Origin of the sequence: Gordonia sp. NPDC003585 (assembly GCF_040610755.1) — a bacterium.
Classification (GTDB): Bacteria; Actinomycetota; Actinomycetes; order Mycobacteriales; family Mycobacteriaceae; genus Gordonia.
This window is the reverse complement of sequence record NZ_JBEXMX010000050.1, coordinates 1-40,605: the sequence shown is the minus strand read 5'-3', so window position 1 is coordinate 40,605 and position 40,605 is coordinate 1. Positions and strand designations below refer to the sequence as shown.

Here is a 40,605-nt window from a genome sequence, read left to right as displayed (position 1 = left end):
CCACCTCGGGCCGGACGTCGTAGCCGCTGGTCCGCGCGCCGAGTCGCTTGGCGGTGGCCAGCGCCTGCAGGCCGGCCACGCCGACGCCCAGAATCAGCGCGGTTGCCGGCTTCACCGTCCCGGCGGCCGTGGTCAGCATCGGGAAGAAGCGGGTCGACAGATCAGCTGCGACGATGACCGACTTGTAGCCGGACACGTTGCCCTGCGAACTGAGCGCGTCCATCACCTGCGCGCGAGAGATGCGCGGAATGGCCTCGACGGCGTAGGCCTCGATGCCCGCGGCCTTCAGCGCACCGATCTGGTTGTCGGCGTTGCGCGGCGCCAGGAAGCCGATCAGCTTCTGACCGCTGCGCAGCTTGCCGATCTCCTCGTCCGACGGCGGCGCGACGCGCAGCACGACGTCGGCCGAATACGGATCGCCGATCGTTGCGCCCGCATCGGTGTACGCCTCGTCGGGGATCAGTGCGCCGAGACCGGCACCCGATTCCACGACGACGGGCACACCCTTGCCCACCAGCGACGCGGCCACCTTGGGAACGAGCGCCACGCGACGCTCACCCTGGGCCGTTTCGCGCACGACACCCACACTCATGTTTCTCACCTTGTCTGGTCCGCAGCGCCGACCCATGCGCTGCGCGGGCGATGCAATGTCGCCCGGCTCACAAAACGTGCGAAGAACATAGCATGCCCTCAGCAAGCGTGACTGACGCAGTCAGATAGGTCACTTACCCCTTGACGAGACGTCCTCCTGGACTTATGGACACATGTCCAGTCTGGTGTCCATGCATTCTGGCGCTGGTCAGCCCAAAACCTGGCTGCGGCCGATCACTCCGTGTCGCCACCGGACGCGTCGTCGTTCGAGTCGTGATCGCCGTCGTTCTCGTGCGAATCGGTGGTCGATTCCGTCTTGTCGCCGTCGGTCTTGTCGCCGTCGGTCTTGTCGCTGTCGGTCTTGTCTCCGCTGTCGGCTTTATCGCCGTCCGTCTTGTCTCCGCTGTCGGCTTTATCGCTGTCGGCCTTGTCGCCGTCAGTCTTGTCGCCGTCAGACTTGTCGCCATCGGTCTTGTCGCCGTCAGCTTTATCGCCGTCGGTCTTGTCGGCGGCATCCGTCACGTCGTCGGTCGTGTTTGCCGTGGTGTCCGGGCTCTCGACACTTTGCGTTGTTTCGGCGGCGGGCTCGGGTGTGGTTTCCGCGGCGGCGGAGTCGTCACTTTGCCCATCCGTGACGGTGGCGGCGGTTCGAGCGGTGCTGCTGGTCGACACGGCCTGCCAGGCGTCGGGGTTCTGATCGGGGTCGGTGGTCGGGACCGTGAGCCCCAGTGCGTTGTAGATGAGCACCTGGAGTTCGCGTGGCGTGGGCACCGGCTGACCGGCAACGGTGGCCGCTTCACCCGGCACCGGCACCGGCACGAGCGCCGACAGCACCGCATCGAACTCGGGTGGCACCGGTATTCCCATGCCACGCAACATCATTCCCCACGGGTTGCCACCGTCGAGGACGACGTAGGTGGTGTTGTCGACCTTCCACGTCTTGATGACGGTGTACTGGTTGACGTAGTTGCCGTTTGCGCCATGGATGTAAAAGCCGGGCAAGAGATAGAAGGCCGTCTCGAAGGGGTGCGCGAGCGGATTGCCGAGCCCGCAGCCCGAATCGCCGCGCACGCAGTAGGAGATCACCTCGATGTCGCCGGTGGCCGACTCGTCGCGCGGGCCGTTGGTGTAGAGGCCGGGGATGAAGCTGGGGACCACCACTTCGGCGCCGGTGTTGGGGAATCGGGTGTCGGTGCCGAGGAGGACCACGATGTCGCTGTCCGGGATCTGGCCGGACTGATGCAGCAGGTAGGCGGCGTTCCAGGCGACCGGACCGCTCTGCGAATAGCCGTTGAGAATGATCTTCTGCCCGGAGTCTGACGGCCCGTGGGCGGCCAGCGCCGCGTCGATGGTCTTGATCGTGCCGTCGTTCACCGAGTCGTTGTAGGTGGAGTCGCCGACGAGATAAACCGGGTACCCGAGCACAGTGAAACCGAAGGCTGCTGGGTAGTTGACGATCACAAGGTGGCGGGTCTCGTCGAAGTGACCACCTTCGGGTGTGTCGTACATGCCGATGGCGACGGTGCGTCCGTACTGGTCGGCACCGTCGAAGTCGTCGGTTCCGGGGACGAGGATGACGGTCGCGTTGTCGGCGAAGTTGGCCGGCAGCCACGCGGGCCGTTGGCGAATCTGCTCGGGCTGTTGCCACGATGCAGGTACCTCGATCTCCGGCAGGGTCAGCGGGCCGGGCGCCGGGAGCGAAGCGAGCGGGCCGAGTGGCCGACCCAGCGTCGCCGACGACGCGGAACCTGGCGCAAAGAACAGTCCGATGGTGAGGAAGACACTGAAGGACAGCAGAATTCGGCGCACGTAGACCTCGATCTCACGGTGGGGGTGAGCCGAAGTCTACGGTTGTCGAAGCTGATATGTAGAACTGTTAACGATTTCGTTTCTCTGGTTAACGACCCGGTTCAAGTGGGTCGGCCGACTCAGTCTTCCGACTCGGAATGCGCGCTGTCGGAATTGTTTTCGTGCCCGGCACCGCTGGGGGCGCCGTTGTGCGAGGCGGCGTCGTCGCCCGTGGTCGTGGCGTCGTGATCGGTGGTGTCGTCATCGGCGACACTGTCGTCGTCGTTGGCGTCGTCGTCACCGTTGTCCGCTTCGGCGTTGCCGTACTTCTTGTCGTCCTTCTTCTCGCCGGCGGCGCCGTCGTCGTCGTCGGCGCTGTTGTTGTCAGCGCCCTCGTCGTTCGCCGTGGTGTCGACTCGCTCGGCAAGACCCCGCGCCGTGGCGGTGTTGGCCGTGGTCGCCGGAGTTGCAGTCTTGGAGTCGTCTTGCGTGTCATCGACGAGCATGTCGTCGCGGACCGTCTTGTTCACATCAGGATCGGTCACCGTGACGGTCAGTCCGAGCGCCTCGTAGATGGAGTCCTGCAGTTCACGCGGCGTCGGCACCGGCACGCCGGCGATCGTCGACTGCTCCCCCGGCATCGGGACCGGGATGATCGCGGACAGGATGTCGTCGACCTCCGTAGGGATCGGGATACCCAAGTCGCGCAGCATCATCCCCCAGGGGTTTCCACCGTCGTAGACGACGTAGGTCGTGTTGCCACATCCGCAACCACGATCAGGGTCCTGGCTGGACCACGTATCGATGACCTCGTACTCGTTGATGCGGTACGTGAGGAAAGCGTGCACGTAGAAGCCGGGGATCAGGTAGAAGAACGTCCCGATCGGATTGGTGAACGGGTTGCCGACACCACACGTCGCGTCACCGCGGACGCAATAGGAGATGACCTTGATGCCCTCCATGTCGTCCGTGTCGCGATCACCGTTGGTGTACATGCCCGGAATGAAGCTGGGCACTACGTTCTCCACACCGGAATGCGGGAAGCGGGAGTCGGCGCCGACGATGACAACGATCTGGTCCGTGGGGATCGTGCCACGCTCCTTGAGCATGTAGGCGACATTCATCGCGACTGGCGAACTCTGCGAGTAGCCGTTGATGACGATGATCTGGTCGGGATTGTCCGGGTCGTAGGCCGCTTCGGCAGCCGCCACGCCCTTGCGGGTACCGATATCGACCGACTCGTTGAAGGTGCCCTCGCCGGCGAGATAGATCGGGAGCGGCCCGATCGTCAGGCCGAATGCTGCCGGGTAGTCGACGACCTGCACCGGCGGTTGCGTATCCGGATCGGTGCCGAACATGCCTATGTCGCGCGTGCGTCCGAGCTGATCGGTGCCGTCGTAGTCGGTGGTGCCGGGGATCAAGATGACGACGTCACCTTTGCCACTGTCGAAGTTGCGCCCGATTTGCAGGGCGACCCACTCCGGTTCAGCGACGGTCGTCGGCTTCGACTGATCGATGGTGACCGGCGGGTTGAAGTCCGGGAAGACGATCGACCCGATCTGCAATGCATGAGCACTCGGGTTGGGGCTGAGGAACACCGCTCCGACCGTGGTCAGGACAGCAAACAGCCAAAGAATCCGACGCACCTGAATCCCTTCGAACCAAACAACTGTCGGCCCGTCCGGGCGGGGGTGTTCCGGACGTCACCGACAATTGAGCGAGAGTGTATCGGTTATCGAATCAGCAATTAGCCTTCGTTAATGTGAGACATCCTAACGATACCGTCTCACCTGCGGCGATCGTCTGAGATTCATCCGATTGGGTGAACCCCGCAAGGCGTTGGTCGCCGTGCTCCGCGTCAGCGCGCCGCGCGATGCCTCCGCACAAAAAGTAGGGGAAGAAAACTCGTCCCCTACCCTTGGTGTCGTCCCCGCGAAATCTCTGGCGGACGACTTCGAACCCCGGGGAAGAAACTCCTCCCCTAGATTTTGCGGGCGAAGCCGGCCCGACGACCCACCACAGGTTTTCTGTACGCGTCACCCCGACGAAGTGCACATTCCACTCGGCTTCGCTGCCACGTACAGATTTCGGCAGCTCCAGCCCCAACCCCTCACGTGATCGTGTACGTCCGACCGTCGAGCCCGGTCGAGCCATCCGGCGCCGGCGACGCATTGTCCTCGATCTGGGCGTTCCCCTTCTTGTCGATGGCGCGACATTGCACGTCGTGCTCACCGCTGGTGGCCTGCCAGGCGAACTTCCACTGCCGCCAGGTGTCGACGCTGTATTCGGTCGCCAGTTCTGCCGGTTGCCACGGGCCGTCGTCGATGCGCACCTCGACGCGCTCGATGCCGGTGTGCTGCGCCCACGCCGTCCCCGCGATCACCACTTCGCCCGGCGCGTGCTCAGTGCTGTTGGCCGGGCGGTCGATCCGCGACGACAACTTGATCGGACCCAGTTCCGACCATCCCCGCGTCGACCAGTACGCCTTCGCTTCGCTGAACTTGGTGATCTCCCAGTCCACCACCCACTTGGTGGCCGACACATAGCCATACAGCCCGGGGATCACCTGACGGATGGGGTACCCGTGTTCGATGGGCAGCGGCTCACCGTTCATCCCGATGGCGAGTAGCGCGTCCCTACCGTCCGTCACCGCCGACACCGGGGTTCCGCAGGTCCAGCCGTCGGAGCTGGTCGACAACAGCATGTCGGCGCCCGGTCGGACGCCGGCCAGTTCCAGGACCTCCTTCATCGGCACGCCCAGCCACTTGGCGTTGCCGATGAGGTCGCCACCCACCTCGTTGGACACGCAGGTCAGCGTCACCAGGCGCTCCGTCATCGGCATCGCCAGCAGGTCCGCCCAGGACAGTCGGACCTCCTTGTCCACCATCCCGTGGATGCGCAACGACCAGTCGGCTGTCGTCAGGCGCGGCACCTGCAGTGCGGTGTCGATGCGGTAGAAATCGGCGTTGCCGGTGACGAACCGGGTGACACCGTCGACGTCGAGATCGGTTCCGGGCGGGATCGGCGGGGCGGGCTTGGCCGGCACCGGCAGGACGAGTCGCGCGCGGTCTGCCAGGGTGTTCGCGGTGTCGGCCAGCATCCGGCGACCGATGGTGCCGACCACGGCCGCAGCGGCAATCACCCCACCGGCGGTCAGCACAAACCGTCGCGACACCCCATCCGCCTTCTCGGGTGGTTCGAGGTCCGGCCGGTCGGCCAGCAATGAGATCAGCACACGGAGGACGAGTATCCCGACCGCCCCGGCAACGATGGACGGAAACATATAAGTCACCGACGAACCCGGCCGACCCATCGCGGCGAAGACTCCGACCAGCGCAAACACGCCGATGATCACCGAGCCCACCGGCGGGCGCAACCGCTCGGCCAGCCCGCAACCGGCGGCGATCAGCACGATGATGACACCCATCCCGATAAACAAGGCGGTCTTGTCCGACGTGCCGAACGTCGAGATCGCCCACTCGCGCACCGACGTCGGCGAATGGTCGACGACGGTCGAACCCACCGCGAAATACGGCGATGCATCGGGCGAGATCGGGACGGCCACCAACTCGCCGACCGCGAGCCCGGCAGCAACCGCGACGACACCCGATAACGCGGCGCAGGCTGAGCGCACCGGGGTGGAGCCGAAGTTCGTCACACCCTCGTTGATACCTGCATTTCGCGGCGGGTGACACGGCCCCGGCAACCAGCGTCGACCATTCGCTCGACGACCGCCTACTCGGCCGCTGCCGCAATTCGACCAGGACTAGAACATGTTCTAGTTTCTCCGCTATCGTATGCGGCATGGCAGCAAGCACGGACATCCCCGACACCGTCGCACTCTCGAGCGTGACCGAATTCTCCGACGAGGTCGACGTCCTGGTGATCGGGTTCGGCATCGCGGGCGGTTGTGCGGCCGTGGAGGCAGCGGCGCACGGAGCCAAGGTGCTCCTGATCGAACGCGCGGCGGCGGCCGGCGGCACCACGTCGATGGCCGGCGGATTCTTCTACCTCGGCGGCGGCACGGCCGTGCAGCTGGCGACCGGGCAGGAAGACAGCGTCGAGGAGATGGAGAAGTACCTCACCGCCGTCTCGGTGGACCCCGAGGTCGACAAGATCCACGCCTATTGCACCGACAGCGTCGAACACTTCACCTGGCTGGAGAATCTCGGGTTTGCCTTCGAGCGGAGTTTCTACCCGGAGAAGGCGGTCATCCAGCCCGGCACCGAGGGGTTGATGTACACCGGCAACGAGAAGGTCTGGCCGTTCAAGGACATGGCCAAGCCTGCTCCTCGTGGACACAAAGTGCCGGTTCCCGGCGACACCGGCGGTGCGTCGATGGTCATCGACCTCCTCGTCAAGCGATTGGCCGAGCTCGGCGCGGAAGTCCGATACGACACCGGCGCACGGCAACTCGTGGTCGACGACGACGGCGCAGTGGCCGGGGTCGTGTGGAAGCGGCCCGGCGAAGAAGGCGTCATCAAGGCCCGGTCGGTGATCATCGCGGCCGGCGGCTTTGTGATGAACCCCGAGATGGTCGCGGCCAACACGCCGCATCTGGCCGAGAAGCCGTTTGTCCTCGGCAATACCTACGACGACGGCCTGGGCCTGCGCATGGGCGCATCGGTCGGCGCCGAGCTGAAGTACATGGACAACGCCTTCATCACCGCGCCCATCTACCCGCCGGCCAGCATGGTCACCGGAATCGTGGTGAACGCCAACGGTGATCGGTTCGTCACCGAGGACTCCTACCACGCCCGGACCTCCGGCTTTGTGATGGAACAGCCCGACGCCGTGGCCTATCTCATCGTCGACGAGTCCCATATGAACCCCGACCGCAACTACCTCGTACCGCTGATCGACGGCTGGGAGACGGTCGCAGAGATGGAGAGCGATCTCGGCATCCCCGAGGGCAATCTGCAACGAACCCTGGCCCGCTACAACGAGAATGCCGCCAAGGGCGAAGATCCCGACTTCCACAAGGCAGCCGAGTTCCTCGAACCGCAGGACACCGGACCGTGGGCGGCCTACAACCTGTCGCTGGGCAAGGCGATGTACGCCGGATTCACCATGGGCGGCATGGCGACATCCGTGGACGCCGAGGTCCTCGACGAAGCGGGGCAGGTGGTTCCCGGTCTGTACGCGGCAGGCGCCTCGGCGTCGAACATTGCGCAGGACTGCAAAGGCTATTGCAGCGGAACGCAATTGGGTGAGGGATCGTACTTCGGTCGTCGCGCGGGCCGGCATGCGGCCGCGCGGGCCGCGAACTAATTCAGAGCTAACTCGGGTTGAACCGCCGCAGCCGCAAACTGTTGCCCACCACGAACACCGACGACAAGGCCATCGCGGCACCGGCGATCATCGGGTTCAGCAGTCCGGCGGCAGCCAGTGGAATCGCGGCGACGTTGTAGCCGAAGGCCCAGAACAGATTGCCCTTGATCGTGGCCAGAGTTCGACGCGACAGTTCGATCGCCTGACCCACCAGTCGTAGATCGCCGCTCACGATCGTGAGATCGCTTGCCGCGATGGCGACGTCGGTGCCGGTACCCATCGCGAGTCCGAGGTCGGCCTGCGCGAGTGCTGCGGCGTCGTTGATGCCGTCGCCGACCATCGCGACCGAATGTCCTTGCGCCTGAAGCTTCTTGATCGCGTCGATCTTCCCCTCGGGCGTGACCCCGGCGGTCACATCGGAGATGCCGACCTCCTGCGCCACACGACGCGCAGCACCCTCGTTGTCACCGGTCAGAAGTGCGGGCGTCAGACCCAGCCGGCGGAAGTCGGCGATGGCGGCGACCGCGGATGGCTTCACCTGATCCTCGACGACGATCACCCCGACGGGCTGCACCTCGGCACTCACCACCACGGCGGTCGCGCCACGGTCGTGTGCCTCGTCGACGGCCCGCGCGAGATCGTCGCCCAACGCCGTCTCGGTACGATCCGGCGCGGTCACCACAATGTCGCGACCGTCTACCTGCCCCGACACCCCGACGCCCTGCGTCGAACGGAATCCGACCACAGAGGGTAGTGAAACACCCTTGGCTGCAGCGACTATCGCGGAGGCAATCGGGTGCTCGGATGCCGCTTCGACCGCGGCCGCGGCCGTCAGAACCGACGACTCGTCGTGCCCCGACGCCGGGATCACCTCGCTCACCGACATGTCGCCGGTGGTCACGGTGCCCGTCTTGTCCAGGACGATCGTGTCGATGCGGCGCGTGGTTTCCAGCACCTCAGGGCCCTTGAGCAGGATGCCCAGCTGTGCTCCCCGTCCGGTGCCCACCATCAGCGCGGTCGGCGTGGCCAGACCGAGGGCACACGGGCAGGCGATGATCAGGACCGCGACGGCCGCGGTGAAGGCAAAGGTCACGTCGCCGCCCGCCATCCCCGACTGGGCGGCAACTCCGAGCCAGAAGCCCAGCGTGGCAACCGAAATCGCGATGACGATCGGGACGAAGACCGCCGAGATGCGGTCGGCCAGACGCTGCGCGTCGGCCTTGCCCTCCTGTGCCGACGCGACCATCTTGGCCATCTGCGCGAGCGCGGTGTCGCCGCCGACCGCCATGGCCCGGACGATCAGCCGGCCGCTGGCGTTGACGGTCGCGCCCACGACGGCGTCGCCGGTGGTGACCTCGACCGGCACGGACTCGCCGGTCACCATCGACGCATCGACGGCAGACGCACCGTCGACCACGATCCCGTCGGTCGCGACGCGCTCACCGGGCCGCACCACGAACGTGTCCCCAACGGCCAACTGCCCGATCGGAATACGCGTCTCGACGCCACCGCGCATGACCGCGACATCCTTGGCACCGAGGTCCATCAAGGCGCGCAAGGCGTCGCCGGCGCGGCGCTTGGACCGCTTCTCGAAGTAGCGTCCCGCGAGAAGGAAGGTCGTGACTCCGGCGGCCGCTTCGAGATAGATGTGTGACGAGCCGTCGGCGCGTTGCGGAATGAGGTCGAAACCGTGTGTGAGACCGGGTGTTCCGGCGGTACCGAAGAACAGTGCGTACACCGACCAGCCGAAGGCAGCCAACGTCCCCACCGACACCAGCGTGTCCATGGTGGTGGCACCGTGACGCAGATTGATCCACGCCGCACGATGGAACGGATACGCACCCCATACGACGACGGGTGCCGCGAGGGTCAGCGAGAGCCACTGCCAGTTGGTGAACTGCAGCGCCGGGATCATCGCCATCGCGATGACGGGCACCGACAGCACGGCCGACACGATCAGCCGCTGACGCAATGAGTCCAGTTCAGGGTCGGCGTCGTGGGCGGGGTCATCCCCGTTGCCCGCGAAGGGATCTGGCGACTCGACGATCGGCGTGGCGTCGTACCCGGCCGCCCGTACGACCTCGACGAGATCGTCGGTGCTCAGACCGTCGGGCACCTGCACGTGCGCACGCTCGGTCGCATAGTTCACCGACGCGGCAACGCCGTCGAGTTTGTTGAGCTTGCGTTCGATCCGGTTGGCGCACGACGCGCACGTCATACCCGCGATGTCGAGGTCGATGGCAGAAGTCGTCGTCATCGCGCCACCTCGGCAGCACCCTGGTGAGTGGTGTGCGAATTGGTATGCGCGGGTGCCGGTTCGGTGTCGGGACCCCACGCGTATCCGACGCCGAACGCCACCGCGAAGGCGATGACGAGCGCTGCGACATAGGCGATCACCCTCATGTCAGCGCCTCACACCAGCTGATACCCGGCCTCGGTCACCGCAGCGGCGATCTCGGCCCGGTCGATCTCGCGGTCGCTGGTGACCGCCACTGTCCCGTCGTCGAGTGTGACGGCGACCGAGGTGACTCCGGCGATCTCGCCGATCTCCTCACGTACCGATGCCACGCAGTGTCCGCAGGTCATTCCGGTCACGCTGTAATTGCTTGTCGTCATGGTGATACTCCCCTCGTAGTGAAGATCTTGTGCAGCAGGGTGTTTGGCGAGATGCCGATCAGGATTTCACCAGGCGCTCGATGGCAGCCATGGCCTCGTCGATCTTGACCTGTCCGGCGTCGTCGCTTTCTTGGGCGGCGTGCATCACGCAATGGCTCATGTGCTCGGACAGCAAACCCAATCCGACCGCCTGCAGAGCCTTGGTCATCGCCGAGACCTGCGTCAGGATGTCGATGCAGTATGCCTCGTCGTCGACCATGCGCTGCAACCCTCGCGCCTGCCCCTCGATGCGACGCAGTCGTCGCAAGTAGTCGTCCTTGCGGCCGATGTAGCCGTGTTGCTGATCGTCCATCTCGCTCACTCCTATACCCCCTACCGGTATAGCATCCAGCGCGCACGGAAGCTACCCCTGGGGGGTATAGATCACTCGGAGAGGGAGTCAGTGCTGACGCAGGACCGCGGCAAGTTTGGCGATCGCGTTGGCGACCTCCTCGAGCGCGGCGCCGATCTGCGCCTCGCGCTCCCCACGATCGAGGGAGATCTCACCGGAGGCACTACCGCCGTCCTCCGACCGCCGACGACGCCCTTCGTACTCGGCCTGGTGAACGGGGTGACCGTCCACGGGAGGTTCGGTGTTTGTCGAGCGCCGGCCCCCGCGATAGGCAGCCGCGTCGGGGGCCGCAGGTTGCTGAGCCACCGGTTGGGGTGGCGGCGGAGCGACCGGGGGTTGGGGCGCCACGTGCGCAGGCGGATCGGGGAAGTGATGGGCGCCGGTCCGCATGGTCGGCGGAGCCGGAATCGGGCCGCCAGGGGCGGGATGCATGGGCGCAGGTGTGTGCGGACCCGTCTGTGGTCCGGAAAGAGGGGGTCCGGAAGGCCCGGAGAGCGGGGGTCCAGCATATGGAGGCTCGGAAACCGGCGGTTTCGCGAGTGGGTATCCACCCGTGGGCTGCGCGCCGGTGTGATGCCCCTGGCCAGGTGCGGCCGACATCGCCGACGGCACGTGCCCGTTGGACCGCGCATAGAAATGCGGGCCACCATGACCCGCGAAGAAGACACATCCGGCACCTTCGGGCGACGGCACCGGACAGGGATTCCGGTCGATCAGCGATTGCGCACGATTGTCGAAGTCGTTCCATTCGAGCCAGAGTCGACGGTCGTGCCGCGGCCGAACGCTGGCGTCGGTCGCGTGATTGCCGCTGTGTCCGAGGCCGAGCCGGCATTGCAGAAGCCATTCCGACTCGGGAGCGAGACCGAGCGCCACCCGCTCGGCAGGCCGACACACAACTGTCGACCAGCAACCCTCGCCGTTCATCGTCGACTCCCTCCACGCAGTGTTCTCTCCCCAGCCGGACGCGACTCGCTGTACGCGTCCGCCACCCGAGGCCCGCGAGCGCGTAAGTGAAGGTCACATGAACGCCGCGAGAAGCCCAACCAATCGGTGAATGTGGAGATCCCGGGCGTCAGTCTACGAAGGACCCCGCCTCAGTGCCACCCCCAGACGGGGTCGAGACCAAACCTCACATCAGGCGGGCAGCGGCCGCGAGTTCGACCGGCTCGAGGTCACCGTCGCGCAACCGAAAGAATCGGGAGTGTCCGACGACGTCGGGTTGCGGGTGGTCGGTGCGAACGTGCGCGCCACGAGACTCCGTTCGGGCGGACGCGGCGGCGACCACGGCACGCGCCGTCAGGGTGAGCGCGGCATCCTCCACGTCCGCAGGGGTGCAGGCGGGACGGAGGGGCGCGGAGTCGAGGAGCGCCGCCATACCGTCGAGTCCGGCTGCCGAGCGCCGCAGACCGACCCACTTGCTCATCGCGTCCTGCAGCGCGCCCCGATCCAGGATGGGCAGGGGCCCGTCGTCGGCGCCAGGCGCCTCGACCACCCGCTCGCCTCGCCGACGCCACGCAGCGTCGGCCGCTCGTCGTCCCATGACCAGGCCTTCGAGCAGACTGTTGGACGCCAGACGGTTGGCGCCGTGCAACCCGGTCCGCGCCACCTCACCCGCCGCGAGCAGACCCGGCACCGAGGTAGCACCGTCAGCGTCGGTGACCACACCGCCGCAGAGGTAGTGCGCACCCGGGACGACGGGGATTCGACCGTCCGCCGAGTCGATCCCGGCCGCGACCAGCCCGGCGGTCACCGTCGGGAAGCGGCGTTCGAAGTCGTCGACCCCGGTCACGTCGAGGTAGACGCACGGATGCCCGGTGCGCTCGATCGCGTCCTCGACGGCGTTGGCCACCACATCGCGCGGTGCGAGGTCGCCCATCGGGATGCCGGCGGTCACCGACCGGCCGTCGACGTCCACCAGCCTTCCGCCCTCACCGCGCACGGCCTCACTGATCAGCGTGCGACGACCGCGTGCACCGGGCGTGTAGAGCATCGTCGGATGGAACTGGATGAATTCGAGGTCGGCGACAACAGCGCCCGCCCGCAGCGCGAGCGCGATGCCGTCGGCGGTCGCACCAGCGGGGTTGGTGGTCGCGGCGAACAGGTGGCCGACGCCGCCGGTCGCGAGCAGGACGGTCGGCGCATACACCGCATGCCGGTGGCCATTCTGCAGATACGCGACCCCGACGGTCAGCCCTTGATGGGTGAGGATCGAGGTCGCGGTCGCCTCGTCTCGACAGTCGATGTCGGTGCGCGCCACCGCATCGGCGAGTGTGCGTTGAATCGCGGCGCCGGTCGCATCACCGCCCGCGTGAATGATCCGCCGCGCCCGGTGACCACCCTCGCGGGTGCGCAGGAGCCGCCCGTCGCGGCCTCGGTCGAACGCGGCGCCACGTTCGATCAGTTCAGATACCGACGCCCAACCGTCACCGAGGATCGGTCCGGCTGCGTCGGCTTCGGTGAGTCCCGCGCCGGCGGCGAGCGTGTCGTAGAGGTGGTCGGCAACCGAATCCTCGCCTGCCTCTGGCATCACGACGGCGACGCCGCCCTGTGCATAGAAGGTCGAGGTGGTCTGCTCGGCGCGGTTCGGGGCCCAGTGCGGCCCCTTGTTGAGGATGACCACCGACAGTCCGCGCTCGGCGGCGCTCAGCGCGGCGGTGAGTCCTGCGACACCGGCGCCGATCACCACGAGATCCGCGACTGTGTTCCGCTGTGCCATGACGCGAGCCTCTCGAGACGAGGGACATACCTATTCGGCTCAACACCGCCAGGATGTTTTCGATTCCCAGTCGAAAACCTTACCCGTCGTCTACCCGCCTGGCGAGACCCGTTGACCGTGCAGCCCGGCTACCCCAGGGTGGCGATGTCGATCACGAAGCGGTACCGGACGTCACTGGCGACGACGCGGTCGTACGCGTCGTTGATCTGATCGGCCGCGATCACCTCGATCTCGGCTCCGATGCCGTGTTCGGCGCAGAAATCGAGCATCTCCTGGGTCTCGGCAATACCGCCGATCATCGATCCGGCGAAACTGCGACGGTTGGCGGCCAGGGCGAAGGCAGGCACCTCGATCGGATGCTCCGGCAGGCCGAGTTCGACGAGGCTTCCGTCGAGGGCCAGCATGCTCAGGTACTTCTTGATGTCCAGGTTCGCCGACACCGTGTTGACGATGAGATCGAAGTGGTTGCGCAGCGCACGGAAGGTGTCGGGATCGCTGGTCGCGTAGTAGTTGTCGGCACCGAGACGCAGACCGTCTTCCATCTTCTTCAGCGACTGCGACAGGACCGTCACCTCGGCGCCCATCGCATGCGCGAGCTTCACACCGACGTGTCCGAGACCGCCGAGCCCGATGATCGCCACCTTCTGACCGGGCCCCGCCCGCCAATGTCGCAGCGGCGAATACAGGGTGATGCCGGCGCAGAGCAGCGGCGCGGCCTCAGCCAGTCCGATGCCTTCGGGGATCGTGCACACATAGTTCTCGTCGACGACGATCGCGGTGCTGTAGCCGCCGTGCGTCGGCTGCCCATCACGTCCGACGGCGTTGTACGTGCCGACCATGCCGCGCTCGCAGTACTGCTCATCGCCGGCCCGGCACGGTCCACATTCGCGGCAGGAATCCACGAAGCAGCCGACGCCGACCCGGTCCCCGACCGCGAACCGCGTCACCTCCGACCCGACCGCCGACACCGTGCCCGCGATCTCGTGTCCGGGCACCACCGGGAAGTTGGTGCGACCCCACTCCGCGCGGGCGGTGTGGATGTCGGAGTGGCAGATCCCGGCGAAAGCGATGTCGATGGCGACGTCGTTCGGTCCGACGTCGCGACGCTCGATGGTCGTCGGGCTCAGTGGCTGATCTGCTGCGGTCGCGATGTAGGCGTTGACTGTCGACATGCCGCCAGTCTGCCGACGACCGGCGACTCATGCCACCTCACGCATACGTGACCGCGGGCGTCCGAGATGACCCGGACGCCCGCGATACGCATGTCTACCAGCCCTTGGAGTTGGTCAGCGTCAGCGGCGTCTCGTTGCTGGGACCTTGGACGTAGCGCTTCATGTAGGCCGTCTGCCAGCGGTTGTTCCATTGCGGCAGGGGCAGCGGGAACCAGTAGCCGCTGTCGAGCCACATCTGACCGAGCAGGGGTACCGGCTGGCGTGAGATGTCGTACCAGGTGCCGATAGGCGCGTTGGTGAAAGTGCCGTAGTGGGTGCCCTTGCCGCCGCGCTTCTTGCCGTCGACGTAGAACGGGGCGACGTCGGTGCCGGCTTCCTTGCCGTCGATGTAGAAGGTCACGTCCTTCTTGCCGAGCACCACCGCGTAGTCATGCTCCTTCTTCAGGTAGCTCGTCGGCAGCAGACGAATCTGCGGCACGATCTCGCCGGCCTTCTTGGTCATCAGGAAGAAGCCACGCGGGAAGTCCATGCCGAGGGCATTGATGATCGGTTTGACGATCTCGCTGGTGTTGGCCAGGTACGCGTTGCCGTCGTTCCACATGAACCACGCGATCTCCAGACCCAGCGGATCGATGGATCGGTTGGACACACCCCAGCCGGTGGTGCCGGCCCACGACCCGATCTGCTGGGTGCCGCCGACGCGCATCGTCATCGTCATGCCCGGTTTGAAGATGGGCTTGGCGAGCATCTCGGCGTTGTTGTACGGGAACAACGCGTGCGGGGTGTCGGGGATACCGAAGGTGACACCGTTGGGCTTGCCGAACCACAGCCGGCTGAAGCCCACCGACGTGTTGCACCAGTCCTTCGGCACTTTGGCGAAGTTCTCGTCCATCTTGCGTGCCGGCTTGGGATCGTTGGTCCCGATGTACCCGGCGAAGGATCGGGGCTGGAGCACCGCGCAGTTCGGGACACCGTCATCGACGCCCGGTAGTTGAATGTTCGGGTCGGCCGCCGCCTGACCCATTCCGGTCCATGCCAGCGTCAGCACGGCCGCCACTGCGACCAGGCCCTGCATCGCTCTCATGCGCATCGATCGTCCCTTCTCGAAATCCCCGACCACGTATTTGATACACCACGTTGTCAGATTTCGCTCAGCCAGGTCTCATCTTTGTCTCAGGAGACTCTTGGTTTACTTTCGCGCGCCCCCGGATCGCAGCAGTTCCGATCGTTACAATGGCCGACGGTGACAATCCACAGTTCTGTCGACGACGGTCGGCGCGCGCGGCTCAAGCCGGTGACGCCGGTCGCCGAGATCACGCGTTTCGGCGCCACCACAGCCCACGCCGCCGCCGGCGTCGGGCGGTTTGTCGTCCATACGGTCGGCGACGCGCTGCAGGGTCGGGCCCCGAACGCGAAGCGCGTGGCTCACGAGATCCGCACGACCTTCGAGCATCTCGGGCCGACGTATGTGAAGCTCGGCCAGCTCATCGCGTCGAGCCCCGGGGTGTTCACCGAGACCCTCTCGTCGGAGTTCGAATCACTCCTCGACCGGGTCCCAGCGGCCGACAGCGCCGTGGTCCGCGACGTGTTCATCGCCGAACTCGGCGCGCCGCCGGAAGAGATCTTCGCCTCCTTCGACACCACACCGATCGCGTCGGCGTCGATCGCGCAGGTCCACACCGCCACGCTGCACGACGGTGAGGAGGTCGTCGTCAAGATCCAACGGCCCGGCATCTCCGAGCGCCTCGCGCCCGACGTCGCCATCCTCGAACGGGTTGCCGGCCTGGCCGAGATCTCCGAGTACGGCCGCATGCTCAGCGCTCGGCACGTGGTGGAGGATTTCGCCACCGGGTTGGACGCCGAACTGGATTTCCGGATCGAGGCCGACGCCATGCGCGAGTGGTACGAGTGCCTGCGCGACGGACCGTTCGGCGACCGCGTCCGGGTACCGACCGTCTACGACGAGTTCACGACGTCACGAGTTCTGACGATGGAGCGCATCCACGCGGTGCGCATCGACGACGCCGCAGCGGTCCGCGCGGCCGGCCACGACGGCGTCGCACTGTGCCGCAACCTGCTGTTGTCGCTGCTCGAATCGGCTTTTCACGGCGGCCTCTTCCACGGCGACCTGCACGCAGGCAATGTCCTCGTCGACGCGGAGGGCACACTCGTCCTGCTCGACTTCGGGATCGTCGGGCGGTTCACACCACGAACGCGCCGCATTCTGCGCCAGCTCGTCGTCGACCTCATCGTGCGCGGGGACTACGAGTCGGCCGGTCGCGCCATCTTCCTACTCGGCGCGGTGCACCGGCCGGGCTCGACGTCGGGCAGCGCTGCCGACATCGAAAAGGTGGCCGCGCCACTGTCCACCACCGATCTCGGGTCGATGTCGTACACCGACCTGGGCCGTCAGCTCGCCGCAGTGGCCAAGGCGTACGACGCACGGCTGCCGCGAGAGCTCGTCCTGGTCGGCAAGCAACTGCTGTACGTCGAGAAGTACATGAAGCTGCTCGCACCACGATGGAAGGCCATGGCGGACAAGGAGATCTACGGCTACATGGCCGGCATCCTGAAGGAGGCCGAGCGTGACCGCCGGGCGGAGAAGTCATCGCAAGGCTGAACAGTACGCCGGCGACGCCAACCGGTCGGGGAGTCAGTAGTGAATCTCCGACACGGGGCACTAGGGTTGGGGCGTTGAGCTTGATTCACAGGAGTCACAAATGAGACGTTTCTGGCCGGCGCTGCTGGCGTTTTTCGGCGTTGCCTGCATCACCGCGGCCATCGCCATCCCGGCATGGCTGGTTCCTCAGCTTCGGGTGGTGCCCCTCGACCTGGACATCGTGTCCGTGTCGACGACGGTGCCTGCCGACGGCGCTACCGGAAACCGATTCCCCGCCGTCATCTTCGACCGCTGCTCGATCTCGCAGAGCCGCGCACGGACCGTGGAGGCCCACCTCACCCAGCAGCGACGCTCGGTCATCGTCGAGCCGTCGGACCGCCGCGAGGCCACCCTCCAATCCGCGCAGACGGTGCTCATCGACCGCATCCGCGACGCGAACGGCAACGAGACCGAACCGACCGTCGCCGCGGCCGGTCAGGAGCGCAACTGCGATGACGGACTGCTGACCGCCAACATCGACCGCGTCTCGGTGAACCGCAAGACGTCGGTTCCCAACAACACCGTCAACAGTCTGCAGCTCGAGGCCGCGCCCGAGGGCGTCGACGTCAAGCAGGTGTCCGTCGACCTCGACCGCCGGCAGGGTTTCCAGTACAAGTTCGGCTTCAACGTCCAGAAGCGCGAGTACTACATGTACGACCTGAACACCCGCCAGGATGTGCCCGCGAAGTTCGTCGACGAAAAGGACATCAACGGGGTCAAGACCTACCACTTCGTCAGCGAGGTGCCCGAGCGCGATCTCTCGGAACTGCCCAATGCACAGGGCAACGCGGCCCTCGGCACGATGCTGACGATGCCGGCTCGGTGGTGGGGTATCTCGGGGCGTGGCATTCGACCCAGCCAGCCGATCGAGATGCACCGGTACGCGACGGCCACCCGCCATGTGTGGGTCGAACCCGAGACCGGGACGATCATCGACGGGCGCGAAGACCAGCATCAGTACTTCCGCTCGCCCGACCAGAGCGACGCCACCTCGTCGGCGGTGCGTGATTTCCGGATGGATTCGCTCCGGGGCACCTTCCAGTGGAGTGACGAGACGATCGCCAACCAGGCCGAGAAGGCCGACCACTACAAGGGCCTGCTCAAGCTCGGCGGTTTCTGGTTGCCGCTCATCCTGGGGATCGTCGGCGTGCTGCTGTTGATCGGTTGGGCACTTCTGTTCTGGCGCGGCCGTAAGCGCGACGCCGATGCCGGCGATCCACCACACGGTCCCGATGATGGCCGTGGACCCGACGACGGACCTGGACCCGACGACGAACCCACTCGCGTCGTCGACCGAGAGCCCGACAGCCGGGCGCCCTACGCCGCAGCGGGTGCCGGAGCGGCAGCCACGACGTCGGTGATCGATCGTCGGACGGACGACGCGGACACGGCCACGCAGCAGGAAGCACGACGCCCGGCCGGCCTGAATCCGTGGGAACGACCCACCGAGCAGATCCCCAAGGTCACCGGACCCCGGCACTCGTCGGACGCCGAGGACGAGTTCCGCCCGGTGCATCGAGAACCCGATGCGGACGACACCGCCACCCGCGGTTTCCGGGATCGCTTCTCACCGCCGCCCGGCGAGTAGTCGGACGGCTGAGGGTGGCGACCCTCCCGTGGTCGGATCTGATGCCAGCCGGGTCCGATCGGCCGCCAAGAAAGTAGGGGAAGAAACTTCGTCCCCTACCCTTGGTGTCCTCCCCGAGAAATTTCTAGCGGAACACTATGAACCCCGGGGAGGAAGTTCTTCCCCTAGATTTTGCGGGCCCGGCACCGGCATATTCGCCCAAGGTCAGAGGGCTGGCGCCACACTCGTCGGATCAGCGACCTCCACGCGTTGGATATCTGTACGTGACGGGCGAGGCATCGGCACAGTGCAGCTTGTGACCCTCCCAGGTACAGACTTCCGTCGGCGACGCACTGATCACCAACCTCACCCAACCACGACGAAGGCCGGTGACCCGAAGGTCACCGGCCTCGTAAGCCGAGCTCAGTCCGTCAGAAGAAGGCCGGACGGAAGGTGGTCCGCCACGACTGCTTGAAGTCGGCCTGCCAGTAGTCCCACCAGTGGGTGCCGTCCGGGGTGATCCGGGTGGTCAGCTTGACGCCCGGAACCAGTGCGACGCGAGCGATGTACAGCTGGCTGCTGGTCGACGCTGCGACCTCCAGCGGAATCATCTGCGCGAACTTGACCGGGTCGAAGTTGCCGCTGGTCGGGTTGACCGAGGAGTCGTACTTACTGCCGACACCGGTGCCCGCCGAGACGTACACGTACTTGCCTGCGAGGTTGCCGGCGCTCAGGAACGGATCGTTCTGGAACCACTCACCGGCCGGGTAGAAGCCCCACATGTTGATGGGGTTGCCGCCCATCTCGGCGACCGACGCCATGATGCCCTGGGTGAAGCCCGGCATGGTGACGGTCGGGTAGCCGCTGTAGGACGCGACAGCCTTGTAGAAGCCCGGGTGGCGCGACGCGAGGTTCAGCGCCGAGGTGCCCGACATCGACAGTCCGGCGATGCCGTTGCGACGGTTGTCGCTGCCGTGGACGCGAGCCATGTAGGCAGGCAGTTCACGGGTCAGGAAGGTCTCCCACTTGTTGACGCCCAGGCGCGGGTCGCGCTGCTCCCAGTCGGTGTAGAAGCTGCCGCCACCGCCGAACGGGATCGCGACGTTGGTGCCCCGACCGCCCATCCAGCTCGCGACGTCGGTGTTCTGCAGCCAGCCGCTGGTGTAGTTCGGGGCGCGCAGCCCGTCGAGCAGGTACAGCGTCGGCTTGTTGGAGCCGCCGGCCGAGACGATGCACACCGGAACGGTGCGGTGCATCGAAGCGGACCGGACGTATTCGACACTGCAGCCGCGCGCGGCCGAAGCATCCGGGGCGGCAACAAGCGTCGCGGCCGACACGGCCAGCAAGGCCACGAGTCCGGCGACGAGGCGCTTACGGGCGCGAGTCAGCATTCGCATTCCTTACGATCCTTCAAGACCCGATCGGGCCTGCATCAGAGTTGTTCGTTGAAGGGATTGTATTGGTCCCTACCGGGTCTGAACCCGTCGATGGGAAGTGTAACGGCTCGATAACACACCGGCAAAGGCGAGAACGCGGTCCACACCGGCTCAGCACCGGGCGCGATCGACGTCAAACTGAATGTGACCTGCACCAACGTGACGCGATCGTCGGCCGGATGAATTTCTGAAAAACCTACGTCCGCCGCTCTGCTCGCACCGTCATCGCGGCGTTACCCATTTGCGTCGTCGACGGTGATGCAAATTCCTGTGTTCCGCGTCACTACTGTTGTGAGAGTGAACCTCAGCGAATACCTGGCGCTCGATGCGACCGCCTTGACCGATCTGGTTGCCCGACGCGAAGTGACCGCCGCCGAACTACTCACCCTGGCCCAGCAGCGGGCCGACGCCGTGAACCCGACACTCAACGCGATCGTCTATCGGATGGATACGACGGCGAGCGAGCGCGTCGGCAGTAACGACCTCAGCGGCCCGCTCGCCGGTGTCCCGTTCCTCGTCAAAGATCTCGGCCAGGAGTATCGCGGGTTCCCCACGTCGTCGGGCTCACGTTCGCTCGCCACACTCGTCGCGACGGAGCACTCCACCATCGTGCAAAGGTTCCTCGACGCCGGGCTGGTGATCTTTGGCAAGACCAACACTCCCGAGTTCGGGGCCAAGGGCATCACCGAACCCGAACTCTGGGGTCCGAGCCACAATCCCTGGAACCCCGACCACACACCCGGCGGCTCGTCGGGCGGCAGCGGTGCGGCGGTCGCTGCGGGCATCGTGCCGGCCGCGGGCGCCAACGACGGCGGCGGATCGATCCGCATCCCGGCCGCGTGCAACGGCCTCGTCGGTCTCAAGCCGACGCGCGGACTCACCCCGTTCGGCCCCGACACCGGCGAGCTCCTCTTCGGTATGGCCGTCCAGGGCGCAGTGACCCGGACCGTGCGCGACGCCGCCGCCATCTACGACGCGGTCGTCGGGCCCTCCCCGTCGTCGGTGTACCCCACCCCCGTCCCCGCAACACCGTTCACCGAGCAGATCGCGAACCGGCCGCGCGGACTGCGCATCGGCTTCTCGACCGCGTCGGCGATCAATCCCGACCCGCACGCCGAAGCGATCACCGCCGTTCAGAACGCCGCGCGCCTGCTCGAGGAAATGGGCCATCACGTCGAGGAGGTCACGCCACCGCAGGACGATGCAGCCCTTGCCAAGGACTTCCTCACCATCTGGTTCGCGAAGGTCGCCGATCAGGTCGCCGAGGCCAAACGCCTCACCGGCGCCACCGACTCGGATTTCGAGGCCGACACGCTCGCGGTCGCCGAGATCGGCCGCTCGGCGGGGGTGGTGCCCGTCTTCACCGCGCTGAACAACGTCAACAACCATGTGCTCGCGCTCGAGCGGTTCCACCAGACACATGACTTCCTGCTGACCCCGACCCTGGCCACCCCACCGCTGCGGATCGGGGCCACCACCACGCCCGCGCTGCTGCAGCGGGCATCGCGAATCATCGCCCGGGTGCGCGGAGGCTCGATCCTGTCGCGGATGGGGGTACTCGACGACCTCATCGCCGAGAACCTCGGCTGGGTGCCCTACACCCAACTGGCAAACCTGACCGGCCGGCCCGCGATCAGCGTGCCGCTGCACTGGACCGCAGACGGACTGCCCCTCGGCGTTCAGTTCGTCGGCCGGCTCGGGGCCGACGGCGATCTGCTCACCCTCGCCGCCGCCCTCGAAGAGGCACAGCCCTGGTTCGATCGTTACGCGACGATCTCACTCTGACCACGGCCGCCATACGGGGAGGACTAGTGTTTGAGCCATCTCGTGAGGGGAGAGAACGTTGACGCAGCAGCAGGCCGACGCGGTTGTGGTCGGTGCCGGACTTGCCGGATTGGTCGCCACACATGAGCTGACGAAGGCCGGTCGCAAGGTGATCGTCGTCGATCAGGAGAATCGCAACAACCTTGGCGCCCAGGCTTTCTGGTCGCTCGGCGGCCTGTTCCTCGTCGACAGTCCCGAGCAACGCCGACTCGGCATCCACGACTCGGCCGAACTCGCGCTGCAGGACTGGATGGGGTCGGCCGGCTTCGACCGCGACGACGAGGACTTCTGGCCCCGGCAGTGGGCCCGCGCCTACGTCGAGTTCGCGGCCACCGAGAAGCGGCAGTACGTGCACGACCTCGGTCTGCGCTTCACGCCCGTGGTCGGGTGGGCCGAACGTGGCGGCGGATTCGCCGACGGCCATGGCAACTCCGTCCCGCGCTTCCATCTCACCTGGGGTACCGGGCCGGAGGTGGTGCGCATCTTCGCCGAACCAGTGCTCGAGGCCGAGAAGCGGGGACTGGTCGAGTTCCGCTTCCGCCATCAGGTCGACGAGCTGATCGTCGAAGGCGAGAACGGCACCGGCGCGGCGGTCGGCGTGCGCGGGTCGCTGCTGGCCCCCACCGATCTCGACCGCGGCAAGGCGTCGAGCCGAGAAGTGGTCGGCGACTTCGAGATTCGAGCCGGAGCGGTGATCGTCACCTCCGGCGGGATCGGCCACAATCGTGACCTCATCCGCAAGAACTGGCCCACCGAACGACTGGGCCCGGCACCGAAGACGATGATCTCCGGGGTCCCGGCCCACGTCGACGGCCGCATGCTCGGGATCGCCGAGGATGCCGGCGCCAACATCGTCAACCGAGATCGCATGTGGCACTACACCGAAGGCATCAACAACTGGGATCCCATCTGGCCCGACCATGCCATCCGCATCATCCCGGGGCCGTCGTCCCTGTGGCTCGACGCCAACGGAAACCGGTTGTCGCCACCCAACTTCCCCGGCTTCGACACCAATTCGACGATGCGTGAGATCCTCGCCACCGGTCACGACTACTCGTGGTTCATCCTGACCCAGTCGATCATCGAGAAGGAGTTCGCACTGTCGGGCTCCGAACAGAATCCCGACATCACCAACAAGGATCTGAAGTTCGCGGCGAAGAGCCGATTCGCGAAGGGTGCGCCCGGCCCGGTGGACGCGTTCAAGAACAAGGGCGTCGACTTCGTGGTCGCCGACAACCTGCCCGAACTCGTGGCCGGCATGAACAAGATCGCGCGTGGGCCGGCCCTCGACCTGCAGCAGATCGAACGGGTGATCTCGGCCCGCGACGCACAACTCGACAACAAGTACTCCAAGGACGCGCAGATGATGGCGATCACCAATGCGCGACAGTACTTGGGCGACAAGGTGGTTCGTGTAGCGAAGCCGCATCGCCTGCTCGATCCGGCACACGGCCCGCTGATCGCCGTCCGCCTCAACATCCTGACCCGCAAGACATTGGGCGGCCTGGAGACCAACCTCGACGCCCAGGTGATGCGGCCCGACGGCAGTGCCTTCGACGGCCTGTACGCGGCCGGTGAAGTCGCCGGCTTCGGCGGCGGCGGCGTCCACGGCTACAACGCGCTCGAGGGCACCTTCCTCGGTGGGTGCATCTTCTCCGGCCGCGCCGCGGGGCGGGCGGTCGCAGGGCGGGTCTGACGGCGCAGGCAGTGGCAGAGGTAAGCGTTCGCAACTATTCACGCACTGGAGTGCCGACAGCGGCAGACCCTGGTGGAACCTGGAACTTCACCGGCACAACGACGTGGCAATCTGACCCGGCCACGTGGCCGTTTGTTTCGGCCTTCGTGGTCCGAAGGCCATATGCTCCACCGACCTTGCTGACCGTCGCCGCCGAGACCGCCTTGCTGATGGAGAACACGAACTGGCGCGCGGGGCTGCCTCTGAGCTGGAGTGGCGCTGCCATGTCATGCCCAAGTCACATGTCGCGATTTCTCACGGAATCACTCGGCTTGTGTATCGCATTGGGCTCTGCGACCAGTTACCACTGGAATCCTCGACACGGACTACTCGATGCCGACCGCCTCCCACCAGGCCATCCGCTGCATGTCGCGAACGGTAGCCGGCCCGACTTCATCGTCCAAACGGGCGCAGGGTGGCACGGCATCGAGGCACGAGGCAGGGGTTCGCGCCCTCCCGTGCGGCCCCATCGGCCGATCGCAAGCCAACGCAAGAAGCTGGGGGGCCTGCACGACTGGTCGTCCAATGTGGCCAGAAATCCTCGTGTCCCGCACTCACCGTCGTGGTCAATGGCGTGGGCGTGGATCACCGATGGAGAAACGTCAGTAGATCACTTCGACCCCGGGGAGCCCATAACCCTCGGCGCAGCCGACGAACGAGCAATTTGGGGTCAAATGCGAGCGCGCGCCAACGAACTGGTCGAGGTCGACGACCGCCGCATTCGTCGAGTCGAAGCCCTCGATCGCGAAGTCTCAGCCTTTAGTCGACTCGTTCAACCAAGCGATGCACCCGCGTCCTGGTTGACTGTCGCGGCGTGGCCAGAGCGGATCACAGACGATGAGCTGCATGAGCTGCGTGCCTTCGATCGACGCCAGGACGAGCCGGCCACGGGTGACCTATTGGAAGGGCTGGTCGGAGGATCAGTGGGAACGAATATCGCGACAGCAATCACAGCCGGAGCGCCCCAGGACAGTCAGATCGGCAGTCTCATACTCGGGATTCCCGACTAGAGTGAGGTGATCCGAAAAGGGTTGCCTCACCAATATTTTCACAGCTAACCCATCGTCACCACAGCGACCACCGGGTCCGATAGGGTGGATCTCGTGCCGGTGCCGCAGACCATCCTCACGCGCAAGACGAAGACCGCGATCTTCGTCGTGCTCGTCATCAACGAGGGCGGCGAGGCGCAGGTACGCGACTTCCTCGGGCAGGTACCGAGCCTGACCAATGCGGTGTCGTCGCGTGCGCCCGACATGGCCTTGGCCGGGATCGTGTCGATCGGCTCGCAGGCCTGGGACCGCCTGTTCGACGGGCCGCGTCCGCAGTCCCTCCGACCGTTCGTCGCCTACGAGGGCGAGGTGCACACCGCCCCGGCCACCCCTGGTGACCTGCTGCTGCACATCAAGGCCGACCAACTCGACCTCTGCTACGAACTCGGTCGCAAGTTCACCGCCGCACTCGGCGACGCCGTGACCGTTGTCGACGAGGTACACGGGTTCCGGTATTTCGATCTGCGCGATCTGATCGGGTTCGTCGACGGCACCGAGAACCCGGTCGGTCAGGCGGCGATCGACGCGATCACCGTCGGCGACGAAGATCCCGACTTCGCCGGTGGCAGCTACGTCGCGATCCAGCGCTACGTCACCGATTTCACCGCGTGGACCGCACTGAGCACCGAGGAGCAGGAAGCCGCGATCGGCCGCACCAAGCTGGACAACGTCGAGATGGCCGACGACGTGAAGCCCACCAACTCGCACATCGCCCTCAACGTCGTCGAAGACGAGAACGGCGAGGAGATCGACATCGTCCGCGACAACATGCCCTACGGCGACGTGTCCGGCGCGGGCGAGAGCGGCACCTTCTACATCGCCTACTCCGCCGGCCCCGACGTCACCGAAGAGATGCTCCGCAAGATGTTCATCGGCGACCCGCCCGGCAACTACGACCGCCTACTCGACTTCACCACCGCGGTGTCCGGGTCCCAATTCTTCACCCCGACAATCGATTTCTTCGACGACCTACCACCCGCGCCACCCGAAGAAGCACCCGCGGAACAACCCATTCGCCTCCGGCCCGCCGACGGCTCGCTCGGCATCGGCTCCCTACGCTGACCACACCGACACGAGGAGTGACCATGAACAACCTGCATCGCGAACTCGCGCCGATCTCCGAGGCCGCCTGGGCCGAGATCGAAGAGGAGGCGACGCGTTCCTTCAAACGCAACAGCGCGGGTCGTCGCCTCGTCGACGTGAAGGGACCCCTCGGCCTCGACACCGCGTCGGTGACGCTGGGCCACCGCTCCAAGATCGACGCGCCGGCCGACGGCATTCAGGCGTTCACCCGGCACACCCAGTCGCTGGTGGAACTGAAGGTGCCGTTCACCGTCACTCGCGAGGCCATCGACGACGTCGACCGCGGTGCGCAGGACTCCGACTGGGATCCGGTCGTCGACGCCGCCCGCGACCTCGCGCTCGCCGAGGACCGCGCCATCTTCGAGAGCTACGCGGCGGCCGGGATCGACGGCATCCGTGTCGACGCGACCGCCAACCCGATCACGCTGCCCGAGGACGTCCGCGACTACCCGGAGGCGTTCAGCCTGGCGTTGTCGACCCTGAAACTCGCGTCGGTCGACGGTCCGTACTCGATCGCGCTCTCCGCCGACGTCTACAACCTGGTCAACGAGACCTCCAACCACGGCTACCCGATCCGGCAGCACATCCAGCGGCTGATCGACGGCGAGATCGTGTGGGCACCCGCCATCACCGGCGCGTTTGTCCTCAGCACACGCGGCGGCGACTTCGAACTCACCATCGGCCAGGATGTGTCCATCGGCTACGACTCGCACGACGCCGACACCGTGAACCTCTACTTCCAGGAGTCGTTCACCTTCCTCACCTACAGCGGCGAGGCCGCGGTGCCTCTCGTGCCGGCCACCACCGCTCCCTGAGGTGCGAGGAGCGATAGCGACGAGCCACGAAGGGCCCGTCGAGGGACCTCACGGAGTCGGGCGGCAAACAAACCCGTGGCAGCCTGTCGCACCCTGTTGCTAGCCTCGGCGAAGTGACGACAAGATGCTGACGCGACTCATTCGCACCTACCTGTCGCGCTACGGCGTGAACATGGTGCTGGTCGTCACCCTCCAACTGGTGGCGACCGCTGCGATGCTGTATCTGCCGACGCTGAACGCCGACATCATCGACAACGGCGTCGCGCAGGGCGACACCGACTACATCCTTCGCATCGGTGGCTGGATGCTGGCGATCACCATCGCGCAGGTGGTGTGTTCGATCACCGCCCAGTATTGGGGTGCACGCGCCGCGCTGGGTGCCGGTCGCGACATCCGGCACGACCTGCTGCACCGGGTGAACACCTTCTCCGCGCGGGAGGTCGGCAGATTTGGCGCGCCGTCGCTGATCACCCGCACCACCAACGACGTCCAGCAGGTGCAGCTGCTGATCGTGATGAGCACCGCCATCCTGGTGATGGCCCCCATCATGTGCATCGGCGGCATCGCGATGGCAATCCATGTGGCACCGGGTCTTTCGTGGGTGCTGGTGGTCGCGGTGCCCGTGCTGGGCGTCACGATGGCCCTGATCATCGCGCGGATGATTCCCGGGTTCCGGGTCATGCAAGACCGCATCGACAAGGTCAACCAGATCCTGCGCGAGCAGATCACCGGCATCCGGGTGGTCCGCGCCTTTGTGCGTGAACGCTTTGAGATGCAACGCTTCTCGGTCGCCAACGATCAATTGGCCGACGCAACACTGCGCGTCGGCCGGATGATGGCACTCGCCTTTCCGGCGGTCTTGTTCATCACCAACGTCACCATCGTCGCGATCATCTGGTTCGGTGGTCACCGGGTCGCCGACGGCAGCGTCGAGATCGGCGCACTCACGGCGATGATCAGCTACGTCATGCAGATCATGATGTCGGTGATGATGGCGTCCTTCCTCGCGATGATGGCGCCGCGCGCAGCGGTCTGCGCCGAGCGGATCTGCGAGGTGCTCGACACCGAGACGTCGGTGTCGCCGCCCGCCAAGCCCGTCGATTTCGCGACCGCACCGTCGACCGTCTCGTTCCGGGCCGCCGAGTTCCGGTACCCGGGCGCCGACGATCCCGTGCTGCGCGACATCACCTTCGAGACCGAACGGGGCACCACCACCGCGATCGTCGGCTCCACCGGATCGGGCAAGACGACCCTGCTGAGCCTGGTACCGCGTCTCATCGACGTCACGTCGGGCTCGGTCCTCGTCGGCGGCACCGACGTACGCGACCTCGACCCCGACGTCCTGCGCGCTGCCATCGGTCTGGTGCCGCAGCGGCCGTACCTGTTCTCCGGGACCGTCGCGACCAACCTCCGACACGGTAAACCGGACGCCTCCGATGACGAGATCTGGGAAGCACTGCGCGTCGCACAGGCCCAGGACTTCGTCGAAGCCATGCCCGAGGGTCTCGACACCCCCATCGCGCAAGGCGGCACCACCGTCTCCGGCGGGCAACGACAACGCCTGGCCATCGCCCGCGCCCTGATCCGGCGTCCCGGCGTCTACCTCTTCGACGACTCGTTCTCCGCGCTCGACCTCACCACCGACGCCCGGCTGCGCGCGGCACTGCGGCCGGCCACCCGAGACGCGGCGGTCATCGTTGTCGCACAGCGCATCTCGACGATCGTCGACGCCGACCAGATCGTCGTCCTCGATCGCGGGCGCGTGGTCGGGATCGGACGGCACGACGAACTGCTCGACACCTGCGAGACCTACGCCGAGATCGCCAATTCCCAACTCGCACTGCAGGAGGGATCGTGACGCGCCCGGGCGGACCGGGCCCCGGCCCGATGATGGGCGCTCCCGGCGAGAAGCCGCGATCGTTCGGCCCGTCGATGAAACGACTCGTTCGGTTGCTCGCGTCGTACCGGATCGCGATGGTGATCATCCTGACCGCGATCGTCGCGTCGGTGATCCTGACCGCCATCGCCCCACGGGTTCTGGGGCATGCCACCGACCTCGTGTTCGACGGCGTCGTCGGCTCGCAGCTGCCCGCCGGCATGAGCAAGGAGCAGGTGGTCGACGGCCTGCGCGCACGCGGCCAGGACACGTTCGCCGACATGGTGTCGTCGATGGATCTCACGCCGGGAGTGGGCGTCGACTTCGGCGAGGTCGGCAAGGTGCTGATCATCGTGCTGGCCCTCTACGTCGGGTCGGCCGTGCTCGCCTGGCTCGCGGCCTATCTGCTCAACATCGCCGTCGTGGGCACCATCCGGGGACTGCGGGCCGATGTCGAGGCCAAGGTCCATCGACTTCCGTTGCGCTACTACGACTCCATGCCCCGCGGCGACCTGCTCAGCCGCGTCACCAACGACCTCGACAACCTCTCACAGAGCCTGCAGCAGACCATCTCCCAGTTCCTCAACTCGGTGCTGACCGTCATCGCGCTGTTGATCATGATGATCTGGATCTCGCCGCTGCTCGCCCTCATCGCGGTGATCACCATCCCACTCGCCGTCGGTGCGACCGCGTTCATCGCGAAGAGGTCCAAACCGCACTTCATGGCCCAGTGGTCGTCGACCGGCAAGCTCAACGCGCAGGTCGAGGAGGCGTTCACCGGGCACGAACTGGTGAAGGCATTCGGCAGGCAGAGCGAGATCGAAGACACCTTCGACGAACGCAACGAGAAGCTCTACCAATCGAGTTGGCGCGCGCAGTTCATCTCCGGCGCCATCATGCCGACGATCATGTTCCTGGGGAATCTCAATTACGTCGCGGTCGCGGTGGTCGGCGGATTGCGCGTCGCATCCGGCGCGTTGAGCCTCGGCGAGGTGCAGGCGTTCATCCAGTACTCGCGTCAGTTCACGCAGCCGCTGACCCAGATCGGTTCGATGATCAACTTGATGCAGAGCGGCGTGGCGTCGGCCGAGCGCATCTTCGACATCCTCGACGCCGACGAACAAACACCCGACGACGCCGACCCGCAGACCCCTTCCGACGGCCACGGGCTGATCGAGTTCGACCACGTCGACTTCCGCTACGTTCCCGAGAAACCGCTCATCGAAGACCTGTCACTCGTGGCGCGGCCTGGACACATGATCGCGATCGTCGGGCCGACCGGCGCAGGCAAGACGACGCTGGTCAACCTCATCATGCGGTTCTACGACATCGACGCAGGCGTGATCCGAGTCGACGGTGTCGACGCGCGCCGCATGACCCGCGACGACCTCCGCGAACGCACCGGGATGGTGCTGCAGGACTCGTGGCTGTTCGGTGGCAGCATCTACGACAACATCGCCTACGGCGACCCCACCGCGTCCCGCGAAGAGGTTCTCGAGGCGGCCCGCCTGAGTCATGTCGACCACTTCGTGCGCATCCTGCCCGACGGTTACGACACCGTCCTCGACGACGAGGGCGGCGGTGTCAGCGCAGGTGAACGGCAGCTCATCACCATCGCGCGCGCCTTCCTCGCCAAGCCGACGATCCTCATCCTCGACGAGGCGACCAGCTCGGTCGACACCCGCACCGAACTGCTCATCCAGCAGGCGATGGCCAACCTGCGCACCGACCGCACCAGTTTCGTCATCGCGCACCGGCTTTCGACGATCCGCGACGCCGACGTCATCGTCGTGATGGAGGACGGGCACATCGTCGAACAAGGCAACCACGACGAACTCCTCGCCGCCGGCGGCGCCTACTGCCGCCTGTACCGCAGCCAATTCGCGGGTGCGTTGGAGACGGAGTGACCCATCCCCTGATCGAGTTGCGTCCAGCGGTGTCCGCATCGTCTACCGCTCCCTGAGGTGCGAGCGGAGCGAGCCTCGAAGGGCCTCGCGACCCGACAATGTCGGCAACCACCAACGAATCCCGCTTACCCCGACCCGCGCTCCAACTCCCCCGCGATCCGTCGTTCCAATTCCTGCGCCGCCGGCGCGGGCACGTCGATGAGTCCGTCGAGTTCTGCCCGTGCTTTCCGATAGGCCGCCTGCCGCTCTGCTGGCGTCGCACCACTGTCACCAGCCACGGCGACCAATCGGCGTGCGCGCTCGAGTCGCTCACGTTCGACAGGCGAGAAGTCCGATTGCCGACGACGCCGCGCTTCTCGCTCGGCCGCCTCGAACGCTGCCGCGTAATCGCCGACCGCGTCCCGATACTCCGCGAAGTCCTGCGGTTCCATCACTTCCGTCGACGATGCGGGCCGCAGGTCGTCGGCCCGCACCTTCGCACGGTGAAATGCCAAGGTGAGCGGTTCGCGCATGTCGGTCATCAGCGGAAAGTCGATGAGGGTGGCCAGGTCGAGTTCGTAGCCGAACCATCGCTCATTGACCCCGTCATGGCGTGTGGTCACCTTGGCGATCTGCTCGGCAGACGCTTGCGTGAGCCGAATCTGCTCGGATTGCGCATTCGCCTTGATCTTGGCGAGTTCGATCTTGTCCTGACGCCGCTTCTCGTTGTACCGCGCAATGTGTCCGGCCCAGCCCCCGACAACCCCGCCGATCGGGAAGATCAGCCACCAATAGTCTTGCGCGAAGTTGAGGACCTGGTCCACAACTCAACTGTACCGACGCATCGCACGCACCCGGCTACGCTGACGGGCATGGCCGACCCCGACGCCCCGCACCTCGTCGCCGACACCCTCGACGAATGGCGAGAATGGCTGCGCGACAACCACGCCGACTCCTCGGGTGTCTGGCTTGTGTTCTGGCGCAAAGACTCCGGCCGCGAACCTCTCGATTACGACGAAACGGTCCGGGAAGCTCTCTGCTGGGGCTGGATCGACGGTCACACCCGCACCATCGACGATCATCGTCGCGGCATGTGGTTCACGCGCCGCGGACGCAACAGCGCCTGGGCCGCGTCCAACAAGGCCCGGGTCACCGCGCTGGTCGAATCCGGGCGGATGCAACCGCCGGGGCAGGCCGTCATCGACGACGCCAAGGCCCGCGGGCTCTGGAATCTGCTCGACGACGCGGAGGCGCTGATCGAATCTCCCGAACTCGCCGCAGCGTTGGACGCCAACCCGACCGCCCGCGCCAACTGGGATGCCTTCCCACCCAGCGCGCGCAAATTCGGGCTCAGCCAACTCGCGTTCGCCAAACGTCCGGAGACGAAGACCAAGCGGATTGCCACCCTCGTCGCGCAAGCCGAACGCAACGAGCGGCCCGGTTGATGGACACACCGAGAACTCCCATCTACACATGGAATCTCGTGTGTAAATGGGAGTTCCGGGTGTGTGGTTCTGCAGTTGAGCGACTACAGATCCGGGATGGGCAGGTCCAGGTTCGGGGCGATCAGTCCGCCGTCGACCTCCAGGATCTTGCCGGTCAGGTACGCACCGGCCGGCGAGGCGAGGTACAGCGCGGCAGCGGCGATGTCTTCGGGTTCACCCAGCCGGTGGAGCGGCGTGGCGCCCTCGACGGTCGCCCGCATCTCGTCGTTGGCGGCAACCACTTCCAGCGACGACGTCAGGATCGACCCGGGTGCGATGCCATTGACCCGGATACGCGGATTGAGGTCCATCGCGGCGAGCCGCGTGTAGTGCGCAAGCGCGGCCTTCGCCGTGCCGTACGCGGCGAAGGCGCGGCCCGGCAGCCGCCCCATCGTCGACGTGATGTTGATGATGGATCCGCCGTCGGCCGTCGCCAACATGTGTTTCACCGACGCCGTGACGAGCGCGTGGGCGTTGGCAACGTTGAACTCGAAGGCACCGGTGAGCTGCTCGGGTGTGGTGTCGAGCAACGGTCGGGGCATGGCGCCACCGACGTTGTTCACCACGATGTCGAGCCGGCCGAACTCATCGACCGCGATCTGGGCGAGACTCGCGGCGGCGTCGATGTTGCTGAGATCGGTCGCCACCACCCGCGCCCGGCGCCCGGTGTCGGCGATGTGCCCGGCCACCTTGTCGAGCTCGAATTCACTGCGGGCCGCGATGACCACGTCGGCACCGGCCTCCGCGAATGCGACAGCGATGGCCGCACCCAGTCCGCGGCCCGCGCCGGTGACGATCGCGACCTTGTCGTCGATTCGGAATCTGTCGAGAATCACGCCTTGAGGATGCCACGTCCGAAGCCAAAACGAGAACGTGTTCTAGAAACTGCTCACGCTCACGCCGACCGCCCCGCCACCCACTCCATGTCCGGGGTGCGATCGCCCGCCGGTTCCAGACGCGACAATTGATCCAGTTGCTCCGCCGACAACTGCACGTCCACGGCACCCAGATTCTCCTCCAGGTAGGTGCGGCGTTTGGTGCCCGGGATCGGCACCACGTCGTCGCCGCGGGCCAGCACCCAGGCGAGCGCTACCTGACCGGGAGTTGCTTCCAGTTCATCCGCGATACCCCGAATCTGTTCCACCAGAGCAAGATTGGCGTCGAGATTCGCGCCCTGCCAGCGGGGCAGGGTCTTCCGGAAGTCCGCACCCTCGGCGACCTTGGCCGCGCCGGTCAGCATGCCCCGGCCGAGCGGGCTGTAGGGGACGATCGTCGCACCGACCTCGCGCGCCGCCGGCACATCCGACACCTCGATGTCGCGGCTGAAGATCGACCACTCCGACTGCAACGCCGCAATCGGGTGTACTGCGGCCGCCCGTCGCAGAGAATCTGCATTCGCCTCGGACAGGCCTAGATTGCGCACCTTGCCCTCGGCGACCAACTTCGACATCTCCTCCACCGTCTCCTCGATCGGCCGCGTCGGGTCCACTCGGTGCAGGTAGTAGAGGTCGATGACGTCGACGCCGAGCCGACGCAGCGACGCCTCGACCGCCTGCCTGACGTACCCCGGCGATCCGTCGACCCCGGCGGGATAGCCGGTGTCGGGATTGGTCTTGATGCCGAACTTTGTCGCGAGCACCACCTCGTCACGACGATCCGCGAGCACCTTCGCCAGCAAGCGCTCGTTGGCGCCGCCGCCGTACATGTCGGCGGTGTCGAGCAGGTTGACGCCACGGTCGATGGCGAGGTTGAGCGTCGCCAGCGCCTCGGACTCGTCGGCCGGACCATAGGCGAAACTCATTCCCATACAACCCAATCCGAGCGGTGCGACGTCGAGGTCGCCGATGCGGCGGGTGGCGGTGAGTGTTGTGGTCATGGTTGTGTCCTTCCTCCGTAGGTGGCGATCTTGTATTCGGTAGCGGCTAGCGACAGGGTGAGTTCGGCGATCTGACGTCGCACGGTGTCGCGGTGTTCGAGCAGCATCTCCAGCCGCTCCCCGACCGTCTCGTCCCCCTGATCGACGAGTTCGACGTAGTGCTGGAGATCGCGGATGGCCATGCCCGACAGCCGCATTCGGGACAGGAAGACGAGCCGTCGGACCGCGGCGTCGTCGTAGACACGATTCCCGGTGCCGTCGCGCGGAACGGTCACGAGACCGATGCGTTCGTAGTAGCGCAAGGTGTGCGGGGAGAGATCGAGAAGCTCGGCCGCCTCTGCGACGCCGAGCGGCTCAGTGATCTCGGGGGTCTCGACCAACCGATGGATGACCTCCACAGACATCGGACCGTCGATCTCGCCGAGCGCCGCCAGCGCCCTGGCCATGAGGTGTTCCGTACTCATGACAACGACGCTAGGCGTTTGAGCACGCTCTAACGCAAGAGTCGCTGGTACAGGCCGTCGACAATGGCGTCGGGATCGTCACCGACATCGACGACGACGCCCGGTTCGTCGGATTCCAGCGGTTCGAGGTCCCGGAACTGCGACTCCAGCAACGACGCCGGCATGAAGTGGCCAGGGCGGTCGGCTTGCCTGCGCGCGATGAGCGACCGATCACCGTCGAGATGAACAAAGAAGGCCGAGGCGCAGTGCGCGCGCAACCGGTCGCGATAGGTCCGGCGCAACGCCGAACAACTCAACACGCCGCGCGGATTCGCCGCAAGCCATTCACCTGCCAGATCAAGCCAGGGCCATCGATCGGCGTCGGTGAGCGCAATTCCGGCAGCCATTTTCACGATGTTCGACGCGGGGTGCAGATCGTCGGCATCGGCAAACGGAACATCTGGTCGCGCAGCAAGTTTCGCTCCGACCGTGGACTTCCCACACCCCGACACCCCCATCACGACGATCGGGCTGTGGATCATGGAACACCTCAGTAGTCACGTTCGGTGGACACCACCGACAACAACTCGTCACCCGCAGTGAATCGCCGAATATTCTCTGCCACATAGGGTGCCAGCTCGCGCGTGAGTCCCGACGACGGGTTCGCGACGTGCGGAGTGATGATCACATTCAGTAGCGACCACAGCGGATCATCGGGCGCCGGCGGCTCGGGATCGGTGACATCGAGTGCCGCACCGGCGATGTCGCCGGCCACGAGCGCGTCGTACAGCGCAGCCTGGTCGATGAGCGGACCACGAGCGACGTTGACCACCCACGCGTGCGAGGGCAGAGCCGCGAACACGGAGGCGTCGAGCAGATGATGCGTCTCGGGCGTGGCCGGCGCAGCCACCACCACATGGTCGGTATCCGGCCACACAGACGCGATCTCGCTGGTGGGCACGGTCCGGTCGGCACCCTCCACCTCACGACCCGACCGGTTCACCGCGATCACCCGCGCACCACACGCACGCAGTCGCGGAATCAGCGACGCGCCGATCCCGCCCGCTCCGGCGATCGTCACCGTCGAACCATGCAGCGATCGAACGGCGGGGTCGATGGCCTGGTCCCAATGCCGCAGCACCGCCGTGTTGATCTGGCGAAGACCGGAAAGCAACAGTGCCAGTGCATGTTCGGCGACATTCTCGGCATAGAAGCCCGACGCGTTGGTCCAGAGCCGACGGTCGTCGAGGATGCCGGCACGCACAAATCCCTCGATGCCCGCGGTCTTGAGTGCGACCCACTCGATGTGGTCGGGCAGCTCGGGGAACCCGTCGGGTCCGCCGATCCACACCAGAACCCGCGCCTCGTCGATCGTGGTCACCTGCGCGCCAGTGCTCTCGACCGCCGCAACGATGTGCTCGTCGCGCTCGGGCTCGATGGCCACCGCGAGGGACATCAGCCGGCCACCCTGCCACCCGCGGCGACATCTCGGGCCGCCGACGTCGCCAGTTCGTCGGCGATCTCGTTGTAGTGATCACCGGCGTGACCCTTCACCCAACGCCATTCGACGGTGTGCCGCTTCTCCTCGTCGACGAGCCGCCGCCACAACTCGGCGTTCTTCACCGGCTTCTTGTCGGAGGTCTTCCAGCCATTGGACTGCCAGCCCTTGACCCACTTCATGATCCCGTTACGCACATAGGTCGAGTCGGTGTAGAGCACGACGGTCGACGGTCGGGTCAACGCCGCGAGTCCCTCGATGGCGGCGGTCAACTCCATCCGGTTGTTCGTCGAATCCGGTTCACCACCGGAGATCCGCTTCTCGGTGCCGCGATACCGCAGGACCGCTCCCCAGCCGCCCGGTCCGGGATTACCGAGACAGGCGCCATCGGTCGAGATCTCGACAACGGCCGCGCCAGCTGAGTTCGATTCGGTCACTGTTGCACCTTAACGCTGCGGACGCAAAAGCCGACGCGCGCGTAGACGCCGGGCCAAACGTTGCGATCGTCGGTGCGACGAACATCCTCCGACATGCCGCCGGGCACCGGTCACGGCTACCCTCGGAACCATGCCGGTCTGGGATCCGACTCGCTACCTTCAGTTCGCCGACGACCGCGCGCGCCCATTTCTCGACCTGATCGCGCAGATTCCCACCCAGCCGTCGACGATCGTCGATCTCGGCTGCGGTCCGGGCCATCTCACCAAGCATCTCCGCGCACGATGGCCAGGCGCCGAGATCCTGGGCGTCGACTCCTCCGCGGAGATGATCAACACCGCCATCGGGGACAACACCGACGCGCTGGCAAACTACGACGTCGCCGACCTCGTGTCCTGGACACCGTCACGACCCACCGACCTGTTCGTCTCCAACGCGGCGTTTCAGTGGGTTCCCGATCAGTTCGACGTCATCGACCGGCTGCTCGAACGCCTCACCGACGGCGGCACGTTTGCCATTCAGGTACCCAACAACGCCGACTCGGCCACTCACCGGACCATCGACGAACTCGCGCGCAGCGACCCGTACCGGGAGCAGCTCGACGATGTGCGGCGTCTTCCGACCGTGTCCCCGCATGACTATCTGACGTTCTTCGCCCAGCGCGGACTCACCGTCAACGCCTGGGAGACCACCTACCTGCATGTGTTGCATGGCCCCGACCCGGTGTACGAGTGGATTTCCGGCACCGGTCTGCGACCTTTCCTGCAGGCCCTCGACGGCGAGAGTCGCGCCCGTTTCGCCGACGACCTGCGGGAACGCCTCGCCGCAGAGTTCGTACCCGAGGAAGCCGGCACCGTCTTGCCGTTCCGGCGTACCTTCGCGGTCGCGACGAGAGCCTGACCGCGCGCAACGCACTCTTTTCCCGGTATCCGTCGGGGTGGTCGGGGCAACGAAGTACCGTCACGGATGCAGCGACTGGTCACGAGATGCTCAGGAAACGGTCACGCATGGATGTCGGACCGGCTTCCCGAGGTCACACGCCGTGATCACTTCTGCAACACTGACAACAACTGTCACGGCTTCACAGGGGGTTTTCCCATGTTCCGACCCGGTTGGCTGCCCCGCGCGGCAGATCGTCGCCGACCGCGCCTTCTGCGGTCGGCGCTCACGGGCGCGACGGTCGGCGCGCTCGCCCTGACCGGCGTCGTCGTCGGGACGCCCACCGCCGAGGCATCGATCTGTGCAGCCACCGGCTTCCACGGCGGTGACGTCGGCAGCACCGGAAGCAGCGGATCGAGTCAGCTCGGCATGGGCAGCCTCGACTTCGGCAGCTACCGGGCAGACGGCAAGAAGCCGCAAGGTCCGCTGCCGCGGCTCAAGGGCCCCAGCCGGGCCATCCAGTGGATCACCGGTCCGCGCAGCCCCAACCGAACCGACAAGCGCTTCTCCATCACTTCCACCGACGTGGGCGTGATGTGGGACAACGGCTCCGGCCAGATCCTGATGGCCTTCGGTGACACCTGGGGCAAATGCGCCGGGCAGATGGTCTGGCGGCACAACACGATGCTGCGCAGCAATCCCACCGCCGACCTCGACAAGGGCATGAGCTTCCCGAACGCCATCCCCGGATCGGTGCGATCGGGAGCGTCGGTGACACCGCAGCACCCGACGTTCGCCCAGCCGATGCTCAACGCGATCGGGGTGCGCAACACCGAGGTCGGCAAGATCCCGACCGGCGGCATCTCCATCGGCGGCGTCCAGTACATGAACTACATGTCGATCCACAAGTGGACCGGACCCGGTCGCTGGGAGACCAACTTCTCGGCAATTGCGGTGTCGTACAACAACGGCCAGACGTGGACGACCAACAACAACACGATCCGCGCGAACGTCGAACTCAGCATTCCGGGCATGCCGCAGGTGCAGGCAGGTCACGGGCGCTTCCAGATGGGTGCGTTTCTGCGCAGCGGCGACTACGTCTACCAGTACGGCACACCCAATGGCCGGCACGGTGCGGCGTTCATCGCACGGGTCCGGCCCGCCGACATCCTGAACCTGAACCGCTACGAGTACTTCGCCGGCAACGGATGGTCGCCCAATCCGGCCGCCGCGGTCCCGATCATCCGCCAGCCGGTGAGCGAGACGACGGTCGCCTACAACAACTACCTCGGGAAGTTCGTGATGCTCACCGAGCGTGCCGGGAACATCATGCTGCGCACGTCACCGTCCCCGGTGGGCCCGTGGAGCGGCGAACGACTCATCGTCGCCCGATCGCAAACCGACGGCCTCTACGCGCCTTACATCCATCCGCGCTCGACCGGACAGATGCTGTACTTCGCGGCGTCACGCTGGGATGACTACAACGTCATGATGATCCGGACCGATCTGTCCAAGATTCGCTGACCACCGGGGTTGCGGTGGTCGTGGCCGACGGAGCGACGCAGGCGTAGCGTCGGGGTCAGGCCGAGCCCGCGCCGCCAATGCCCGCGCGCCGAGAGGAACGACGATGAGTCAGCCTGTTCCCCCACCACAACCCCCACCGGACCCGATCCCGGCACCGGAGCCGATCCCCGAACCCCCGGCCGAGCCGCCGATCCCCACACCTGCGCCGCCGACTCCGGACCCGTCCCCGCGCCCGCCGGAACCCGACCCGCCGCCGCGGCCCACCGTGATCTGACGACCCGACCGGCAGAGGAGCACGAATGACCAGGCGAGTGGTTCTGATTCGTGCGGTCAACGTCGGCGGCGCCAAGCTGCCCATGGCCGAATTGCGGTCCATTGCAGAGGAACTCGGCGCCACCGATGTCTCGACCTACATCGCGTCGGGCAATCTGCTGTGCACGCCGAAGGGCGCGCCGAGCACCTTCGACCGCGCACTGGAGAAGGCCATCGAAGACCGCTTCGGATACTTCCGCGAAGTCATCAGCCGAACGCCGGAACAGTTACAGAGGGCGCTCGACGCGCATCCGTTCGACGTCGTCGACGACAAGTACTCCTACCTCTACTGCCTCACCGGAAAACCCGCCGCCGCCAAGGTCAAAGAGTTCGAAGCGGCGCCCTACGACGACACCGACGTCAAAGTCATCGGCAACGACCTGCACATTCGGTACCGCGAAGGGGCGGGGCGGTCGAAGCTCACCGCCCCTGTGATCGCCAAGAAGCTCGGAGTCGCGGGCACCGGCCGCAACCTGCGCACCGTCCGCACACTGATCGAACTCGCCGGCGATACCCCTCCCGCCGGCTGAGGTGCGAGCCTGCGAGCCTCGAAGCCCCTGGTGAGAGGACCATTGTCGTCTCACCATGCCCCTCCGAGGCTCGCTTCGCTCGCACCTCAGGGAGCGGTAGGGCTCGCTTCGCTCGCACCTCAGCTCAGGCAGCGGTGGGGTCACACGTCACCGACCACCCGGCCCAGCCAACATCCGCTTCCGTAGCTCGTCGTAGATCGGCGGGTTTCGGAGTAGCGCTGAAATGGTCACCGCACCGACGCCGGAGACCAGCATCGGCACCGTCACCGAGGTGATCGACGTCATCTCGATGACCAGCACGATGCCGGTGAACGGCGCCTGCACCACCGCGGCGAACAAAGTGGACAGACCGACGAGCACCAGCGCGGGGGTCAGTTGGTCGCCCAACGCCGGGTCGAACACCCCCACGATGCGCCCGGCCACCAAACCCATCAGAGCACCGAGCGCCAGCATGGGGGCAAACAGCCCGCCCGGGGTCGCGGCCGCATACGACAGTGGCCCGGCGACAAAGCGCACCACCAGAAAGATCACCACCGTCGACAGGGCAAAACCGTGCCCGCTCAACAGTTTCTGAGTGAGGGCATCACCGCCACCGACGACGAGGGGTTCGATCATCATCACGCCGCCGACGATCAACCCGATCGCCGCCGCCTTGATCTCACGCGGAACCGCGGTCATCTTCTCCACGACGTCGAGCAAGACGACCGTCAGCCGCGAGTAGGCGACTCCGCAGACGCCGACCACCGCACCGAACACGACGAAGATCGGCACCGCGGCGGGCGACGGCCGGTCGACCGACGGCACCGCGAAGTCCGGATGATCGCCGAGCACCAGACGCATGCAGCCGACCGCACACGCCACCGCCGCAAGCACCGCCAGCACGTCGACGACGCGCACCCGACGCCGGATCTCCTCGAAGACGAACAGACCGCCGGCGACCGGGGCGTTGAACGCCACCGCGAGTCCGGCGCCCGACAGCGTCGTCTGCAGCGTGCGAATGTCGTCGGCGCCGGCTCTCAGCAGCCGGCCGGTCGCGGCGCCGATGGCCGCGGCCATGTGCACGGTCGGGCCTTCGCGGCCCAGCACCATCCCACCGAGCCCGATCGAGGCAAGGCCACCGACGAAACGGGCCGGAACCACGCGCAGCGG

The 40,605-nt window shown here is 66.2% G+C and carries 34 protein-coding genes and 1 pseudogene; 14 read left to right on the top strand and 21 right to left on the bottom strand.

All coding sequences use genetic code 11. From position 1 onward, the window contains the following. From ABZW74_RS15100 to ABZW74_RS15085, 4 genes and pseudogenes are all read right to left on the bottom strand, one after another. Positions 1 to 592, bottom strand: a pseudogene (locus ABZW74_RS15100) (NAD(P)(+) transhydrogenase (Re/Si-specific) subunit alpha); the annotation flags it as partial. 233 nt (positions 593 to 825) lie between these two features. Next, positions 826 to 2,400, bottom strand: a complete 1,575-nt coding sequence (locus ABZW74_RS15095) for a PE-PPE domain-containing protein (RefSeq protein WP_355277197.1) — start codon at positions 2,398 to 2,400, stop codon at positions 826 to 828. A 119-nt stretch (positions 2,401 to 2,519) separates the two neighbouring features. Then, positions 2,520 to 4,025: a PE-PPE domain-containing protein gene (locus tag ABZW74_RS15090; protein WP_355277194.1), complete on the bottom strand. Its 1,506-nt coding sequence runs from the start codon at positions 4,023 to 4,025 to the stop codon at positions 2,520 to 2,522. 464 nt (positions 4,026 to 4,489) lie between these two features. Next, complete coding sequence (locus ABZW74_RS15085) at positions 4,490 to 6,037, bottom strand: molybdopterin-dependent oxidoreductase (RefSeq protein WP_240855027.1); 1,548 nt, start codon at positions 6,035 to 6,037, stop codon at positions 4,490 to 4,492. 146 nt (positions 6,038 to 6,183) lie between these two features. Here ABZW74_RS15085 and ABZW74_RS15080 point away from each other — a divergent pair, with 146 nt between their 5' ends. Beyond that, positions 6,184 to 7,650, top strand: coding sequence for an FAD-binding protein (locus ABZW74_RS15080; RefSeq protein ID WP_240855028.1), 1,467 nt, complete (start codon positions 6,184 to 6,186; stop codon positions 7,648 to 7,650). A 7-nt stretch (positions 7,651 to 7,657) separates the two neighbouring features. On the opposite strand, the gene ABZW74_RS15075 is transcribed toward ABZW74_RS15080, so the two are convergent. The 8 genes from ABZW74_RS15075 to ABZW74_RS15040 form a co-directional block, all read right to left on the bottom strand. Beyond that, the gene (locus tag ABZW74_RS15075; protein WP_355277191.1) at positions 7,658 to 9,907 is read right to left on the bottom strand and encodes a heavy metal translocating P-type ATPase; all 2,250 of its coding nucleotides are present in this window, start codon (positions 9,905 to 9,907) and stop codon (positions 7,658 to 7,660) included. Beyond that, positions 9,904 to 10,053: a hypothetical protein gene (locus ABZW74_RS15070; protein WP_240855032.1), complete on the bottom strand. Its 150-nt coding sequence runs from the start codon at positions 10,051 to 10,053 to the stop codon at positions 9,904 to 9,906. The genes ABZW74_RS15075 and ABZW74_RS15070 overlap by 4 nt, the downstream gene beginning before the upstream one ends. A gap of 9 nt (positions 10,054 to 10,062) precedes the next feature. Then, positions 10,063 to 10,266, bottom strand: a complete 204-nt coding sequence (locus tag ABZW74_RS15065; RefSeq protein WP_240855033.1) for a copper ion binding protein — start codon at positions 10,264 to 10,266, stop codon at positions 10,063 to 10,065. A 58-nt stretch (positions 10,267 to 10,324) separates the two neighbouring features. After that, positions 10,325 to 10,618 carry a metal-sensitive transcriptional regulator gene (locus tag ABZW74_RS15060; protein WP_240855034.1) on the bottom strand — a complete coding sequence of 98 codons (294 nt, stop codon included), beginning with the start codon at positions 10,616 to 10,618 and terminating at the stop codon, positions 10,325 to 10,327. An 87-nt stretch (positions 10,619 to 10,705) separates the two neighbouring features. Beyond that, positions 10,706 to 11,581, bottom strand: a complete 876-nt coding sequence (locus ABZW74_RS15055) for a hypothetical protein (RefSeq protein ID WP_240855036.1) — start codon at positions 11,579 to 11,581, stop codon at positions 10,706 to 10,708. 205 nt (positions 11,582 to 11,786) lie between these two features. Next, the gene (nadB, locus tag ABZW74_RS15050; RefSeq protein WP_355277187.1) at positions 11,787 to 13,373 is read right to left on the bottom strand and encodes an L-aspartate oxidase; all 1,587 of its coding nucleotides are present in this window, start codon (positions 13,371 to 13,373) and stop codon (positions 11,787 to 11,789) included. A 128-nt stretch (positions 13,374 to 13,501) separates the two neighbouring features. Further along, positions 13,502 to 14,545, bottom strand: a complete 1,044-nt coding sequence (locus ABZW74_RS15045; protein WP_240855040.1) for an NAD(P)-dependent alcohol dehydrogenase — start codon at positions 14,543 to 14,545, stop codon at positions 13,502 to 13,504. A gap of 94 nt (positions 14,546 to 14,639) precedes the next feature. Then, positions 14,640 to 15,629 carry a hypothetical protein gene (locus tag ABZW74_RS15040; RefSeq protein ID WP_355277184.1) on the bottom strand — a complete coding sequence of 330 codons (990 nt, stop codon included), beginning with the start codon at positions 15,627 to 15,629 and terminating at the stop codon, positions 14,640 to 14,642. A 159-nt stretch (positions 15,630 to 15,788) separates the two neighbouring features. Here ABZW74_RS15040 and ABZW74_RS15035 point away from each other — a divergent pair, with 159 nt between their 5' ends. Further along, positions 15,789 to 17,165: an AarF/UbiB family protein gene (locus ABZW74_RS15035; protein WP_355277181.1), complete on the top strand. Its 1,377-nt coding sequence runs from the start codon at positions 15,789 to 15,791 to the stop codon at positions 17,163 to 17,165. A gap of 100 nt (positions 17,166 to 17,265) precedes the next feature. Then, the gene (locus ABZW74_RS15030; RefSeq protein WP_355277179.1) at positions 17,266 to 18,792 is read left to right on the top strand and encodes a DUF3068 domain-containing protein; all 1,527 of its coding nucleotides are present in this window, start codon (positions 17,266 to 17,268) and stop codon (positions 18,790 to 18,792) included. 410 nt (positions 18,793 to 19,202) lie between these two features. Here the strand turns inward: ABZW74_RS15030 and ABZW74_RS15025 are convergent, their stop codons facing one another. Then, the gene (locus ABZW74_RS15025; RefSeq protein WP_355277176.1) at positions 19,203 to 20,162 is read right to left on the bottom strand and encodes an alpha/beta hydrolase family protein; all 960 of its coding nucleotides are present in this window, start codon (positions 20,160 to 20,162) and stop codon (positions 19,203 to 19,205) included. A 342-nt stretch (positions 20,163 to 20,504) separates the two neighbouring features. Here ABZW74_RS15025 and ABZW74_RS15020 point away from each other — a divergent pair, with 342 nt between their 5' ends. The 6 genes from ABZW74_RS15020 to ABZW74_RS14995 all read left to right on the top strand — a co-directional run bounded on the left by ABZW74_RS15020 (position 20,505) and on the right by ABZW74_RS14995 (position 30,496). Continuing rightward, positions 20,505 to 21,992 (top strand): amidase, encoded by a 1,488-nt coding sequence (locus ABZW74_RS15020; RefSeq protein ID WP_355277174.1) that lies wholly within the window; start codon positions 20,505 to 20,507, stop codon positions 21,990 to 21,992. Between the two features lie 58 nt (positions 21,993 to 22,050). Further along, on the top strand, positions 22,051 to 23,727 hold the full coding sequence (locus ABZW74_RS15015; protein WP_355277172.1) for an FAD-binding dehydrogenase: 1,677 nt from the start codon (positions 22,051 to 22,053) through the stop codon (positions 23,725 to 23,727). A gap of 1,142 nt (positions 23,728 to 24,869) precedes the next feature. Beyond that, positions 24,870 to 25,877, top strand: a complete 1,008-nt coding sequence (locus ABZW74_RS15010; protein WP_355277169.1) for a Dyp-type peroxidase — start codon at positions 24,870 to 24,872, stop codon at positions 25,875 to 25,877. A 23-nt stretch (positions 25,878 to 25,900) separates the two neighbouring features. Next, a complete protein-coding gene (locus ABZW74_RS15005; RefSeq protein WP_355277167.1) occupies positions 25,901 to 26,713 on the top strand; it encodes a family 1 encapsulin nanocompartment shell protein in 813 nt (270 codons plus the stop codon). Positions 26,714 to 26,837: 124 nt separating this feature from the next. Continuing rightward, positions 26,838 to 28,571: an ABC transporter ATP-binding protein gene (locus ABZW74_RS15000; RefSeq protein ID WP_355277164.1), complete on the top strand. Its 1,734-nt coding sequence runs from the start codon at positions 26,838 to 26,840 to the stop codon at positions 28,569 to 28,571. Then, positions 28,568 to 30,496, top strand: a complete 1,929-nt coding sequence (locus ABZW74_RS14995) for an ABC transporter ATP-binding protein (protein WP_355277161.1) — start codon at positions 28,568 to 28,570, stop codon at positions 30,494 to 30,496. Before ABZW74_RS15000 ends, ABZW74_RS14995 begins: the two co-directional genes overlap by 4 nt. 125 nt (positions 30,497 to 30,621) lie before the next feature. On the opposite strand, the gene ABZW74_RS14990 is transcribed toward ABZW74_RS14995, so the two are convergent. After that, on the bottom strand, positions 30,622 to 31,299 hold the full coding sequence (locus ABZW74_RS14990; protein WP_240855054.1) for a hypothetical protein: 678 nt from the start codon (positions 31,297 to 31,299) through the stop codon (positions 30,622 to 30,624). Between the two features lie 48 nt (positions 31,300 to 31,347). Here ABZW74_RS14990 and ABZW74_RS14985 point away from each other — a divergent pair, with 48 nt between their 5' ends. Beyond that, positions 31,348 to 31,920, top strand: coding sequence for a YdeI/OmpD-associated family protein (locus ABZW74_RS14985; RefSeq protein WP_240855055.1), 573 nt, complete (start codon positions 31,348 to 31,350; stop codon positions 31,918 to 31,920). 83 nt (positions 31,921 to 32,003) lie between these two features. Here the strand turns inward: ABZW74_RS14985 and ABZW74_RS14980 are convergent, their stop codons facing one another. From ABZW74_RS14980 to rnhA, 6 genes are read right to left on the bottom strand one after another with little or no spacing between them, the layout of a single operon-like run. Then, the gene (locus tag ABZW74_RS14980; protein ID WP_240855056.1) at positions 32,004 to 32,795 is read right to left on the bottom strand and encodes an SDR family oxidoreductase; all 792 of its coding nucleotides are present in this window, start codon (positions 32,793 to 32,795) and stop codon (positions 32,004 to 32,006) included. A gap of 59 nt (positions 32,796 to 32,854) precedes the next feature. After that, the gene (locus ABZW74_RS14975; protein ID WP_355277157.1) at positions 32,855 to 33,835 is read right to left on the bottom strand and encodes an aldo/keto reductase; all 981 of its coding nucleotides are present in this window, start codon (positions 33,833 to 33,835) and stop codon (positions 32,855 to 32,857) included. Next, positions 33,832 to 34,299: a MerR family transcriptional regulator gene (locus ABZW74_RS14970; RefSeq protein WP_240855060.1), complete on the bottom strand. Its 468-nt coding sequence runs from the start codon at positions 34,297 to 34,299 to the stop codon at positions 33,832 to 33,834. The genes ABZW74_RS14975 and ABZW74_RS14970 overlap by 4 nt, the downstream gene beginning before the upstream one ends. A gap of 29 nt (positions 34,300 to 34,328) precedes the next feature. Beyond that, positions 34,329 to 34,817, bottom strand: a complete 489-nt coding sequence (locus ABZW74_RS14965; protein ID WP_355277202.1) for a gluconokinase — start codon at positions 34,815 to 34,817, stop codon at positions 34,329 to 34,331. Positions 34,818 to 34,828: 11 nt separating this feature from the next. Further along, positions 34,829 to 35,737 (bottom strand): D-isomer specific 2-hydroxyacid dehydrogenase family protein, encoded by a 909-nt coding sequence (locus ABZW74_RS14960; protein ID WP_355277200.1) that lies wholly within the window; start codon positions 35,735 to 35,737, stop codon positions 34,829 to 34,831. Next, complete coding sequence (gene rnhA / locus ABZW74_RS14955) at positions 35,734 to 36,213, bottom strand: ribonuclease HI (protein WP_240855064.1); 480 nt, start codon at positions 36,211 to 36,213, stop codon at positions 35,734 to 35,736. Before rnhA ends, ABZW74_RS14960 begins: the two co-directional genes overlap by 4 nt. 130 nt (positions 36,214 to 36,343) lie before the next feature. Between rnhA and ABZW74_RS14950 the strand changes: the two genes are divergently transcribed. The 4 genes from ABZW74_RS14950 to ABZW74_RS14935 all read left to right on the top strand — a co-directional run bounded on the left by ABZW74_RS14950 (position 36,344) and on the right by ABZW74_RS14935 (position 39,456). Then, a complete protein-coding gene (locus ABZW74_RS14950) occupies positions 36,344 to 37,111 on the top strand; it encodes a methyltransferase domain-containing protein (protein ID WP_240855067.1) in 768 nt (255 codons plus the stop codon). A gap of 198 nt (positions 37,112 to 37,309) precedes the next feature. Then, positions 37,310 to 38,614 (top strand): DUF4185 domain-containing protein, encoded by a 1,305-nt coding sequence (locus ABZW74_RS14945; protein ID WP_240855068.1) that lies wholly within the window; start codon positions 37,310 to 37,312, stop codon positions 38,612 to 38,614. A gap of 103 nt (positions 38,615 to 38,717) precedes the next feature. After that, positions 38,718 to 38,888 carry a hypothetical protein gene (locus ABZW74_RS14940; protein ID WP_240855069.1) on the top strand — a complete coding sequence of 57 codons (171 nt, stop codon included), beginning with the start codon at positions 38,718 to 38,720 and terminating at the stop codon, positions 38,886 to 38,888. 25 nt (positions 38,889 to 38,913) lie between these two features. Next, positions 38,914 to 39,456 carry a DUF1697 domain-containing protein gene (locus tag ABZW74_RS14935; RefSeq protein ID WP_240855070.1) on the top strand — a complete coding sequence of 181 codons (543 nt, stop codon included), beginning with the start codon at positions 38,914 to 38,916 and terminating at the stop codon, positions 39,454 to 39,456. A gap of 147 nt (positions 39,457 to 39,603) precedes the next feature. Here ABZW74_RS14935 and ABZW74_RS14930 read toward each other — a convergent pair. Then, positions 39,604 to 40,605 (bottom strand): chloride channel protein (locus ABZW74_RS14930; RefSeq protein ID WP_355277152.1); only part of this gene is annotated, 1,002 nt, incomplete at its 5' end.

What these genes read in the sequence shown, in the direction of transcription:
- ABZW74_RS15040 (WP_355277184.1), bottom strand. Translation starts at nt 15,629, where the DNA reads ATGAGAGCGATGCAGGGCCTGGTCGCAGTGGCGGCCGTGCTGACGCTG.
- ABZW74_RS14970 (WP_240855060.1), bottom strand. Translation starts at nt 34,299, where the DNA reads ATGAGTACGGAACACCTCATGGCCAGGGCGCTGGCGGCGCTCGGCGAG.
- ABZW74_RS15070 (WP_240855032.1), bottom strand. Translation starts at nt 10,053, where the DNA reads ATGAGGGTGATCGCCTATGTCGCAGCGCTCGTCATCGCCTTCGCGGTG.
- ABZW74_RS15000 (WP_355277164.1), top strand. Translation starts at nt 26,838, where the DNA reads ATGCTGACGCGACTCATTCGCACCTACCTGTCGCGCTACGGCGTGAAC.
- ABZW74_RS14945 (WP_240855068.1), top strand. Translation starts at nt 37,310, where the DNA reads ATGTTCCGACCCGGTTGGCTGCCCCGCGCGGCAGATCGTCGCCGACCG.
- ABZW74_RS15005 (WP_355277167.1), top strand. Translation starts at nt 25,901, where the DNA reads ATGAACAACCTGCATCGCGAACTCGCGCCGATCTCCGAGGCCGCCTGG.
- ABZW74_RS14975 (WP_355277157.1), bottom strand. Translation starts at nt 33,835, where the DNA reads ATGACCACAACACTCACCGCCACCCGCCGCATCGGCGACCTCGACGTC.
- ABZW74_RS15080 (WP_240855028.1), top strand. Translation starts at nt 6,184, where the DNA reads ATGGCAGCAAGCACGGACATCCCCGACACCGTCGCACTCTCGAGCGTG.
- ABZW74_RS15065 (WP_240855033.1), bottom strand. Translation starts at nt 10,266, where the DNA reads ATGACGACAAGCAATTACAGCGTGACCGGAATGACCTGCGGACACTGC.
- ABZW74_RS15060 (WP_240855034.1), bottom strand. Translation starts at nt 10,618, where the DNA reads ATGGACGATCAGCAACACGGCTACATCGGCCGCAAGGACGACTACTTG.
- ABZW74_RS15030 (WP_355277179.1), top strand. Translation starts at nt 17,266, where the DNA reads ATGAGACGTTTCTGGCCGGCGCTGCTGGCGTTTTTCGGCGTTGCCTGC.
- ABZW74_RS15055 (WP_240855036.1), bottom strand. Translation starts at nt 11,581, where the DNA reads ATGAACGGCGAGGGTTGCTGGTCGACAGTTGTGTGTCGGCCTGCCGAG.
- ABZW74_RS14985 (WP_240855055.1), top strand. Translation starts at nt 31,348, where the DNA reads ATGGCCGACCCCGACGCCCCGCACCTCGTCGCCGACACCCTCGACGAA.
- ABZW74_RS15045 (WP_240855040.1), bottom strand. Translation starts at nt 14,545, where the DNA reads ATGTCGACAGTCAACGCCTACATCGCGACCGCAGCAGATCAGCCACTG.
- ABZW74_RS14935 (WP_240855070.1), top strand. Translation starts at nt 38,914, where the DNA reads ATGACCAGGCGAGTGGTTCTGATTCGTGCGGTCAACGTCGGCGGCGCC.
- ABZW74_RS15025 (WP_355277176.1), bottom strand. Translation starts at nt 20,162, where the DNA reads ATGCTGACTCGCGCCCGTAAGCGCCTCGTCGCCGGACTCGTGGCCTTG.
- nadB (WP_355277187.1), bottom strand. Translation starts at nt 13,373, where the DNA reads ATGGCACAGCGGAACACAGTCGCGGATCTCGTGGTGATCGGCGCCGGT.
- ABZW74_RS14950 (WP_240855067.1), top strand. Translation starts at nt 36,344, where the DNA reads ATGCCGGTCTGGGATCCGACTCGCTACCTTCAGTTCGCCGACGACCGC.
- ABZW74_RS14940 (WP_240855069.1), top strand. Translation starts at nt 38,718, where the DNA reads ATGAGTCAGCCTGTTCCCCCACCACAACCCCCACCGGACCCGATCCCG.
- ABZW74_RS15075 (WP_355277191.1), bottom strand. Translation starts at nt 9,907, where the DNA reads ATGACGACGACTTCTGCCATCGACCTCGACATCGCGGGTATGACGTGC.